At 64.4% G+C, this 57671-nt stretch carries 53 protein-coding genes (1 of these 53 running past the window's edge); 28 read left to right on the top strand and 25 right to left on the bottom strand.

All coding sequences use genetic code 11. The features are described from left to right. Window positions 1-981, bottom strand: partial view of an acetolactate synthase large subunit gene (locus J0I79_RS06030; protein ID WP_292855701.1) — the 5' portion only. It extends 666 nt beyond the left edge of the window; 981 of the gene's 1647 nt are visible here — the first part of the coding sequence; it begins with the start codon at window positions 979-981; its stop codon lies off the left edge, out of view. Window positions 982-1088: 107 nt separating this feature from the next. Continuing rightward, on the bottom strand, window positions 1089-2426 hold the full coding sequence (locus tag J0I79_RS06025) for an aromatic ring-hydroxylating dioxygenase subunit alpha (RefSeq protein ID WP_292855700.1): 1338 nt from the start codon (window positions 2424-2426) through the stop codon (window positions 1089-1091). Between the two features lie 122 nt (window positions 2427-2548). On the opposite strand from J0I79_RS06025, the gene J0I79_RS06020 reads away from it, so the two are divergent. Beyond that, window positions 2549-3442 (top strand): LysR family transcriptional regulator, encoded by an 894-nt coding sequence (locus J0I79_RS06020; protein ID WP_292855699.1) that lies wholly within the window; start codon window positions 2549-2551, stop codon window positions 3440-3442. A 4-nt stretch (window positions 3443-3446) separates the two neighbouring features. Here J0I79_RS06020 and J0I79_RS06015 read toward each other — a convergent pair whose 3' ends face one another. Further along, on the bottom strand, window positions 3447-4715 hold the full coding sequence (locus tag J0I79_RS06015) for an FAD-binding oxidoreductase (protein ID WP_292855698.1): 1269 nt from the start codon (window positions 4713-4715) through the stop codon (window positions 3447-3449). Beyond that, complete coding sequence (locus tag J0I79_RS06010) at window positions 4712-6715, bottom strand: prolyl oligopeptidase family serine peptidase (protein WP_292855697.1); 2004 nt, start codon at window positions 6713-6715, stop codon at window positions 4712-4714. Before J0I79_RS06010 ends, J0I79_RS06015 begins: the two co-directional genes overlap by 4 nt. Window positions 6716-6943: 228 nt before the next feature. Between J0I79_RS06010 and J0I79_RS06005 the strand changes: the two genes are divergently transcribed. The 7 genes from J0I79_RS06005 to J0I79_RS05975 all read left to right on the top strand — a co-directional run bounded on the left by J0I79_RS06005 (window position 6944) and on the right by J0I79_RS05975 (window position 15673). Further along, complete coding sequence (locus J0I79_RS06005; RefSeq protein ID WP_292855696.1) at window positions 6944-7936, top strand: membrane dipeptidase; 993 nt, start codon at window positions 6944-6946, stop codon at window positions 7934-7936. 289 nt (window positions 7937-8225) lie between these two features. Then, window positions 8226-9785, top strand: a complete 1560-nt coding sequence (locus J0I79_RS06000) for an ABC transporter substrate-binding protein (RefSeq protein ID WP_292855695.1) — start codon at window positions 8226-8228, stop codon at window positions 9783-9785. 46 nt (window positions 9786-9831) lie between these two features. Then, entirely contained in the window at window positions 9832-10779 is a 948-nt protein-coding gene (locus J0I79_RS05995) for an ABC transporter permease (RefSeq protein ID WP_292855694.1), read from the top strand. Next, window positions 10757-11644, top strand: coding sequence for an ABC transporter permease (locus tag J0I79_RS05990; protein ID WP_366013861.1), 888 nt, complete (start codon window positions 10757-10759; stop codon window positions 11642-11644). The genes J0I79_RS05995 and J0I79_RS05990 overlap by 23 nt, the downstream gene beginning before the upstream one ends. Further along, window positions 11644-12624 carry an ABC transporter ATP-binding protein gene (locus J0I79_RS05985; RefSeq protein WP_292855692.1) on the top strand — a complete coding sequence of 327 codons (981 nt, stop codon included), beginning with the start codon at window positions 11644-11646 and terminating at the stop codon, window positions 12622-12624. The genes J0I79_RS05990 and J0I79_RS05985 overlap by 1 nt, the downstream gene beginning before the upstream one ends. Next, on the top strand, window positions 12621-13598 hold the full coding sequence (locus J0I79_RS05980) for an ABC transporter ATP-binding protein (protein WP_292855691.1): 978 nt from the start codon (window positions 12621-12623) through the stop codon (window positions 13596-13598). Before J0I79_RS05985 ends, J0I79_RS05980 begins: the two co-directional genes overlap by 4 nt. Before the next feature lie 47 nt (window positions 13599-13645). Continuing rightward, on the top strand, window positions 13646-15673 hold the full coding sequence (locus J0I79_RS05975; protein WP_292855690.1) for a CocE/NonD family hydrolase: 2028 nt from the start codon (window positions 13646-13648) through the stop codon (window positions 15671-15673). Window positions 15674-15679: 6 nt separating this feature from the next. Here J0I79_RS05975 and J0I79_RS05970 read toward each other — a convergent pair whose 3' ends face one another. Continuing rightward, window positions 15680-16582, bottom strand: coding sequence for a LysR family transcriptional regulator (locus J0I79_RS05970; protein ID WP_292855689.1), 903 nt, complete (start codon window positions 16580-16582; stop codon window positions 15680-15682). Window positions 16583-16684: 102 nt separating this feature from the next. Between J0I79_RS05970 and J0I79_RS05965 the strand changes: the two genes are divergently transcribed. The 3 genes from J0I79_RS05965 to J0I79_RS05955 all read left to right on the top strand — a co-directional run bounded on the left by J0I79_RS05965 (window position 16685) and on the right by J0I79_RS05955 (window position 19306). Beyond that, window positions 16685-17674, top strand: coding sequence for a zinc-dependent alcohol dehydrogenase family protein (locus J0I79_RS05965; protein ID WP_292855688.1), 990 nt, complete (start codon window positions 16685-16687; stop codon window positions 17672-17674). A gap of 259 nt (window positions 17675-17933) precedes the next feature. After that, window positions 17934-18239: a zf-TFIIB domain-containing protein gene (locus J0I79_RS05960; protein WP_292855731.1), complete on the top strand. Its 306-nt coding sequence runs from the start codon at window positions 17934-17936 to the stop codon at window positions 18237-18239. Between the two features lie 74 nt (window positions 18240-18313). Next, window positions 18314-19306: a Tim44 domain-containing protein gene (locus J0I79_RS05955; protein ID WP_292855687.1), complete on the top strand. Its 993-nt coding sequence runs from the start codon at window positions 18314-18316 to the stop codon at window positions 19304-19306. A 24-nt stretch (window positions 19307-19330) separates the two neighbouring features. Here J0I79_RS05955 and J0I79_RS05950 read toward each other — a convergent pair whose 3' ends face one another. Continuing rightward, a complete protein-coding gene (locus J0I79_RS05950) occupies window positions 19331-20428 on the bottom strand; it encodes a lactonase family protein (protein ID WP_292855686.1) in 1098 nt (365 codons plus the stop codon). 198 nt (window positions 20429-20626) lie between these two features. Here J0I79_RS05950 and J0I79_RS05945 point away from each other — a divergent pair, with 198 nt between their 5' ends. The 8 genes from J0I79_RS05945 (at window position 20627) to J0I79_RS05910 (ending at window position 28220) form a co-directional block, all read left to right on the top strand. Beyond that, window positions 20627-21178 carry a MaoC family dehydratase gene (locus J0I79_RS05945; RefSeq protein ID WP_292855685.1) on the top strand — a complete coding sequence of 184 codons (552 nt, stop codon included), beginning with the start codon at window positions 20627-20629 and terminating at the stop codon, window positions 21176-21178. Between the two features lie 2 nt (window positions 21179-21180). Beyond that, entirely contained in the window at window positions 21181-22341 is a 1161-nt protein-coding gene (locus J0I79_RS05940) for a CaiB/BaiF CoA-transferase family protein (RefSeq protein ID WP_292855684.1), read from the top strand. Window positions 22342-22343: 2 nt separating this feature from the next. Continuing rightward, the gene (locus J0I79_RS05935; RefSeq protein ID WP_292855730.1) at window positions 22344-23519 is read left to right on the top strand and encodes an extracellular solute-binding protein; all 1176 of its coding nucleotides are present in this window, start codon (window positions 22344-22346) and stop codon (window positions 23517-23519) included. 25 nt (window positions 23520-23544) lie between these two features. Then, on the top strand, window positions 23545-24732 hold the full coding sequence (locus tag J0I79_RS05930; protein WP_292855683.1) for an ABC transporter substrate-binding protein: 1188 nt from the start codon (window positions 23545-23547) through the stop codon (window positions 24730-24732). Window positions 24733-24814: 82 nt separating this feature from the next. After that, on the top strand, window positions 24815-25552 hold the full coding sequence (locus tag J0I79_RS05925) for an ATP-binding cassette domain-containing protein (RefSeq protein WP_292855682.1): 738 nt from the start codon (window positions 24815-24817) through the stop codon (window positions 25550-25552). After that, the gene (locus J0I79_RS05920; RefSeq protein ID WP_292855681.1) at window positions 25545-26300 is read left to right on the top strand and encodes an ATP-binding cassette domain-containing protein; all 756 of its coding nucleotides are present in this window, start codon (window positions 25545-25547) and stop codon (window positions 26298-26300) included. The genes J0I79_RS05925 and J0I79_RS05920 overlap by 8 nt, the downstream gene beginning before the upstream one ends. Continuing rightward, window positions 26297-27247: an ABC transporter permease gene (locus J0I79_RS05915; protein ID WP_292855680.1), complete on the top strand. Its 951-nt coding sequence runs from the start codon at window positions 26297-26299 to the stop codon at window positions 27245-27247. Before J0I79_RS05920 ends, J0I79_RS05915 begins: the two co-directional genes overlap by 4 nt. A 1-nt stretch (window position 27248) precedes the next feature. Continuing rightward, the gene (locus J0I79_RS05910; RefSeq protein ID WP_292855679.1) at window positions 27249-28220 is read left to right on the top strand and encodes an ABC transporter permease; all 972 of its coding nucleotides are present in this window, start codon (window positions 27249-27251) and stop codon (window positions 28218-28220) included. Between the two features lie 17 nt (window positions 28221-28237). Here the strand turns inward: J0I79_RS05910 and J0I79_RS05905 are convergent, their stop codons facing one another. Next, window positions 28238-29077 carry an amidohydrolase gene (locus J0I79_RS05905; RefSeq protein ID WP_292855678.1) on the bottom strand — a complete coding sequence of 280 codons (840 nt, stop codon included), beginning with the start codon at window positions 29075-29077 and terminating at the stop codon, window positions 28238-28240. A 64-nt stretch (window positions 29078-29141) separates the two neighbouring features. Further along, window positions 29142-29930, bottom strand: coding sequence for an IclR family transcriptional regulator (locus J0I79_RS05900; RefSeq protein ID WP_292855677.1), 789 nt, complete (start codon window positions 29928-29930; stop codon window positions 29142-29144). A gap of 164 nt (window positions 29931-30094) precedes the next feature. Between J0I79_RS05900 and J0I79_RS05895 the strand changes: the two genes are divergently transcribed. From J0I79_RS05895 to J0I79_RS05860, 8 genes are all read left to right on the top strand, one after another. Beyond that, entirely contained in the window at window positions 30095-31411 is a 1317-nt protein-coding gene (locus tag J0I79_RS05895) for a sugar ABC transporter substrate-binding protein (RefSeq protein WP_292855676.1), read from the top strand. 139 nt (window positions 31412-31550) lie between these two features. Continuing rightward, window positions 31551-32447: a sugar ABC transporter permease gene (locus J0I79_RS05890; RefSeq protein ID WP_292855675.1), complete on the top strand. Its 897-nt coding sequence runs from the start codon at window positions 31551-31553 to the stop codon at window positions 32445-32447. Next, complete coding sequence (locus tag J0I79_RS05885; RefSeq protein ID WP_292855674.1) at window positions 32447-33313, top strand: carbohydrate ABC transporter permease; 867 nt, start codon at window positions 32447-32449, stop codon at window positions 33311-33313. The genes J0I79_RS05890 and J0I79_RS05885 overlap by 1 nt, the downstream gene beginning before the upstream one ends. Window positions 33314-33317: 4 nt before the next feature. Then, window positions 33318-34415 (top strand): sn-glycerol-3-phosphate ABC transporter ATP-binding protein UgpC, encoded by a 1098-nt coding sequence (gene ugpC, locus J0I79_RS05880; protein ID WP_292855673.1) that lies wholly within the window; start codon window positions 33318-33320, stop codon window positions 34413-34415. Between the two features lie 5 nt (window positions 34416-34420). Continuing rightward, window positions 34421-35533 carry a mandelate racemase/muconate lactonizing enzyme family protein gene (locus J0I79_RS05875; protein WP_292855672.1) on the top strand — a complete coding sequence of 371 codons (1113 nt, stop codon included), beginning with the start codon at window positions 34421-34423 and terminating at the stop codon, window positions 35531-35533. A 9-nt stretch (window positions 35534-35542) separates the two neighbouring features. After that, window positions 35543-35872, top strand: a complete 330-nt coding sequence (locus J0I79_RS05870; RefSeq protein WP_292855671.1) for an L-rhamnose mutarotase — start codon at window positions 35543-35545, stop codon at window positions 35870-35872. After that, on the top strand, window positions 35865-36941 hold the full coding sequence (locus J0I79_RS05865) for a Gfo/Idh/MocA family oxidoreductase (protein WP_292855670.1): 1077 nt from the start codon (window positions 35865-35867) through the stop codon (window positions 36939-36941). Before J0I79_RS05870 ends, J0I79_RS05865 begins: the two co-directional genes overlap by 8 nt. An 8-nt stretch (window positions 36942-36949) precedes the next feature. Beyond that, on the top strand, window positions 36950-37396 hold the full coding sequence (locus J0I79_RS05860; protein ID WP_292855669.1) for a MaoC/PaaZ C-terminal domain-containing protein: 447 nt from the start codon (window positions 36950-36952) through the stop codon (window positions 37394-37396). Window positions 37397-37408: 12 nt separating this feature from the next. Here the strand turns inward: J0I79_RS05860 and J0I79_RS05855 are convergent, their stop codons facing one another. From J0I79_RS05855 to J0I79_RS05810, 10 genes are all read right to left on the bottom strand, one after another. Then, entirely contained in the window at window positions 37409-38206 is a 798-nt protein-coding gene (locus J0I79_RS05855) for an ABC transporter permease subunit (RefSeq protein ID WP_292855668.1), read from the bottom strand. Between the two features lie 2 nt (window positions 38207-38208). After that, window positions 38209-39066 (bottom strand): 2-aminoethylphosphonate ABC transporter permease subunit, encoded by an 858-nt coding sequence (locus J0I79_RS05850; RefSeq protein ID WP_292855667.1) that lies wholly within the window; start codon window positions 39064-39066, stop codon window positions 38209-38211. After that, on the bottom strand, window positions 39059-40204 hold the full coding sequence (locus J0I79_RS05845; protein ID WP_292855666.1) for an ATP-binding cassette domain-containing protein: 1146 nt from the start codon (window positions 40202-40204) through the stop codon (window positions 39059-39061). The genes J0I79_RS05850 and J0I79_RS05845 overlap by 8 nt, the downstream gene beginning before the upstream one ends. A gap of 32 nt (window positions 40205-40236) precedes the next feature. Next, the gene (locus J0I79_RS05840) at window positions 40237-41265 is read right to left on the bottom strand and encodes a 2-aminoethylphosphonate ABC transporter substrate-binding protein (protein ID WP_292855665.1); all 1029 of its coding nucleotides are present in this window, start codon (window positions 41263-41265) and stop codon (window positions 40237-40239) included. A gap of 253 nt (window positions 41266-41518) precedes the next feature. Continuing rightward, window positions 41519-42529, bottom strand: coding sequence for an NAD(P)-dependent oxidoreductase (locus J0I79_RS05835; protein WP_292855664.1), 1011 nt, complete (start codon window positions 42527-42529; stop codon window positions 41519-41521). Between the two features lie 23 nt (window positions 42530-42552). Then, window positions 42553-43899, bottom strand: a complete 1347-nt coding sequence (locus J0I79_RS05830) for an aspartate aminotransferase family protein (protein ID WP_292855663.1) — start codon at window positions 43897-43899, stop codon at window positions 42553-42555. A 64-nt stretch (window positions 43900-43963) separates the two neighbouring features. Then, window positions 43964-45079 carry a TIGR03364 family FAD-dependent oxidoreductase gene (locus tag J0I79_RS05825; protein WP_292855662.1) on the bottom strand — a complete coding sequence of 372 codons (1116 nt, stop codon included), beginning with the start codon at window positions 45077-45079 and terminating at the stop codon, window positions 43964-43966. A 5-nt stretch (window positions 45080-45084) separates the two neighbouring features. Further along, complete coding sequence (gene phnY, locus J0I79_RS05820; RefSeq protein ID WP_292855661.1) at window positions 45085-46539, bottom strand: phosphonoacetaldehyde dehydrogenase; 1455 nt, start codon at window positions 46537-46539, stop codon at window positions 45085-45087. A 102-nt stretch (window positions 46540-46641) separates the two neighbouring features. Beyond that, window positions 46642-47898: a phosphonoacetate hydrolase gene (gene phnA / locus J0I79_RS05815; RefSeq protein ID WP_292855660.1), complete on the bottom strand. Its 1257-nt coding sequence runs from the start codon at window positions 47896-47898 to the stop codon at window positions 46642-46644. 23 nt (window positions 47899-47921) lie between these two features. Further along, window positions 47922-49121 (bottom strand): 2-aminoethylphosphonate--pyruvate transaminase, encoded by a 1200-nt coding sequence (locus tag J0I79_RS05810; RefSeq protein ID WP_292855729.1) that lies wholly within the window; start codon window positions 49119-49121, stop codon window positions 47922-47924. A 272-nt stretch (window positions 49122-49393) separates the two neighbouring features. On the opposite strand from J0I79_RS05810, the gene J0I79_RS05805 reads away from it, so the two are divergent. Beyond that, a complete protein-coding gene (locus J0I79_RS05805; RefSeq protein WP_292855659.1) occupies window positions 49394-50263 on the top strand; it encodes a LysR substrate-binding domain-containing protein in 870 nt (289 codons plus the stop codon). Window positions 50264-50292: 29 nt separating this feature from the next. Here J0I79_RS05805 and J0I79_RS05800 read toward each other — a convergent pair whose 3' ends face one another. The 7 genes from J0I79_RS05800 to J0I79_RS05770 all read right to left on the bottom strand — a co-directional run. After that, window positions 50293-51291 carry an acetamidase/formamidase family protein gene (locus J0I79_RS05800; protein WP_292855658.1) on the bottom strand — a complete coding sequence of 333 codons (999 nt, stop codon included), beginning with the start codon at window positions 51289-51291 and terminating at the stop codon, window positions 50293-50295. 47 nt (window positions 51292-51338) lie between these two features. Continuing rightward, complete coding sequence (locus J0I79_RS05795) at window positions 51339-52259, bottom strand: ABC transporter permease (protein ID WP_292855657.1); 921 nt, start codon at window positions 52257-52259, stop codon at window positions 51339-51341. Next, on the bottom strand, window positions 52256-53284 hold the full coding sequence (locus tag J0I79_RS05790) for an ABC transporter permease (RefSeq protein WP_292855656.1): 1029 nt from the start codon (window positions 53282-53284) through the stop codon (window positions 52256-52258). Before J0I79_RS05790 ends, J0I79_RS05795 begins: the two co-directional genes overlap by 4 nt. Continuing rightward, window positions 53284-54822 (bottom strand): ABC transporter ATP-binding protein, encoded by a 1539-nt coding sequence (locus tag J0I79_RS05785; RefSeq protein ID WP_292855655.1) that lies wholly within the window; start codon window positions 54820-54822, stop codon window positions 53284-53286. The genes J0I79_RS05790 and J0I79_RS05785 overlap by 1 nt, the downstream gene beginning before the upstream one ends. Window positions 54823-54884: 62 nt before the next feature. Next, entirely contained in the window at window positions 54885-55895 is a 1011-nt protein-coding gene (locus tag J0I79_RS05780) for a BMP family ABC transporter substrate-binding protein (protein WP_292855654.1), read from the bottom strand. A gap of 98 nt (window positions 55896-55993) precedes the next feature. Next, complete coding sequence (locus J0I79_RS05775; protein ID WP_292855653.1) at window positions 55994-56941, bottom strand: nucleoside hydrolase; 948 nt, start codon at window positions 56939-56941, stop codon at window positions 55994-55996. Then, window positions 56938-57671 (bottom strand): glutamine amidotransferase (locus J0I79_RS05770; RefSeq protein WP_292855652.1); only part of this gene is annotated, 734 nt, incomplete at its 5' end. The genes J0I79_RS05770 and J0I79_RS05775, both read right to left, overlap by 4 nt.

The following is a 57671-nucleotide window of genomic DNA, read 5'->3' as shown; positions in this document are numbered from 1 at the left end:
GCCTTCGACGCGGTCGGCCAGCAGCGCCAGCGAAGGACCGAGGTCGCCGACAATTTCGGCCTGCGGAAAATAGACCTGCTCCACATCGGCCGAGTGGTAACCGACATGGATGACCTTGGGGCCGTTGGGGCCCATGATGAAGGGCGGCTTCTCGACGGTGTCATGGCCTATGGTGATGATCAGGTCGGCCTGTTCAATCGCCTCATGGACATAGTCGCGCTCCGAAAGAGCTGCCGTACCCATGTAGAGCTCGGTGCCGCCGGGCACCGTGCCCTTGCCCATCTGCGTGGTGAAATAGGGGATCTGCGTGCGCAGCACGAATTGGGCGATGTCGGGGGTCACACGCGGGCGCGACGCGGCGGCGCCGAACATGAGCAGCGGACGCTTGGCCTCCATCACCATGCGGGCGGCGCGGTCGAGCGCGTCCGCGCCGGCGATCGGCAGGTCGACCGGATGCGTCGGCACCAGCGCGACCGGTTCGCACTCCGCCGCGGCGATATCTTCCGGCAGTTCCAGATGCACGGGACCCGGGCGCTCCTCCTGCGCGACGCGGAAGGCTTCGCGCACCAGCGAGGGGATCATCCTGGGCGAGACGATCTGGCGCGACAGCTTGGTCAGCGGCTTCATCGCCGCGACGATGTCGACGATCTGGAAGCGCGCCTGCCGGGACGACAATATGCCCTTCTGACCGGTGAGCATGATCATCGGCATGGCGCCGAGCAGCGCGTATGCGGCACCCGTCGTCAGATTGAGCGCGCCAGGCCCGAGCGTGGTGATGCACACGCCGGGCTTGCCGGTGAGCCTGCCATAGGTGGCGGCCATGAAGGCCGCCGCCTGTTCGTGACGGGTCAGGATCAGCTGGATCGAGGAGCGGCGGATCGATTCGACAATGTCGAGATTCTCTTCGCCGGGAATACCGAAGATCCGGTCGACCCCTTCATTCTCCAGGGCCGCCACGAACAGATCCGAACCCTTGGTCATGAACCGTCTCTCCTGCGATGCGCATTCCGCCAGCCATCTCTATATGGCAGCCATCTTCATATGGCATCGGAACGCGGCGTCTCAAAGAGGCGATCCACGACCAGGCATCAAAGGCGCGTGTCGCAGCCCGCCGCCTTCGGCGATGCGAAGAGCTGCGCCGGCGCGGACCACTGGCTGGGGGGAGCACCGCGCGTGCCGGTGACCAGCGAGCGCAGCTCCGACAGATAGGTCTGCACGAAGAACGAGGTCTGGCTCTCCAGCGGCGTGTAGGGACCCGGCCGGTAGGCGCGCGACAGGATGCCGTCGGCATTGTCCTCGGTGATCTTCTTGTCCTGCACGGTGGTGACGTCCCACATCCAGCTGATGGCGTCGGCATCGACGCCCTGATCGGCATCCCTGTCGACGAGCCAGGTCAGGATGACGTCGGTCTCCATGGCGTTGCGCGGTATCATCTGGAACAGGGTGACATAGTCGTTGGCGGCACTGGCGAAGGACAGCCTGCCTATGCGGAAACCGCTTTCGCCGCCATCATAGGCGTTGCGGCCGCCCATCAGGCAGGACACCGCCTCGCCGGTGTCGGACAGGGTCTTGCGGCCCGAGCCGATCGGCTTGCGATGCATGGCGAACGGCATGGTGTCGAGGTCGCCCGGCTGCCACGCGCCCTTGTGGAATTCGGCATCGCCGATAACGCTGTGCCAGGCCTCGATCTCTTCCTTCCACTCGACCGCCTTGTCGGCGTCGCGGGTCGCGGTGACTTTGACATGGCCGTTGACCCGGTAATATTCGGGATGCGCCGGCCGGCAGTGGTAGCATTCGAGGAAATTTTCCAGCACCAGCTTCCAGTTCGCCTTGGTCAGGTAGTTCTTGCGCGCGACGATGCGCGCGCGATCGAGGCCGTTCTCCAGCAATCCGCTGGTCAGCCCGTCCGCGACAGGCTGTATGTCTGGTAGGGACCTGGCATCGAGGCCGCAGAGCACGAGCCCGCCGAAGCATTTTGACGGCACGCGATGCAGCCCGAGCGCCTCGGGATCGACGCTTGGCGGCAGGTCCTGCCGCGACTGTAACTCGCCGGTCAGCCTGAACGACCAGGCGTGATAGGGGCAGACCAGGAGCTTGCCGCGCCCGTCCTTGGTGCACAGCCGCGAACCGCGATGAGTGCAGACATTGTAATAGGCGGCGATGTCCTCCTCGCCGTCGCCGAAACGCACGACGATGATCTCCTCGTCGAACAGTTGGCGCACGATATAGCGCCCCTTCTCGGGCACCTCGCTGGCATGGGCGACAAGCACCCACTGGCGCGGAAACCACAGTTCCCGTTCCATCGCGAAGATGGCGGGGTCGGTATAGAAAGCCTGTTCCAGCGACCAGTCCTGACGCTGCCGGTCTATCAGCCTGACGATGTCGTTCCTGTCGATTGGCTGGCTGTTCTGTGTGTAGGCCTGCACGGCGAACACCTTTCTGCACGCTGGCGCTATAATGATGTTTCGATAGAGTTTGCGATGCGGAAGTGCTTGCGGCAAATACAGAAATGATAGAGCTTCATATCGAAAAAGCATGAAAGTCGGCCATGAAGACACTCAAGACATCGCTGCCGCTTCTGAACGCCATGGTCGTCTTCGAGGCCGCCGCGCGGCATGGCGGGCTGACGCCTGCCGCACAGGAACTCAACATCGCGCAATCGGCGGTCAGTCGTCACGTTGCCAATCTCGAGAGGCAACTTTCGGTCGAGTTGTTCACGCGCCAGGGTAACCGTGTCGCCATCACCGGAGCCGGCATGGCCCTGGCCGAAGCGATCCGTGAGGGCCTCACCACCATCAGGCGGGCTGTAGAGGAATTGACCGAGCGCGACAGCGACACGTTTGTCGTCGGCTGCAGCCACGATCTCGCGCAGGCGTGGCTGATGCCACGCTTCGGCCTCGTCACCTCGCTTGTGGCGAACGGCCGGGTGCTGCTGCAGACATCGAACGACTACCGGGATTTCGACCAGCCGGAAGTGGCCCTTTCGATCCGCTTCGGCGAGGCCGAGCAGTGGCCCGATCTCATTGCCGAGAAGCTGTTCGACGGCGAGTGGTTCCCGGTCTGCGCGCCGGCCTTCCTGGCGCGCTACCCCGCGCTTGCATCGGAACAGCCCGAGGCTTTCCTCGACGTGCCGCTGCTGCACCAGGCGACGCCGCCGGGAGCGATCGACAGCTGGCAATCCTGGATCGGAACCGGCCGGAAGCTCGAAGGACCGAGGTTCACCAGCTACATGTCGATGATACACGAGACCATCGCCGGACGCGGCGCCGCCCTTGCCTGGGCAGGCTTCGCCGACGAGCATCTTCGGCTTGGCCAGCTCGTGCGGCTGACACGAACATCACGCCGTCACGCCGGCTCCTTCCACATCGTGACGAGAAGGAATGCCGGTCCGACGGTCAGGACGGTGGCACAGGCGCTGCTCTGCAGCGTCGGCGCCTCTTGAAGGATCAGGCGTCGCGGCCGAACCGCGACGCGTCATGACGAGCGCCCCAGGCCGGCATGGCGGCCTCGACCTCGGCTTCCGATCCGAAGGCGTCGGATGCGTAGCGCTCGACACGGAACCGTGCCGGGGCGACGAATGGCTGCTGTCCGAGCATCAGTTCCGACGCCAGCCGGCCGAGCCCAGGACCATGGGTTACGCCGCTCTCATTGTCGCCGCCGGCGACGACGACGTTGTCGCTGCCGGGCACCTTGCCGACGACAAGGCCGTTGTCGGGCGTGTAGCACGGCACGCCTTGCGCCCAGCTCGCGAGCTTCGAGCCGCGCAGCGGCGGGAAGACGGTCTGGAGTTCGGCGATTTCCTCGTCGAAGGTCTCACGCATCAGGTCGATATTGTGCGGCTGGCCCGGCTCGATCTCGCTGTCGCCGGTCTTGTAGAGGGGCTTGTAGTGCCGGCCCGTGCCCCACATGACGGCGCCGAAGGTCTCGCGCAGCCACAGCCGCAGCTCGCGGCACTGGACGGTCGGGATCGTCGAGGGCAGGCCCCTGTCATCGGTAACGATGCGCGTCGCCACGACCCGCAACAGCGGCAGCCGCCAGCCAAGGGTTGAAATCACCTCGTTGTTCCAGGCGCCGGCGGCGGCGATCGCGCCATCGGCCTCGATAGGGCCCTTGTCGGTTTCGATCGTCACCCGATCGCCCGTGTCGTGAATGGCGGTAACGCGGGTGTCATTTCGGAAGACGCCGCCGAGCTCGCGGATCTGGCCGGTCAGCACCTTCATGGCAAGCGAGGTATCGACCTGGATGCCGTGCGGGTTGTAGGCCGCCGAGTGAACCCGCGCCGGATCGATGAGGCCCTGCATCTTCTGCCCGATCTGCGCGGCGTTCAGGTCCTGCATTTCGGGCGGTGCATGAGGAGACTCCAGGACCGGGCGAACGAAGTGCTCGCGTCCATCCTCGGTCAGCGCCATGATCAGCGTGCCGTTCGGCCGGTAGCCGATCTCGACGCCGACATCGTGCAGCCGGCGATAGAAATCGAGGCCATATTGCTGCAGTTGGAACCCTTCCTCGCCAAGCGGGATCATGCCCGCGGACCAGTGGGAGACGAAACCCGCGCCGGCGCCGGTGGTCGCCGCTCCGGGCTGGCCCGCATCGATGACCGTCACCTGCCGCACACCGCACCGCAAAAGGTGAACAGCCGCGCTGCAGCCGATGATGCCGCCGCCGATCACGGCGATATGCCGGTTGTCCGCGCCGTGGTTGCCGTTTGCGCTCATCTTTGCTGTTCCTCCTTCTTCTGCGATGGCCCGCTCTCGCCGGCTTTGGCGATATACTTTTCCAACCACCACAAGATGCGCGCGGCAGTGTCGATGTATTCGGGGTAGCCGCGCAGGCTGTGGCCGGCGTTCGGATAGACCAGGAGAGCGCTTGGCGCTCCGGACCTCAGAGCCGCGAAATGGCATTCTTCCGCCTGCCCCGGCGGCGTGCTCTTGTCGATGCCGCCAGCCATGATCAGGGAGGGTACGGCTTTCTTATGCTTGTGAAAGGCCGGGCTGCGCGAGAAATAGTCGCCGCCGGATTGCCATGGCGACGTCGTCAGCATGATCTCGTCGAATTCTGGAATTTGCGACGTGCGGTGCTGGCTGTACCAGTCGCCGACCGGAGAGATCGGCACCGCTACGGCGAAGCGGTCGGTTTGCGAGGGCAGCCAGGCCGACATGAACCCGCCATAGCTGGTGCCGGTGACGGCGACGCGCGCGGCATCGACCAGGCCTTGCCGGATCAAGGCGTCAACTCCGCTGATGATATCCTGCGCGTCCGCGCCGCCCATGTCGCCTTTGACCGCACGGGCAAAACCGTCGCCTCGCCCCGTGCTGCCGCGCGGGTTCGGAAACAGAACCGTCCAGCCGCGGCTGGCAAGAATAGCGCCCGCGCGCGAGCGGCCGAGCCAGCGGTTGCGATGCGCCGAAACCGGCCCGCCATGCACGTCGACCAGCAGCGGCGTCGGAGCGTTCGCAGCGGCGGGACGCACCAGCCAGCCCTGGATATCGAGCCCGGCCGGCGCGGTCCATTCGAAGACCTCGACGGCGCCGCACCGCGCCATCGCCTTGGCGGCATCGGGGGCCGCCAGCGAAGCCAGCTCGATGATCTCGCCACCCGTTTCTTCGGCCAGGAACGGCGCGCGCGACCAGGACTCGGCGATAAACAACGCCCCCTTTTCTCCGATCGGGTGAGAAGCCGGCACCCACTCGCCGTGAGTCAGTTCGCGCGACGCCCAATGTTGCGTGGCGGTCGCCTCACCGACCGCGAAATCGCCGCTCACCGTCTCAGGACCACGGGCGCCGGCAAAATGGATCGTGGTTGCCGAACGCCATTCGACCGACGTGACGTCGACGCCCAATGTTTCGGCGATCGCGACTTTCCCTGTTTTCAGATCGAGGATCGAAAGCAGGCCGGCGACCAGGCCACGATCGCTGCAGAACGCCTGGATGAAGGCGACCTCGGCTTCGCCGGGGCTGCCCCGGATGCAGCCGATCTGATCGTTCGGCGTGTGGATGGTTCTTGCGGCGCCGGAGGCGGCGTCGACCAGCGCAAGGCGCGCCCGATACCAGCTTCCTTCGCCGTGGTCATCGCTGACCAATGCCGCAATGCGGTCATGGCCGCACCAGCTCGCTTCCCAGACATTGAGGGGCGGCGCGGTGAGCGGCCGCGCGGCACCTTCAAGATCCCAGACCCAAATGCGACGCCACAAATCGTCGCCCTCGCCCAGTTGCACCTGCGGCAGCCACGCCGCTGCTTCCGGGCTTTGCTTCTGGGCATAGCCGCCATGGATGCCGGCGAGGTCGGCGGCAGTGCCGGCAACCACCACGAGAAGTTTCCCGCCATCGGGCGACCAGTCGATCTGTTCGATGCGCCCGCTCAAGGTGGTGCTGGCGACGACGGCGCCGTGCGACCTTATCTCGATCAGGTCCATCGCCGGGCTGTCACCCTGGCATGCGAATGCCAGCAACTTGCCTTCGGGAGACAGCCGTATCTGACGCGCCTCCCTTTCGCTCAGCCGCTCAAGCGCGCCGCCCCGCTCTACCTGGTAGAGCCTGCTGCTCGGTCCGGCCTCGATCGGTCCTTCGAAACTCTGGCCGATGAAATAACGTTGCCCATCGCGCTGGTGGCCGCATAGCGAGCGACCACCGAAGACATGGCCGGGGGCGCCAAGAAGGGCGCTGTAGAACCGATGAGCGGCTTCGAATTCCGTCGACGAGCGAAAATCCCGTTGCATCGGATACCCCTCGCAATAAGCGTTGCAGACCCGCCGCGCATCCCCTCGGCGGAGCAGCGGCCACCTCCCGACAGCAGCGACGGCGACCATACAGGCTCAACGGCAGCTGTCTAGACACATGTGTCTGTGGCCTGATAGTTGATACGCACTGCATCTGGTTCGAGCGTCCGAAACGCCCCTTTGATCCGGCATTCGTGGCGCTCGCATTGCCGAGAGAGCGAGGAAAAAGTGGACGTTTCAAATACCGCCCGGGCCATTTTCGACAGCGAAATCATATGGGATGCGCATTCCGGCTTCATGCCCGACCCGGCAGCGGACCTGAACAATCTGCAGATCTGGCGGGATGCGGGCATCGATTATCTGTCGATCGACGTCGGCTTCGACCTGCTGCCCTGGGAGCAGACGGTCCGGACGCTCGCCAACTTCCGCCACTGGGTTCTCGCCAATCCCCAGCACTACAAGCTGGTCTCCTCGGTCGCCGAAATCCGCAAGGCCAAGGCGGAGGGCAAGCTCGCGATCACCTTCGACATCGAAGGCATGAACGCGCTCGACGGCCGCATCGAGATGGTGGAGTTCTACCACCAGCTCGGCGTGCGCCAGATCCTGTTCGCCTACAACAGGAACAATCTCGCCGGCGGCGGTTGCCACGATGTCGAAACCGGCCTGACGGCGTTCGGCCGCGAGGTCATCGACGAGATGAACCGTCTCGGCATGTTCGTCGACGTCACCCACACCGGCTACCGCACCTCGATGGAGGTCATGGAGTATTCCAACCGCCCGGTGATCTTCTCGCATTCCAATCCCAAGGCGCTTTGCGGCCATGGCCGCAACATCACCGACGATCAGATCAAGGCCTGCGCGCGCACTGGCGGCATCGTCGCGATCGTCGGGCTGAACAGGTTCCTGGGCGAGAACCGGACGGATTCCGAAAGGCTGGCGGATCACATCGACTACCTCGTCGACCTGATCGGCCCGCGCCATGTCGGCATCGGCCTGGATTACGCCTTCCCGGTCGACGTCAAGGGCATCGACCGCATCATCTCCGACAATCCGCAGTTCTGGCCGAAGAACGAATATCCGGAGGGCGCGACGACCTACTCGGCTCCCGGCCAGATGCGCGAACTGGCCGAGGTGCTGCTGCGCCGTGGCCAATCGGAGGGCGCGGTGCGCGATATCATGGGCGGCAATTTCATGCGGCTCGCCGCTGAAATCTGGAGGTAGCGGACAACGCGTACCTGTTGGGCCGTTGATCCAGCCCGCGGCGGATGGCGGGCCGCCCCGGCGTCGGCAGGCGTCCTGTTTCAGCGCGTTCCGCCAGACGCCGGTAAAGGCGGATCGGATCTGCGGATTTTGCGCAAGACCGGCCGTATCCAAGATTCAGTCATGCCAGCAAAATTTTCGCTAGACATGTATGTCTATACCTAGCAGTTTTAGCCGACCGATAAATTCGGCGCGGCCCGTGAAGGCCAGCAATTCAAAGCCGGCAATGAAAACAGCTGAGGGGTAGAGCATGTCCATTCTAACCGATACCAGGGTTTCGCGGCGCAGCCTGCTGGCCGGGGCCGGCGCATTCGGTCTTGCCTCGATGGTCGATCCGAAAATCTCCTGGTCGGCCGACGGACCGATCCTGAAAGTGCGTTCCTACGCCGACATCCAGACGCTAGATCCCTGCTTCCGGCTGGCCGCTCCCGAGGGCGACATCACCAATGTGATCTTCGCCGGGCTCGTCGTCACCACGCCGAGCGACAGCTGGGGCTGGCGGCCGATGGCGGCCGAGACGATCACGCAGCTCGATCCGCTGACCGTCGCCTTCAAGCTGCGCGACAATATCGGCTTCACCGACGGCTACGGCCAGATGACGGCGGAAGACGTCAAGTTCTCGATCGAGCGCATCGCCGATCCTGCCAACAAGAGCCCCTATGCCGGCGACTGGGCGACGCTCAAGGAGGTCGAGGTCAAGGACAAGCTGTCGGGCATCATCCATCTCAAGCAGGCTTTCGCGCCGCTGTGGACATCGACCTTGCCGACGCCGTCGGGCACCATCCTGTCGAAGAAAGCCATCACGGAACTCGGCGGCAAGCTGGGCGTCAAGCCGGTCGCGCAGTCCGGTCCCTACATACTGAAGGAATGGCTGCCCAAGCAGCGCACGGTGCTGGTGCGCAATCCCGACTGGAAATACGAGCCGGGCGGCTTCGCCGAAATCCACATCCATCCGATCGAGGACGAGAAGACCGGCGAACTCGGCTACGAGGCGGGCGACCTCGACTATACCTGGACCGCGGTCTCCTCGATCTCGCGACTGAAGCAGACGCCGCCGCCGAAGACCAAGGTGGTGGAGAAGCCGTCGCTGGCCTTTGTCTGGCTCGGCATGAACCAGGATGTCGCGCCTTTCAACAATCCGAACGTGCGCCGCGCGGTTCAGTACGCCGTGGACCGCAAGGCTGTGGTCGACGCCGCCTATTTCGGAGCCGCCGCCACGGCCACCGGCATCATCGCGCCCGGCCTCCCGGGCCACCGCGAGAAAAACCTCTACGACTTCGATCCGGACCGTGCCCGCGACATGCTCGCCAAGGAAGGCGTCGCCGGCGCCACGATCACGCTCGACATCCTCAACAAGACCGAGCGCCTCACCGCCGCGCAGGTGGTGCAGTCGAACCTGCAGGACGTCGGCCTGAACGTCGAGATCAAGCAGAACGACAGCGGCACGTTCTGGACGCTCGGCGCCAAGGAAGGCGACTACTGGAAGAAGCTGCAGATGATCATCAGCCGTTTCTCCATGCAGCCCGACCCGAGCTGGGCGACCGCCTGGTTCACGCGCGACCAGATCGGCGTCTGGAACTGGGAGCGCTTTTCCAGCGAGGAATTCGACAAGCTCAATGCCGAAGGCATGGTCGAGCTCGACCCGGCCAAGCGCGACGTCATCTACAAGAAGCTGCAGGACCTGATGGAGGAGAACGGCAATTACGTCTTCCTCACCCATGAGGTCACCGGCATCATGTATCGCGACTCCGTCGCGGCCGGCCTGAAGCCGAACGGGGAACCCGTGTTCACCGATTTCAAACCGGCATGATGTCTGCCCGCGGGGGCCAGCCCCCGCCCTTTCCGCAGGTATCGAAATGATCCGCTACGCCATCAAGCGTCTGTGGCTTGGCGCCATCATCATCAGCTTCGCGCTGATGATGATGTTCGCCATGGTTTACCTCATCCCCGGCGACCCCGCTTCCGTGGCGCTGGGGCCGCGCGCGACACCGGAGATGAAGGAGGCGCTGCGCGAGCGCATGGGCCTGGATCAGCCGGTCTGGAAGCAATTCGCGAACTTCTACGGATCGGCGCTGCATGGCGATCTCGGCACGGAGGTGCTGTCCAACCGGCCAGTGCTGAACGTGGTGATGGAGCAACTGCCGTTCACGCTGGCGCTCATCGTTGGCGGCATCACATGGTCTGTGGCGCTCGGCATCCCGCTTGGCTGCATCGCGGCGGTGCGGCGGGGCGGCTTCGTCGACCAGGTGATCGGCGTCCTGTCGGTGGCGATGATCGCGGTGCCGTCCTTTGTCGTCGCCATCTATTCGCTGCTGGTTTTCGCCGTGGCCCTGCAATGGCTGCCGGCGATCGGGGCCGGCGACCCCGGAAACATCGCCAGCCAGCTTCAGCATCTCATTCTCCCGTCGCTAGCGGTCGGACTTGGCTGGATCGGCTATATCTCGCGCATGGTGCGCGCCTCCATGCTGGAGACGCTGGAGGCCAGCCATATCCGCACCGCGCGCGCCTTCGGCCTGCCGGAGCATCGCATCATCTACACCTACGCGCTGCGCATCGCCGTGCTGCCGACGATCACGCTGCTCGGCGTCGGCATCGGCCACATGCTGTCATCTTCGGTCTTCGCCGAAATCGTCTTCGCCCGTCCCGGCATCGGCAAGCTGGTCTATGAGGCGATTTCGGTGCGCAACTACCCGATCGTCTCCGGCGCCGTGCTGGTCACCACCGTGTTCTTCGTCCTTGTCAACGTAGCCGCCGACATACTGGTCGGCCTCCTGGATCCCCGTGTCAGATCAAGCTTCAACTGAGCTGTCCTTCCGGGGCAACCGCCTCGGCGGCGCGTGGCGCACCGTTCGGCGCATCATGCGCGAACCGCTCGGCGCCATCGGCCTGACGCTGGTGGCGGTGGTGGTGCTGTCGGCTATCTTCGCCGGCGTGCTGACCAGCTACGCGCCGAGCAAGATTTCGCCGACCGAGCGCTTCGCCTCGCCGAGCCTCCTGCATCTGCTCGGCACCGACCATCTCGGCCGCGACCTCTTCACCCGCGTGCTCTATGGCGGACGCGTGGCCTTGATGATCGCGCTCGGTTCGACCCTTGTGTCGCTGATCGTCGGCGTCGTGCTGGGGCTGATCGCCGGCTATGGGCCGCGCTGGCTCGACAATGTGCTGCTGCTCGTCTTCGACGCGGTGAAGAGCTTTCCGACCGTGATGCTGGCGCTGACCCTTGTCACCCTGTTCGGCCCTTCGCTCTATGCGGTGGTTGTCGTGGTGATGCTGGTCAACGTGCCAGGCTATGCGCGCATCATCCGCACCCAGACGCTGGTGCTCAAATCGGCCGAACATGTCATGGCGGCACGTTCGATGGGGGCAAATGCGGGCCGCATCCTGCGCGTCCATATCCTGCCCAACATCATCGGGCCGATCCTGATCCTGGTGTCGATGGACATCCCCGTGGTGGTGGCGATCGAGGCCGGCATGAGCTTCCTCGGGCTTGGCGTGCGGCCGCCGACGCCGAGCTGGGGCGCGATCCTCAATGACGGCTTCGCCAACATCCGCGATTCCTACTGGATCGTGATCGCCGGCGGCCTGCCGATCGTGCTGACGACACTCGGCTTCACCTTCTTCGGCGAGACCTTGCGCGACCTCTTCGATCCCAGGCTGAAGGGGCGGTGATGGCGGTTCTGGCGGTCAACAATCTGAGCGTTGCGTTCCACACCGAGAGCGGCCGGCTGGAAGCGCTGAAGGACGTCAGCTTTTCCGTGCCCGCCAACCGCAGCGTCGGCGTGGTCGGCGAATCCGGCTGCGGGAAATCCACGCTCATCAATGCCATTCTCGGCCTGCTTGCCGACAATGGCGAGATATCGGCCGGCGAGATCGTCTTCGAAGACGACAAGGACCTCGCCCGCCTCGATGCGGCCGCGATGCGGAACCTGCGCGGCCAGCGCATCGCCACCGTGTTCCAGGATCCGATGGGCGCGCTCAACCCCGTGCTGTCCGTGGGGCGGCAGATGCGCGACATCCAGTATCGCTCCGGCCTGTCGAAACGCGACAAGGACGCGCGCTCGGTCGCCATGCTGCGCAAGGTCCGCATCCCTGATCCGGAAAGCCGGCTGGCGCAATTTCCGCACGAGTTTTCCGGCGGCATGAAACAGCGCATCGCCATCGCCATGGCACTGATGATGGAGCCGGCGCTTTTGATCGCCGATGAGCCGACGACGGCGCTCGATGCGACGCTGGAGGTGGCTACGATCGAACTACTCAAGGACCTGCAGCGCGAAATCGGCTGTTCTGTGTTGTTCATCTCGCATCATCTGGGCGTCATCGCCGAGCTCTGCGACGAGATGATCGTCATGTATGCCGGCGAGGTGGTGGAGAGCGGCACGACGCGCGAAATCTTCCACGACGCCCGCCATCCCTACACGCAAAGGCTGCTCGCCTGCGATCCGGCGCGATTGTCGCGGCGCGTGCCGCGACTGCCGACAATCGCCGGAACCTTGCCGGACCTGCGCCGGCGGCCGAGCGGCTGCGTCTTCCAGCCGCGCTGCGACCGCGCCGACGCGCAATGCCTTGAAGTGCCTCCAGCTGCTCCCATCGGCGGTTCCCACATCGCCCGCTGCTGGCATGCCGACATTCCGCTCGGAGTGAGCGCATGAGCGCGCAAGACCTGCTCAGCGTCCGCGACCTGCATGTCTCGTTCCGGGTCGGCGGCCTGCCCGCAAGGCTCGCCGGACGCGCCACCGAGATCGAAGCGGTGTCCGGCGTCAGCTTCGAGCTGCAGCGTGGCACGACCTTCGCGCTGGTCGGCGAATCCGGATCGGGCAAGACGACGCTAGCGCGCACGCTCAACGGCCTTCAGCCCGTCAAGGCGGGCACGATCCTGTTCGAGGGAAAGGAATTGCAGGGCCTTTCCGATGCCCAGATGAAGCCGGTGCGGCGGCGCATGCCGATGATGTTCCAGGATCCGGTCGGTTCGCTGTCGCCTCGGCTCAGCGTGCGGTCGTTGCTGTCGGAGCCTTTCATCATCCATGGCCTTTCCAACCGCGACCTCAATGCGGAAGTGACGCGGCTGCTGACGCTGGTCGGCCTGCCGCGCGACTTCGCCGAGCGTTATCCGCATCAGCTTTCCGGCGGCCAGGCTCGCCGCGTCGGCGTGGCGCGCGCCATCGCACTGGACCCCGTGCTGGTGGTCGCCGACGAGCCGACCGCCGGTCTCGACGTTTCGGTACAGGGCGAGGTGCTCAACCTGCTCAACGACCTGCGCGACCGCATGGGCCTGTCGATGCTGATAATCACCCATAATCTGCATGTCGTGCGCCAGATCGCCGACCGCATGGCGGTGATGTATCTCGGCCGGTTCGTCGAGCAGGGCGAGACCGAGGCGATCTTCCGGGCGCCGCATCATCCCTATACGGCAGCGCTCCTGTCGGCCAATCCGGAGCCCGATCCCGACAGAGTGCACCAGCGCATCACGCTGCCGGCGGATGTGCCGTCCCTGCTGGCGCGGCCCACCGGGTGCGAATTCCACACGCGCTGCCAGCAGGCGCAGGCGCGCTGCGCGGTGGATGTTCCCGTCCCGGCGACCGTCGGCGACACCAGGCTGACCTGCCATTTTCCGCTGAATATCTGAGGATCACCGCCGGCGCCGATCGCAGCCGGGGCGTTAGAGGAGCCACCATGCAAGATATCCGCGTCGTTACCGACTTCCCGCGCAAAGTGCGCGAGATCGAGAATTTGTGGATACCGATGCCTGATGGCGTGAAGCTCGCGGCACGCGTCTGGCTGCCGGAAGACGCCGATAACGATCCGGTGCCGGCGATCCTCGAATACCTGCCCTACCGCAAGCGCGACGGAACGGTGGAGCGCGATGCGCTGACCCATCCCTATTTCGCCGGCCACGGCTATGCCGGCGTGCGGGTCGACATGCGCGGCTCGGGCGACAGCGAAGGACTCTGCAAGGGCGAGTATCTGAAACAGGAGCAGGACGACTGCCTGGCCGTCATCGAATGGCTGGCGGCGCAACCCTGGTGTTCGGGAAGCGTAGGCATGATCGGCATCAGCTGGGGCGGTTTCAACGGGCTGCAGGTCGCCGCCCGCCGGCCGCCGGCGCTGAAGGCCGTCATCTCGCTATGCTCGACGGACGACCGCTACAATGACGACGTGCATTATCTCGGCGGCGCGATGATGTGCGACAATCTGATGTGGGGAACCACCGCCTGGGCGATCGCCATGACCCCGCCAGACCCGCTGATCGTCGGCGACCGCTGGCGCGATCTCTGGGAGCAAAGGCTGAACGGCAACGGCATCTGGATGCAGGACTGGTTCGAGCACCAGCGCCGCGACGATTTCTACAAGCACGGCTCGATCTGCGAGGACTACGCCGATGTCGAAATCCCGGTCTACGCGGTCGGCGGCTGGGCCGACGGCTATCCCAACCCGATTTTCCGGATGCTGGAAAACCTGCCCGGTCCGCGCAAGGGCCTGATCGGCCCATGGGGGCACAAATACCCGCACTTCGCCATGCCCGGCCCGCGCATGGGCTTCCTGCAGGAATGCCTGCGCTGGTGGGACCAATATCTGAAGGGTATCGACACCGGCATCGCGGACGAACCGATGCTGCGCGCCTGGATCCAGGACCCCGCGCGGCCGGCGGCGATTTATGACCAGCGCCCGGGCCGATGGGTGGCCGAGCCCTCCTGGCCCGGTCCGGGCATCGGCGAGACAGTACTGAACCTTGCGCCACACGAACTGAGGCAGACCAGGGGCGAGGACGTGGTGGTCACCATTTCTTCGCCGCAGACTGCCGGCCTCTCATCCGGCGCCTGGTGCGGCTATGGCGTCATGCCGACCCTGCCGGTCGACCAGCGGACCGAGGAAGGCAATGCGCTGATCTTCGAGACGGCGCCGCTGACCGAGGCGATCGAAATCCTTGGTTTTCCGGAATTCGAGGTGACGCTGTCGTCCGACAAGCCCGTCGCCCTGCTCTCCGCCACGCTGTCGCAGGTGTTTCCCGAAGGTGCTGCCTCGCGCGTCAGCTATGGCATCCTCAACCTCAGCCATCGCAATGGCGACCTGGACATCGAGCCGATGGTGCCCGGCAAGGCGGAGACGGTTCGCGTCAAGCTGCGCTGCTGCGGACAGCGTTTCGAGGCCGGCGAGCGCATCCGACTGGCGCTGGCGACATCGCACTGGCCGATCGTATTCCCCACTGCCGAGCAGGCGACGCTGTCGATCCATTGCGGCGACAGCCGGCTGATCCTGCCGGCGCGCGCGCCGCAGCCGGTCGATGAAACACTCGGCGCTTTCCTGGGAGCGGAAAGTGCTGCGCCCATGGAGCAGGAAGTGCTTGCCAAGGGCGACGGCTTCCAGCGCTCTGTTTCGACCGACCAGGTTACCGGCGAGACCGTCTACCAGGTCGTCAGTGACGCCGGCACGGTACGCCATCCGCACACCGGCATGGTGCTTTCGGCGAGGCATGTCGACCGGTTCACGATCCACCCGGACGATCCGAATTCGGCGGTCGGCACCTGCACGTGGGAAAAATCCTTTGGCCGGGGCGACTGGCAGACGCGTGTTTCGGTCAAGGCGACGGTGCGCGCGCTGCGCGATGTCTGGCGGATCGAAACCCATCTCATCGCGCATGACAGCGACAAGATCGTCGTCGATCGTACAGAGGTTCGGGAATACCCGCGCGACCTGAACTGAGCGGCGTCACCCCATCATTTTCGGCAAGGCGGCGGCCAGCGCGTCGACCGCCAGTCGGACTTTGAGCGGCAAATGCGGCGTCTGCAGCCAAAGCGCATGGCAGTCGTAGGGAAAGCGCGGCTTGTCCGGCAGCAACGCCATCAACGTGCCGGCCTTGACGCGCTCGCGAACCAGCCACCAGGGCAGCCAGGCGACACCCATGCCGTCGACGGCGGCATCGGCGATGGCGTCGAGGTCGTCGAGCCGCAGGCGTCCATTGGGCACGACCTGCTGCACGGCGCTCGTTTCCCCGGGAAATAGCCAAGGCTGAACGGCCTGGCCGAGCCGGCGATAGACAATGGCGCGGTGATCGGCGAGGTGTTCCACCCGCCGCGGCTCCCCATGGGTTTTCACGTAGGCGGGCGCGGCGCAGACGACCATGTCCTGGCGCGCGACGCGGCGCGCGATCAAACCGGCCTTGTCCTCCAGATCACCGGTGCGGATGGCAAGGTCGTAGCCGTCCTCGGCGAGATCGGCAAAACGGTCGTTGAGCGACAGGTCCAGTTCCAGCATCGGATATTGCCGCGCGAGCTTCAGCAGCACCGGCGTGATACAGTGGCGGCCGAAATGCGCCGGCATGGTGACGCGCAGTTTTCCGCGAGGTTGAGAAAGCTGATCGGCGGCGAGCGCGTCGGCTGCCTCGGCCTCGGCCAGCACGATCCGGCAGCGTTCATAATAGGCGCGGCCGAAATCCGTCAGGCTCTGGCGACGCGTGGTGCGGTTGATGAGCCGCACACCCAACCGCTCTTCCAGAGAGCGGACATGCTTGCCGACCATCGGCCCGGACAAATCAAGGGCGACCGCAGCCGCCGCGAAGGAACCGAGGTCGACCGCCCTGACGAACACGGCCATGCTCTCCAGCCGATCCATATTCAAAACCTTTGGTTTCTACTGTTCTATCTACACAGCCATTTATCGCTGAAGGGGCCAGCTTCATAGCTCATTCGGTTCAAATGATTTGGAGTAACCCGAATGGCGCGTGTAGTCCGCTTCCACCAGCATGGTGGTCCCGAGGTCTTGCGTATCGAGCATGTCGACCTTCCCTCGCCCGGTCCAGGCGAAGTCCAGATCCGCGTCAGGGCGCTCGGCCTCAATCGGGCCGAAGCGCTGCTGCGCGCCGGCGCCTATATCGAGACTCCCGCCCTGCCCTCCGGGCTTGGCCTGGAGGCGGCCGGTGTCATCGAGGCGGTGGGAGAAGGTGTAGTGACCCTTGCGCCGGGCGATGCCGTCAGCGTCATCCCGCCGCAATCGATGGTCCGCTGGCCGGCCTATGGCGAGCTTGTCACATATCCCGCCGCGTTCGTCGTCAAGCACCCGCCTTCGCTCGACTGGCAGACCGCGGCCGCGCTGTGGATGCAGTATCTCACCGCCTATGGCGCGCTGATCGATATAGCCGAGCTGCGCCCAGAGGACTTCGTCATCATCACCGCCGCCTCAAGCAGCGTCGGGCTCGCGGCGATCCAGATCGCCAACAGCGTCGGCGCGACGGCGATCGCGGTGACGCGGACATCGGCGAAGAAGCAGGCCCTGCTGGACGCCGGGGCGGCGGAAGTCGTGGTCCTGGCCGAGGAGGATCTTGCCACAAGGCTGAGCAAAATCGCTGGAGATCGGGGCGTGCGCGTCGTGCTGGACGCGATCGGCGGGCCGATCTTCGAACCGCTGACGGCGGCGATGTCGCGCGGCGGCATTCTGATCGAGTATGGCGGCCTCAGCCGTGAGCCGACGCCGTTCCCGTTGGGCGCCGTACTCGGCAAAACGCTGACGCTGCGCGGCTACCTCGTCCACGAGATCACCGGCGATCCGGTTAAGCTGGAAGCCGCCAAGGCGTTTATCCTAAGGGGTCTCGAGGCCGGAGCGCTGAAACCGATCATCGACAGGGTTTTCAGCTTCGACCAGATCGTCGAGGCGCATCGCTATCTCGAATCGAACGAGCAGTTCGGGAAGATCGTAGTGACGATCTGAGATCGTGGTGACGATCTGAAATCGTAGCGACGATCCGGGATCGTGGTGACGATCCGGGATCGTGGTGACGATCCGGGAAATAAATAATCCTTGCGGGCAGTATCGCCCTTGAAGGCCCGGCTGCGCGTTCCTAACTCCGGGTTGCGGGCCGGGCCCCTCTGACTGTCGCCTCCGGGCGACCGTGATGTCGGACCGCTATAACGGGCCCGTTTCCATCGTTTTCGGTCAGGCGGGCTCACATTCTGGTTTGGAGCCCCGCATGACATCTTCCCTGCTTGGTCTGGTTTGCCCTTCCTGTCGCGTCGCGCTCGTGATGAGCGAACGCGAGGGCATCGAGATCGACTACTGCCCGCAGTGCCGTGGCGTCTGGCTTGACCGAGGCGAACTCGACAAGATCATCGAACGATCGGCCAAGGAAGCGCCGCCCCCGCCGCAGGCACAGCCGCCAGCATACGCCCAGCCGCACCATGCCCAGAGCCAGAGCCGCGATGACGACTATTCGCGCTCGCATGGCCACCGCTATCCGAAACGGAAGAAATCATTCTTCGAAGAACTGTTCGATTGACGGTGTGACGCCCGGCAACGGGCCAATGCCTGTCGATAAATCCCGAAACCACAGCCGATAAAGGTCCATCTCCGATGCTTTCCCGCACAAGCCGATTTGCCACCCTGTTCGCAGGGCTTTTCCTGGCGTTCTCCATGGTGGCGATCGATCATGCGGAGGCGCGGCGCGGCGGAAGTTTCGGCAGCCGCGGCACGCGCACGTTCCAGTCGGCGCCGCCGACCCGGACCGCGCCCGCGCCGACCGCGCCGGTCGAGCGTTCGATGACGCCCAACACCGGTGTCAACGCTGCTGCCCGACAGCCGCAAGCCAGCCCGCAGAGGCCCGGCTTCATGAGCGGCTTCGGCGGAACCATGATGCGCGGCCTGCTGATCGGCGGCCTGATCGGCCTGCTCCTGGGCCAGGGCTTCGGCGGCCTGGCCGGGATGTTCGGCTTCCTGCTTCAGGCCCTGCTCATCGGTGGCGCGATCATGCTGGCCATCAGGTTCTTCCGGTCGCAATCCGCGCGCGGCGCTGAGCCAGCGCTCGCCGGCGCCGGCATCGGGCAGGCTTCGCGATTCGAGAACCGCGCAACGGAGCAGCCCGAGGCGAGCAAAGCAGGTTCCTTCACGATACCGGGCTTCGGCGGCGGTTCGGGCGGTGGTGCTCCGGCTGCCGGCTCGGAAGAGATCAAACTGGCCCAGAGCGACCTCGACGCGTTCCAGCAATTGCTGACAGACGTACAGGAAGCCTTCGGGCGCGAGGATCATGCCGCGCTGCGCCGTGCGGTGACACCGGAGATGGTGTCCTATCTGTCCGAAGAGCTGGCCGACAATGCCCAGAAAGGTGTCAGGAACGAGGTCTCCGATATCAGTCTGCTGCAGGCAGACATAGCGGAGAGCTGGCGCGAGGATGACCGCGACTATGCCACGGCGGCATTGCGCTACGAATCCCGCGACGTGACGCGCGAGCGGGCCACCGGCAAGATCGTCGATGGCGACGAGGAGCATCCGACAGAGACGACCGAACTGTGGACGTTCACACGCCAGAATGGTTCGGACTGGAAGCTCTCGGCGATCCAGCAGGCCTGAGGCCGGCCATTCCCGCTTGGTGCCTCAGCGCACGATCTTGACGCACATCGGCGTGCCGATTTCGATGGCACGACCGGTGTCGGCCAGCTTACCGCTGCCAGCGTCGCGGGCGAAAATCGAGATGCGGTCGGCATTCTGGTTGGCCGAGAACAGGTGACCGCCCGACGGCGTCAGCGCCAGATTGCGCGGCGTGGCGCCTCCGCAGGGGACATAGCCGACGAGGCTCAACGCGCCGGTGCCCTGGTCAACGGCCATGATAACGACACTGTCGTGGCCCCGGTTGGAACCGTAGACGAAACGCCCGTCCGGCGAGATCTGGATATCGGCGCAATGGTTGCTGTCGCGCGCCTCGGCCGGAACCGCCGGCTTCACATCAAGGATCGATAGCTCGCCGGTGGAGTCGTCGAGCGCCATCGACACGATTGTCGAATCCAATTCGTTCATGACGAAGACGAAGCGTCCGTTCGGATGGAGCGCCAGATGGCGCGGACCGGCGCCGGCCGGCATCGCGGATTCGGCAAGCCTGGCGAGGCTGCCATCCTGCCCGATCCGGTAGGACACCAGCCGGTCGATGCCGAGATCGGCGACGACAGCCGTTCCGCCCGCGATGGTTTCGGTGACGCTGTGGGCGTGCGAACGTTCCTGCCGTGCCGCGTTGGCACCGGAGCCCTTGTGCGCAACGCTGGCCAGCGGAGCCGACAAGGCGCCATCCTTGTCGAAACCAAAGACCGCCACGGCGCGATCAGGACCGCCCTCGCCCATGCCGTAATTGGCGACCAGCAATTTCGTGCCGTCGCGCGTGATGGTGTTGTGGGCGGTGATGCTGCCGAGCGAAGGCTGCTTGTTCAGATAGGCGAGCGCGCGCGAACGCCGATCGAAGCTGTAGGCAGAGACTGTCCCCTCGCGCCAGGAAAACACTTCCGAATTGGCGTAGATGCGCGAGCCGTCCGGCGTCACCGACAGGAAAGTCGGATTGTCGATGTCACTGGTCTCGACCAATTTTCCGATCTCGAGCGCCTGCTCGTCGAAACTGTAGACGCCGAGGCCGACGCCCCGCGCGCCCTGAAAATAAGGCGCCTCCCGGTTCAGGCTGCCGACAAAGACCAGACAGGCTTCGCTCATATTTTCCTCCCTTGCCCGCCGGCATTCGGTGCGGCGAGGCAGCCAAAATTTCGCCTGTCCTCGCTTGCAACGCAACCCCATATGTGAAAATAGTATTTATAAAAGAAGATTGACGGGAGGAGACGTCGTGCAATTAGACGCTTCGATGCGTGCGAAAATCGTCGACCGGGACCTCCCACAGCACGGGCTGATCCAGCCATGAACGAGTTCGCGCCCACGGTCGGCGTCGCCTCCACTCATCCGAAAAACATGCCGGCAGACCATGCCGCCCTGCCGGTTTGGAATTCGGAGAACTGGTTTTATGAAGACTGGCCCGTCGGCCAGAAGATCCGCTCGTTGCGCCGTACGATGGCCGAGGGCGACAGCCATCTCTTCAACACGCTGGTGCTCGACATCCACCCCTATGTGCAGGACCAGATGTTTGCCGAGAGCGAAGGCATTTTCGGCAAGCGGCTTATTGCAGGCGCGTTCGTCTTTTCAGCGGGCCTCGGGCTGGTCGCGACCAACTGCATAAACGCCTTTTCGTACGGCTACGACAGGCTCCGGTTCATCAAGCCTGTCTTCATCGGCGACACGATCTATTCGATCCGTTCCAACCTCGACAAGAAGCCCCGCTACAAGGACATGGGGCTGATCCGCGCCAGCTACGAAGTGTTCAAGGGCGAAGGCGAGCTCGTCCTGTATTGCGAGCACCTGCAGACGGTGAAGTACCGCAACCCTGCCGATTTCGTCGGCAAGACGGAGAAATAGGAATGCCGGCAGCAACCGAATTGCCGCTTGCCGGCCTCGTCGTCGTCGACATGAGCCAGTTCCTGTCGGGGCCCTATTGCTCGCTCAGGCTGCTCGACCTCGGGGCGCGGGTGATCAAGATCGAGCGGCCGGACGGCGGCGACCTGTCGCGCCGGCTCTATCTCAGCGACACCGAGATCGGCGGTGATTCCACCATCTTCCATGCCATCAACCGGGCCAAGGAGAGCCTTGCCATTGACCTCAAGAACGAGGCCGATGTCGAAGCGTTGCGCGGCCTGCTCGTCAAGGCCGATGTGCTGATCCAGAATTTCCGGCCCGGCGTCATCGAGCGGCTCGGCCTCGACTATGAGACCGTGCGCAAGATCAATCCGCGCCTGGTCTATGCCTCGATCAGCGGCTATGGCGAGGACGGGCCATGGGTCAAGCGCCCCGGCCAGGATCTCCTGGCGCAGTCGCGCTCGGGCGTGATGTGGCTGAACGGCGATGAGGACCAGGGGCCGGTGCCGTTCGGCCTTGCCATCGGCGACATGCTGGCGGGCGCGGCCTGCGCGCAGGGCATTCTGGCCGCGCTGGTGCGACGCGGCATCACCGGCCAGGGCAGCCATATCGAGACCAGCCTGCTGGAGGCGCTGGTCGACTCCCAGTTCGAGGTGCTGACGACCCATCTCAATGACGGCCGCCGGCTGCCGCGCCGCTCGAGCTTTCGTAGCGCGCATGCCTATCTCTCGGCGCCTTACGGCGTCTACCCGGCCAAAGACGGGTATCTGGCCATCGCCATGACGCCGATCCCGAAGCTCGCCGACCTTCTGTCGCTCGACGAGCTAGCGCCCTATCGCGACAAGCCGGCGACATGGTTCACCGCGCGCGACGACATCAAGGCGATCATTGCGCAACGGATCGCGACGAGAACCATCGACGAATGGCTGGCCATTCTCGAACCCGCCGATATCTGGTGCGCCAAGGTGCTGACCTGGCCCGAAATGCTGGCCAGCGAAGGTTTTCAGGCGCTCGACATGCTGCAGACAGTGACGCGCGAGGACGACGTGTCGATCCTCACCACCAGCTCGCCGCTGAGGGTCGACGGCACCAGGGCCAAGGTCGACCGCGCCGCGCCGCGCATCGGCGAACACAGCGCCGCGATCCGTAAGGAGTTCGGCCTGTGACCATGCACTCCCTCAAGCCCACGCTCAGGGGCATGACGTGGAGCCATCCGCGCGGCTACGACCCGATGGTCGCCTGCTCCGCTTTGTGGCGGGAGCGCACCGGCGTCACGATCGAGTGGGACAAGCGTTCGCTGCAGGATTTCGAGTCCTACCCTGTCGAGGAGCTTGCGCGCGCCTATGACCTGATCGTCATCGATCATCCGCATGTCGGCCAGATCACGGCGGAGCGCTGCCTTGCTCCCCTCGACATTGCGGGGCGCGAGATCGAGCGAGCCGCACTTGCCCACGGCAGCGTCGGCCACTCCTATCCGAGCTATAACTGGCAGGGCCGGCAATGGGCCTTCCCGATCGACGCGGCAACGCAAGTCCAGGCATGGCGGCCGGACGCGCTCGATGCGCCGCCGGCGCGCTGGAGCGAGGTGCTCGATCTCGCCCGGCAAGGCCGCGTGCTCCTGCCCTTGCGGCCGCCGCACGTGCTTATGGTGTTCTACACGCTTGCCGGCAATCTGGGCCGGTCCTGCGCCACCGATCCGGCCGGCGATCTCATCGACATCGAAACAGGCAGCGAAGTCTTCGAGGCGATGCGCGAGATCGCCGCGCTTGTCGATCCGGCCTGCTTCGAGATGGACCCGATCGCGGTTTCGGAACGCATGGCGCAAGCCAATTCGCGGATCGTCTGCGCGCCGCTGATCTATGGCTACGTGTCCTATGCGATATCAGGCTTTCGCCCGCACCGGCTGGCGTTCGCCGACATTCCAGCCATCGGGCCCAGCGGCCCGATCGGGTCGGCGCTCGGAGGCACCGGCATCGCCGTCTCGGCCTTTTCCAGGGCCAGGGAGGCCGCGATCGACTTCGCCTACTGGATTGCCAGCGGCGACGTGCAGCGCGGTCCCTATGCCGCCGCCGGCGGACAGCCTGGCCATGCCGCGGCATGGGAGGACCAGGCGGTCAACGCCGCGACCGGCAATTTCTATCGCGATACCCGGGCGACACTGGAGGGAGCCTGGGTGCGGCCGCGCCATGACGGCTACATGGCGTTCCAGCAGGCGGCATCCGATCGCATCAATTCCGGCATGACATCAGGCCATCGGGCCGGCCAGGTCGTTGCCGATTTAAATCGCCTGTTCCGGGAGGGTAGCCCGGCACAGGTGTCCGGCGTTGCCGGTGGAGGAGCCTGAACCAAACCGAACAGAGGAGAACACGATGATAAAAATGATCGGCGGCCTGCTGGCCGCAACCGCGCTTACCTCGCTTGCAACGGCCGCATTCGCCCAGGATATACAAGGCGTCATCGGCGGGCTGCCGACCGAACTCAAGGCGCAGTATGACGGCGCGCCACAGAAGGTGCTGCCTTCGGCCTGGGACAATTTCACCCCGCCGCCGAAGCCGTGGAAGTGGTGCCATTCGGAATCCTATCAAGGCAACCCGTGGCGCGTCACGGTCACCAAGGAGCTGAAGCGTCTTGTCGACGGGCTGATCGCCGATGGCACCGTGTCCAGCTTCGAAGTGTCGGACTCCAACAACGATGCCAGCCAGCAGATCAACCAGATCCGCGCCTTCATCGACAAGAAGTGCTCGATCATCACCTCGATCCCGGGATCGGCCACCGCGCTCGACGACGCCATCGACGCCGCCGCCAAGGCCGGCATTCCGTTCATCACCGCGGCCGGTTCGGTGACCAGCCCGAACGCGATCAACGTCGATTCCAACTATGCGCGCTGGGGCTATGACATGATGACGGCGATCGGCAAGGCCGATCCCGACGGGGCCAGTATCCTGCTGGTCGAGGGCATTGCCGGCCATCCGATCGTGGTGCAGGAGCGTCAGGGCGCCGACAAGGCGCTGGCCGAAAATCCGAAGCTGAAGATTTCGCGCACCGTCAACGGCAACTGGACGGCCAATGTCACCAAGACCGTGGTGCTGCAGGCGATCGCCACCAACCCGGCGCCGATCGATGCGGTGTGGACGACGGGAAGCGAAAGCCGGGTCGTTGCCGAAGCCTTCGCCGAAGCGGGCCGCCCGGCGCCGCTGATCACCGGCTCAATCACCGGCGATGCGCTGGGCTATTGGAAAGCCAATCCCGACAAGTACCGTTTCGAGGGTCACGCCGTGCTGCCACACTGGACGGCGGAGACGCTGTTCCGCGTCGGCGTACGCATGCTCGACGGCCAGAAGCCGAAGCTGAACACGCTGCTGATCCCGATCCCGGCTGTTCACAACGCCGATCTCGGCTCCTGGTACAAGGACTGCATGACGACCGACGCCGTCTCGATCTTCCCGGTGCCGCCCAAGGACCCGATGCCGGAGGAATGGCTGGACGCCTATTTCTCCAACCCGGCGCCGACCAAAGGCTGGGATTACTCGAAAGTGCCGGATGCCTGCGCGAAGTAGCGCCCGGGCGAACCGACGCCAAGAACAGCCTCAACGAGCCGGCTCCTTTCCTGGGGCCGGCTTGCCAGCTTCGAAACACGGCATGCTTGAAATAACAAACATATCCAAACGCTATGGCGAGACGGTCGCGCTCGCGGACGCCTCGATCGCGTTCCGGGCCGGGACCATCCATACGATCCTGGGCGAGAACGGCTCGGGCAAGAGCACGATGGTCAAGCTGCTGTCCGGCATCGTCCAGCCCGACAGCGGCGCGATCCTGCTCGAGGGTAAGCCGTTTTCGGGCGCCAGCCCCTCGGCTTTCCAGGCACGAGGTTTCGCCACGGTCTTTCAGGAAGTGCTGATCGCCCCGGACCGCAGCGTGACAGACAACATCCTGCTCGGTCTCGACGGGCTCATCCGGCGTAGCGTGCCCCGCGACGAGCGCCGCGACAGGGCGGCGACCGCCCTCAAGCGCTTCGCCGTCACCAATGTCCCCCTCGATACGCCTGCGGGGCTGCTGCCGCTCGCCGCGCAGCAACTGGTCGTTCTTGCACGCGCGGTCGTGCGCAATCCCAAAATCCTGATCCTCGACGAGGTCACCGCGGCGCTCGATTTCGCCGATCGCGAGTCCGTGTTCTCGCTGATGCGCGCGCTTGCCGGCGAAGGCTGCCTCATCCTGTTCATCACCCACCGCATGGATGAGGTGATGTCGCTGTCGGACCGCATTTCGATCCTGCGCGGCGGTAGCGTCGTGCGCACCGAGGAGCGCGGCGCTTCGACACCGGCGGACCTTTTGAAAGCCATGGCGCCACGCATGGCGGCGGAGCTGGCGCATGGCTGATCGCCCCGCCGATTCTCGCGGCCTCATTGTCCGCGACCTCGTCATCGCACCAGGTGCCAGTCCCATCGCGAAAAGAATAGCTCCGGGCGAAATCGTGGGTCTTGCCGGGCTCGATGGCCATGGCCAGGAACTGTTCCTGAAAATGCTGGCCGGCCTCGCTCCACCGCTTGGCGGCTCGATCGCGCTGGACTTGCCAGGCAGGCCGCGTGAGATCACCGGGTTCCGCAAGGCGGTCTCGAACGGGATCGCCTATCTACCGCGCGACCGGCGCGCGAGCGGCATTTTTCCCACACAGTCGGTGCTCGACAATTTCGCCGTCTCGACGCTTTCGCGCGACACGCGCCTCGGCCTGATCAGTCCGGCGGCGCGCAAGACGCGCTACGACATCTACCGCGAGAAACTCTCGATCGTTGCGCCGCGGCCCGATGCGCCCATCACAACCTTGTCGGGCGGCAATCAGCAGAAGGTGCTGCTGGCGAGGGCCTTGGCGCTGGAGCCGTCAATCCTGCTCCTCAACGACCCGACTCGTGGCGTCGACGTGGCGACGCGGCATGTTCTCTACGATGTCTTTCGCGAGCTGGCCGCCGACGGCATGGCGCTCGTGATCTTGTCCAGCGAGATCGAGGAGATCCTTCTGCTTTGCCATCGCGTGCTGGTGTTCCGGGAGAACGAAGTCGCGGCGGAGATCACTGGCGAGGAGATGAACACCGAAACCGTCATCGCGGCGATGTTTGGACGCGCGGCATGAACCATATCTCTCGCCTCATGTCGCTTGCGCGTAGCATCGGTTTTGCCGTCGTGCTGCTCATCGTCCTCCTGGCCATCAATCTCGTGCTGAATCCGGCACGGTTCCAGCCGGGTTCGTGGGGCGCGCTGATCGGGCTGGCCGCGCCGCTGGTCGGCGCCGCAATCGCCTCGACGCCGGTTATCCTTGCCGGACGTGGCGGCATCGACATCTCGGTCGGGCCGCTGATGGGCTTCGTCAATGCCATGCTTATCCAGGTCCTGTTCCTCAAGGCCGGCATTGCGTCACCCTTGCTTCTTGTCCCGGCCGCCCTGCTCATCGGCGCGCTCGTCGGCGCGGCCAACGGCTTTCTGGCGACCATCGCGCGGATCCAGCCGATCGTCGCCACGCTCGGCACCTATCTGATCCTGACTGGCGTAACGCTGACGATCCTGCCGGCGCCGATCGGTCCGGCACCGGGCTGGCTCAAGGCCCTTGCTGGTCCCTGGTCAGCGCTGCCGCTGGCGGCCATCCTGCTTGCCTGGTGGCTGGTGCGCCGCCTGCCCTATCACGACCAGCTTATGGCGGTCGGCAGCGACGACCGCGCCGCCTATACGGCCGGCGTCGATGTCACGCGCGTACGCTTCATCGCCTATGTCATGACAGGTGTTCTCGGCGGCTGTGCGGGGCTGATGCTGACCGCGCTGATCGGCTCCGCCGATCCCAATATCGGACCGACCTACACGCTGATCGCCATCGCCGCCGTCGCACTGGGCGGCGTCAGTCTTGCCGGTGGGCGTGGCGGCGTCGCGGGGGCGGTGGTCGGCGCCGTGGACATTTTCCTGCTGCAGAGCGTGCTGACGACATTCAACGTTTCGACCTTCGTTCTGCAGATCGCCTATGGCGCAATATTGGTGCTGGCGGTGATGTTGACCGCGCTGCAGGAGCGCCTTGCCATGAGGGGTCGCTGACATGCCCGCCCGCCGAAACCTGTTCGCGACGACCAAGGCGCGCGTTATCGGCGCGTTCTGCGTCGCGGCGTTCCTGCATCTTGCCGGGACCGTCCTCATCCCCGGCTACTCCAGTCCATTCGCGGTGCGTGCCATGCTGGTGCTTGCCTCGCTGCTGGCCGTCGCCTCGATCGGCCAGACCCTCGTCGTCATCATGGGCGGCATCGACCTGTCCATTCCCTTCGTCATCGGCTTTGCCAATGTCGTGGCCGCGCAGCTCTATGGCGATGGCTGGAATTTTTTCCTGGTCTGCGTTCTCGTCGGCGTGCTGGCGCTGATCATCGGTGGATTGAACGGGCTGATTTCACGCAGCCTCGACATCCAGCCGCTCATCGTCACGCTCGGCATCGGCATGGTGGTGCAGGGACTGGTGCTGCTGTGGACCGCAGGCTTTCCCTCGGGTTCGGCGCCGCAAGCTGTTTCCAGCTTCGTCTCGATCGGTGGATCGGCCGGACCGCTGCCGGTGCCATGGCTGGTGCCGAGCCTCGTCATCCTGGCCGCGCTGGTGGTGCTGGTGCTGGAACGTACGCCCTATGGCCGCCGGCTTTACGCACTGGGCAGCAATCCTGGCGCCGCACCGCTGGCTCTGATCGATCCGGTCCGCATGTGGATCATCACCTACGCGGCCAGCGCCTTCTTCGCCGCCGTAGCGGGCGTGCTGCTGCTCGGCTTCACCGGGTCGGCCTATGGCGATGTCGGCCAGCCCTATCTGTTCCAGACCATCGCTGCGGTCGTCGTCGGCGGCGCGGCACTGGTGGGCGGCCGTGGCAGCTATCTCGGCACGATCGCCGGCGTGCTGGTGCTGACCGAGATCAACACGCTGCTGATCGGCCTCGGCTTCCAGCCCTCGGCGGTGCAGGCCGCACTTGGCTTCATCATCGTGCTGCTGGTCTCGCTATACGGCCGGGAGCGGCACGTCTCGGCCACCATCTGACCAGCGGTCGGGCGAAGTCAGTCGAGACGCCACAGCTTGCGGGCATTGCCCGAGAGCAAGCTATCGCGCTCCGCGACGCTGCAGCCGGAGAGCAACGCATGCGTTGCCGCCACCCAGGTCGAGAGGCCGCCGCCCAGCGTGCAGACCGGCCAGTCGCTGCCCCAGACGACGCGGTCCCAGCCGAACGAACCGATAGTATGCTCGACATAGGGACGAAGTGTCTCGGCGGTCCAGTTGCCGGGATCGGCATAGGCGACGACGCCTGATATCTTGGCCATCACATTCGGACGACGCGCAATCTCGCTCATATGCTCGCGCCAGGGATGCTCGGCATTGGCCTTTATGTCGGGCACGCCGCAATGGTCGAGGACGAACTGGACGTCGGGCGCGAGGTCGGCCAGCGCGATTGCCTTGGGAATCTGGTGCGGCAGCACGACGAGGTCGAAAGTCAGCCCGGTTCCACCGAGCCGCTTGATGTTGTCGCGGAACAGCGCGCCTTCCGACAGATCGTCGGGCACGACATGGAGGACGCGGCGAAAGCCCTTGACGAAAGCGTTTGCCCGCTGGCGTTCGAGATAGGCGGCAAAGCCGGCCTCTTCGGGGCGGCCGGACGCGATTACCCCGGCCAGCATACTGCCGGGTTGCCGCGACAATCCTTCCACGCGCGTGGTCTCTGCTTCGATGTCAGCCGGGTCGACATCGACCTCCATATGCAGCACACGGCCAATACCGACGCGCCGTGCTTCGAGTGCATATTCCTCGTAGGAGAAATCGCGGTTCAGCGCCGGCACACCGGTCAGCCAGGGATAGCGCAAGGCCGCGCGATCAATGAGATGCAGATGGGTGTCGATAATCATGGCCGCGTGTCCTCCCTGGCGCACAACACTATCTCGCCGAAAAATCGATTATTCAAATAAGAAGTTACGAGGATTGCGGCACATCGGAGCCGGCCAGTCTCGACAGCCGCGAGGCCGCGTCCTGCAGCAATTGTATCGTCAGCGTGATGTCGGGCGCGGCCGCCGCGTTGACGAGAGTGATGTAGGGAATGGTGAGCGCCGCGATGGCGCGGCCATCCGGCCCCAGCACCGGTGTCGAGAGGTTGTAGACGCCAGCTGTCTGGAGAGAGGCCATCATCTCATAGCCGCGATCGCGAACCTGGTCGAGCCTGGCGAAGAACTCCGGCGTCAGCGCGAACTCCTCGGTGCTCTGCAGATGCTCGGAGATCATCATTTCCCGCTCCTCCGGCGAGCGGAAGGCAAGCAGGACATGGCCAGAGCCGGTATCGAACAGGCTGATATGCGAGCCGACACGGATCGAAATACCCCAGTAACGCGGGGCTTCCTGCTGCGAGATGACGACGGCGGCACCCCGATCGAAGACGACGAGCTGGTTTGCCTGCCACGATGTTTCGGCCAGTTCGCGCATGATCGGCGTGGCATAGGAGACCAGCCGGCGCACCGGCGCATGCAGTTGCGCAAGCCCGAAAAGCTTCAGCGTCAGCGAGTAGCGGTCACCGTCGATCTTGGTGACGTAGCCGCGCCGCACAAGACGGTCGAGCATGCGGTAGAACTCATTGGGGCTGCGATCGAGCCGCTTGGCGATCTCCGCCTGAGTCAGCCCGCCATCCACGCTGGACAGCAGTTCGAGTATGTCGAGGCCCTTGTCGAGCGCAGGCGCGCGGTAACGGTCGCCCTCTTCTTCTTCGGCCACATGCCTCTCCAGTGAATTTCAAACTGCATATATGCATAAAGCCGACTCGGATCAAAGCACAATCGGCTTGACCCGGCAATGAAAATGCTATTTGCATATAAATGAAACCGAGACAGCGGCATCGCATATCGTGAGCCATCGTCTCGGGTCCATGGGAGGAGAACATGACGAGACTGCTACTAGGCATTTCCACTGGCCTGGCCGGGCTGGTGCTGAGCGGCGCGGCGCTTGCTGCCGATCTGCACGACCAATTCCCAGGCGTCACCGTAGACGTGAAGCTGATCGGCGGCCAGCAATATGAAAAGCTCTACGAGCGCATCCCCGAGTGGGAGAAGGCGACGGGCGCCAAGGTCAACATCCTGACCAAGAAGAACGGCTTCGACATCGACAAGGAACTGAAGTCCGACATCGCCTCGGGCAGCACCAACTGGTGCGTCGGTTGGAACCATTCGTCCTTCGCGCCGCAATATACCGGCCTCTACACCGATCTCAGCAAGCTGCTGCCGAAGGAAGAGATCGACGCCTTCGTGCCGTCGACGATCAAGGCCGCCACCATCGACGGCAAGCTGGAGATGCTGCCGCGCGCGCAGTTCGACGTCTCGGCGCTCTACTATCAGAAGAGCCTCTACGAGAACGCCGACAACAAGACCAAGTTCAAGGCAAAGTACGGCTACGACCTGGTGCCGCCGGACACCTGGAAGGAAGTTACCGACCAGGCCGAGTTCTTCGCCAATCCGCCCAATTTCTACGGCACGCAGTTCGCCGGCAAGGAAGAGGCGATCAACGGCCGCTTCTACGAGATGGTCGTCGCCGAGGGCGGCGAATATCTCGACAAGGACGGCAAGCCCGTTTTCAACTCCGAGGCTGGCGTCCGCGCGCTCGACTGGTTCGTCAACCTCTACAAGGCGAAGGCGGTCCCGGCCGGAACCACCAACTATCTCTGGGACGATCTCGGCCAGGGCTTTGCCTCGGGTACCGTCGCCATCAACTTGGACTGGCCGGGCTGGGCCGGCTTCTTCAACGATCCGAAGTCGTCGAAGGTCGCGGGCAATGTCGGCGTCAAGGTCGCGCCGAAGGGTTCTTCGGGCAAGCGCACCGGCTGGTCCGGCTTCCATGGCTTCTCGGTGACCGAGAACTGCCCGAACAAGGAGGCCGCGGCCTCGCTGGTGTGGTGGCTGACCAATGAGGACAGCCAGAAGCTCGAGGCCGCCGCAGGCCCACTGCCGACCCGCACCGCCGTATGGGACTGGGACCTGAAGCAGGCCGAGAACGATCCCTACAAGAAGGAGGTTCTGGGCGCCTTCCAGGAAGAAGCCAAGCACGCCTTCGCGGTGCCGCAGACGCCTGAGTGGATCGAAATCTCGAACGCCGTCTACCCGGAACTGCAGGCGGCGATCCTTGGCGACAAGACCTCCAAGCAGGCCCTGGACGAAGCCGCCGCCAAGGCGACGCAGATCCTTCAGGACGCCGGCAAGCTCTAACAATCGCTCCCAAGGCTGCCTCCCCCGTCGCGAACGGGGGAGGCGATCGCGTCTTGTCTGGCGAAGAACAGGCCACTGCTCCGGCCAGCGCCCAGACCAGCGGGCAGCCCGCAATGAATGCAACATCCCAGGATATCTGATGAAGGGCTTCAAGCCATCCGCGCCGTTCCTGCTGCTGCTTCCAGCCATCATCGTGCTGGCGGCGGTCGTGGTGGTGCCGCTGATCCTGTCGCTCTATTCCAGCTTCACGCCGTTCCGCCTGACCAAGCCCGAGACCTTCTTCGTCTTCGTCGGTTTCCGGAACTATGTATCGATTCTGTCCAACGCCGATTTCTGGTGGGCGTTCGGCCGCACGGTGCTGCTGCTGACCATCGCGCTCAATCTCGAAATGCTGCTTGGCCTCGGCCTTGCCATGCTGGTCGAGAAGGCGACGCGCGGCCAGCGCCTGCTGCGCACGCTGATGATGTTTCCGATGATGTTCTCGCCGATCCTGGTCGGCTTCCAGTTCAAGTTCATGTTCAACGACAATATCGGCCTGGTGAACAACGCCTTGCAGTCGCTCGGCATCACGCAGGACGCCATTCCCTGGCTTATCGAAGGCCACCTCGCCTTCATCGCCATTTCGATCGCCGAGATCTGGTCGTCGACGGCGATCTTCGCCATCCTGATTCTCGCCGGCCTGCTCGCCATGCCCAAGGAGCCGATCGAAGCGGCCCGCGTCGACGGCTGCACGCCGTGGCAGACCTTCCGCTATGTGACATGGCCCTTCGTCATGCCCTTCGCCTACATCGCCATGACCATCCGCTCGCTGGACGTCGCGCGCGCCTATGACATCGTCAAGATCATGACCGATGGCGGACCCGCCGGCCGCACCGAGCTCTTGTGGACGCTGGTGGCGCGCACGGCCTACAGCGACGGGCGCATGGGCATGGCCAACGCCATGGCCTATTTCTCGATCCTGTTGTCGATCGCCTTCACCGTCTATTTCTTCAACAAGCTCGCCGCGGCGCGCACGCAGATCGGCGCGGAGTGGTGATGGACGAGAATTCTTCCGCCCGGCTAAAGCGCAGCCTCTTGCGCATCACCTATCGCATCGGCCTGTTCCTGGCGATGCTGACCATCTGCCTGCCCGGCCTGTGGATCGTGCTGTCGTCGCTCAGGCCGACAGTCGAGATCATGGCCAAGCCGCCGGTATGGATCCCGCAGCAGATCTCCTTCGACGCCTATGTCGCGATGTTCTCGGGCATCGGCAAGGGCGGCATTCCGGTCATCGAGTACTTCCGCAATTCGCTCATCATCTCTGTGACCTCGACCGTCATTGCCGTCGCCATCGGCATGGCCGGCGGCTATGCCTTCGCCCGCTACCGTTTCCGCGGCAAATCCGGCGTGTTCCTCGGGCTGATGCTGACGCGCACCGTGCCCGGCATCGCGCTGTCGCTGCCGCTGTTCTTCCTCTATGTGCGGCTCGGCATCATCGACACCCATTTCGGGCTGATCCTGGCCTATGTCGCGCTCAACGTGCCGTTCACCATCTGGCTGATCGATGGCTTCTTCCGCCAGGTGCCGAAGGACCTCGCCGAAGCGGCGCAGATCGATGGCTGCACGCGCTGGCAGGCCTTCTGGCAAGTCGAGTTCCCGCTTGCGGGACCCGGTATCGCGTCGGCCGCGATCTTCGCTTTCCTGACCTGCTGGAACGAGTTCGCGCTGGCCTCGCAGCTCACCCGCTCGGTCAGCGCCAAGACGCTGCCGGTCGGCCTGCTCGACTATACGGCCGAATTCACCATCGACTGGCGCGGCATGTGCGCGCTTGCCGTGGTGATGATCATTCCGGCGCTCACCCTCACCTACATCGTCCAGAAGCATCTCGTCGGCGGCCTCACCTCCGGCGCGGTGAAAGGCTGATCCCATGGCAACGGTTTCCCTGAAAAAACTGACCAAGCGCTACGGCAGTATCGAGATCGTGCATGGCATCGACCTCGATATCGCCGATCGCGAATTCATCGCGCTGGTCGGGCCTTCAGGCTGCGGCAAGTCGACGACATTGCGCATGATCGCCGGCCTGGAGGAGATCAGTGCCGGTTCGATCGAGATCGGCGGCCGCGTCGTCAACGATCTGCCGCCGCGCTCGCGCAACATCTCGATGGTGTTCCAGTCCTATGCGCTCTACCCGCATATGACCGTGCGCGAGAATCTCGGCTTCTCCCTCAAGATCGCCGGCGCCGCCAAGGATGACATGGACCGGCGCGTGGCCGAGGCCTCGGCCATACTCGGCCTCGACGCGCTGCTCGACCGCCGCCCCTCGCAATTGTCGGGCGGCCAGCGCCAGCGCGTCGCCATGGGCCGCGCCATCGTGCGCGACCCTGACGTCTTCCTGTTCGACGAGCCGCTTTCCAATCTCGACGCCAAGCTCAGAACGCAGATGCGCACCGAGATCAAGAAGCTGCATGCCAAGGTTCAGTCGACGGTGATCTACGTCACCCATGACCAGGTCGAGGCGATGACGCTTGCCGACCGCATCGTCATCATGCGCGACGGATACATCGAACAGGTCGGCACGCCGGACGAGGTCTTCCGGCGCCCGGCTACACGTTTCGTCGCCGGCTTCATCGGCTCGCCGCCGATGAACCTCAACGAAGCGACGGTCGAGGGCGGCCAACTGGTCTTCGCCAGCGGCGCCCGGCTTCCCCTGCCCGCACAATTCAGGGCCAATGTCGCCGCCGGCGACAAGGTCGTGTTCGGGCTGCGGCCCGACGACATCTATCCGACCGGCCATGGGCTGAGTTCCGGCGATGCGGCCGACGTCCATCAGATCGACCTGCCGATCACCGTCACCGAGCCGCTCGGCAACGAGACGCTGGTGTTCGTCGAATTCGACGGCGCAGACTGGGTTTCGCGCATGCTGAACCCAAGACTGCTGCGACCCGGTGAGCGGGTCGGCATGAGCCTCGACCTGTCGCAGGCGCATCTGTTTGCCGCCGACACCGGCAAAACCCTTCGGAGCTGAGCGACATGGCCAGGATCGAAAAGATAGAACTGCGGATGGTGGACCTGGTCCCCAAGGTCAAGCGCACCGACGCCATCCAAAGTTTCGTCAGCCAGGAGACGCCGATCGTCACCATCACCGATTCCGACGGCGCGGTCGGCACAGGCTACAGCTACACGATCGGCACCGGCGGTTCCTCGGTAATGCGGCTTTTGTCGGATCATCTGGCGCCGCGCCTGCTCGGCCGCGATCCCGACATGATCGAGGCGATCTGGCACGATCTCGAATTCGCCACCCATGCCACGACGATCGGCGCCATCACGGCCATCGCCATCGCGGCGATCGACACCGCACTATGGGACCTCAGGGCAAGAAAGCAGAACCTGCCGCTGTGGAAACTTGCCGGCGGCGCCAAGGATCGCTGTCCGCTCTATACGACCGAAGGCGGCTGGCTGCACATCGAGACGCAGGCGCTGGTCGACGATGCGCTGGCCGCCAAGGCCAGGGGATTTCGCGGCTCCAAGGTGAAGATCGGCAAGCCGCATGGGTCGGAGGATCTTGCCCGGCTGTCGGCGGTGCGCAAGGCCGTCGGCGACGGCTATGAAATCATGACCGATGCGAACCAGGGTTTCTTGGTGGACGAGGCGATACGGCGCGCGGCGCGGTTGCGCGAACTCGACCTCGCCTGGATCGAGGAGCCGCTACCCGCCGACGACATAGACGGCCATGTGCGCCTGTCCAACTCGACGCCAACGCCGATCGCCATCGGCGAGTCGCTCTACTCCATGCGCCACTTCCGCGAATACATGCAGAAGGGCGCCTGCTCGATCGTGCAGGTCGATGTCGGCCGCATCGGTGGCATCACGCCCTGGCTCAAGATCGCCCATGCGGCGGAGGCCTTCGACATCCCGGTCTGTCCGCACTTCCTGATGGAGCTGCATGTCAGCCTGACCTGCGCTGTTCAGAACGGCCGCTATGTCGAGTACATTCCGCAACTCGACCAGTTGACCGGCAAGCATATGCGCATCGAGGATGGGCATGCGCTGGCGCCCGACGAGCCAGGTATCGGCATCGATTGGGACTGGGACGCGGTCAAGGCCATGAGCATCGCCGAATTCACCACGGCGATCACCGGATAGGGGAACGACATGCAGCGGATGGGTATGATTCTGGGTCTGAAGCCTGAAAAGGTCGAGGAGTATGTGCGCCTTCATGCCGCCGTCTGGCCGGACGTGCTGACCATGATCTCGGCCTGCAACATCAAGAATTATTCCATCTATCTGAAGCGGCCGGAGAACCTCTTGTTTTCCTATTTCGAGTATCACGGCACCGACTATGCCGCCGACATGGCCAAGATGGCCGCCGATCCGAAGACGCAGGAGTGGTGGTCGTTCTGCATGCCTTGCCAGGAGCCGCTGGCGACCCGCAAGGATGGCGAGTGGTGGGCTTCCATGGACGAGGTCTTCCATCATGACTGAGGCCGGTTTCGACCCTGCCTCGCTTGTCCAGTCCTGGCCAAAACCTTCGAAACTCCGCCCGATCGTGACCTTCGGCGCCGGATCGATCGTCGGCGACGCACATTTTCCAGCCTACCGGAAAGCCGGCTTCCCGGTTGCCGGCCTCTATGATCCAGATCAGGCCAAGGCGCAGGCCCTTGCCGAGAAATGGGGCGTCACCGCCTTCCGCTCGATAGAAGATGCAACGGCCGTCAGCGGCGCCATCTTCGATCTGGCGACGCCACCGGGACGGCACGCGGAAATCCTGAAGGCCCTGCCCGAGGGATCGGTCGCGCTTATCCAGAAGCCTATGGGCAACTATCTCGGCGAGGCGAGCGAGATCCTCGAAATCTGCCGCTCCAGGCAGCTCAAGGCGGCGGTGAATTTCCAGCTTCGCTTCGCGCCGATGATGCTGGCGCTGAAGGACGCCATCGCCAAGGGCTGGTTAGGCGAGGTCGTCGACTTCGACGCATGGCTGGCGCTGGCGACACCCTGGCAATTGTGGGAGTTCCTGCTCAAGGCGCCGCGTGTCGAGATCGCTATGCACTCCATCCACTATCTCGACCTCGTCAGACAGTTGCTCGGCGACCCCAAGGGTGTGCACGCCAAGACACTCGGCCATCCCAACCATACGGTGGCGCAGACCCGCACGAGCGCCATTCTGGACTATGGCGACACCGTGCGCTGCGCGCTCTCAATCAATCACGATCATAAATTCGGCCGGCGGCATCAGGCCTGCGAATTCCGCATTTGCGGCACCGAGGGCGCCGCCTATCTCAAGCTCGGCCTCAACCTCGACTATCCCCGTGGCGAGCCGGATATACTGGAGATCCACCCGAAAGGCGGATCGGACTGGATTGCCGTGCCGCTCGCCGGCGAATGGTTTCCCGATGCCTTCGTCGGCCGAATGGCCAACGTGCAACGGTTCGCATCGGGCGAGGATACCGAATTGATCAGTTCGGTCGAAGACGCCTGGCACACCATGGCCCTGGTCGAGGCCGCCTATAAATCAAGCGCTGCGCCGGCGATGCCGCTTGCCGAAAAGCCGTAAGGCAGGACATGGAACAGATCACCTATTTCGAGGACTATGAGATCGGCTCGACACGGCTGACCAGCGGTCGCACCATCACCGAGACCGACTTCATCGTGCATGCCGGGCATACCGGCGATTTCTTCCCGCATCACATGGACGCCGAGTTCATGAAGACGACGCCGTTCGGCCAGCGCATCGCACATGGCACGCTGGTGTTCTCGGTCGGCATCGGCCTGACCGCGACAGTGATCAATCCTGTAGCCTTTTCCTATGGCTATGACCGGCTGCGCTTCATCAAACCGGTGTTCATCGGCGACACGATCCGCACACGCACCACGATAACGGCCAAGGAGGACGACCCCAAGCGGCCGGGTTCAGGCCGCGTGGTCGAGCGCTGCGAAGTGATCAACCAGCGCGGCGAGGTGGTGCTGGCGGCCGACCATATCTACATCGTCGAGCGCAAGCCGGCCTGAGCCGGCCCGGCGTCACGAGCCGGTGGCGCGGGCGGTGATGCGTTCGAGGCCGAGCAGCAGGATCAGGGTGGCCGCCACCAGGATCATGGTGAGTGCGGCGCCGGCAAAGATGTCGCCGCGATCGGTGAGGCTGAAGATCGACACCGGCAGCGTCACCCAGCCCGGCGGATAGACCATGACGGTGGCGCCAAGCTCGCCCATCGACAGGGCAAAGCTGAGGCCGAACGCAGCAACAAGGTAGGGCGCGAGCAGCGGCAGCGTCACATGCCAGAGCCTGTAGGCGGGCCGCGCACCGAGGCTCGACGCCACCTGCTCGAAGTCAGGCGAGAGGCGCGCCAACCCGGCAGAGACATTGCCGAAAGTGAAGGCCGAGATGAGCACGAAATGCGCGATCATGACGATGGCGATGGTGCCGTTGAGCAGCAGCGGCGGATGGCTGAACGCGACCAGCAGGCCGAGGCCGACCGAGACAGATGGAACGGCGCTGGGGATGAAGAACAGGAGGCCGAGCAGCCGTTTCAGGGCCGCTCCTTGAAGGCGCAGCGACAGTGCCGCCCAGGTGCCGCTGACCAGCGCCAGCGCACTCGCCAGGAAGCCGGTGATGAAGCTTGCCTTGACTGAGTTCCACGCCGCGCCCCTGGCGACATCGGTGTAGTGCTCCGTCGTCAGGCCGCTTGGCAGGACGCCATTCCATTGGTCGGCCAGGCTGGAGAGCAGAATGACCGCCAGCGGCGCGAGGAAGAGCACGCCGAAGATCAGCGCGAAGAACACCCAGATGACCAGGCGACCGGAGCGCGACCAGACCAGCATGGCTAGGCTCCCAACCGGCCGGCGGCGAGCCGATAGAGACCGAACAGCCCCAGCGACAGCGCGATGTTGATCGTGGCAATGATGCAGGCGACCTGATAGGCCGATTCCTGGATCGCCTTGCCATAGATCAGCAGCGGCAGTGTGATGACGCCCTTGGCGCCGATGAACAGCACGATGCCGAATTCGTTGACGGTGAGCAGCAGGCAAAGGCTACCGCCGGCGATGAGCGCCGGAACTGCCGCCGGCAGGATGACCTGGCGAACGATGCGCAAAGGACGCGCGCCGAGCACGCTCGCCGCTTCGATCTGGCCCCGATCGACCAGCGAAAAGGCAGCGAGAAGCGGCCGCAGGATGAACGGTGTGTAGACGGTGACCTCGGCCAGCACGACACCCCAGGTGGAATAGAGGAAATCGACCGGTGGCGCCGGCAGCGAGAAGGTTTCCATCAGCCCTGAGTTGAGCATGCCGGCAGAGCCGTAGAGGAAGGTGAAGGCAAGCGTCACCAGGAAGGTCGGCAGCGCGATGAAGGTGTCGATCAGCCTGGCGATGAAGCCGCTGCCGGGGAACGGCACGAAGGCAAGGATCAGGGCCAGCACGAGGCCGACGATCAGGCATCCGGCCGTCGCGGCAACCGAAATCGTCACCGTGTTTACCAGCGCGTTGAGGAAAAAGCGGGAGTGGAGAACGCGGATGATCTCGGCGGCGTTGGCGACGCCGCTGTCATCGAGGAAGGCCTGCCTGATGATGAGCGCCAGCGGGTAGAAGAACAGTAGCGCCAGCAACGCCGCCGGCGGCACGATCCACAACCTGCCGGACTCTCTTCGGCTCGCCGGCGCGTGAAGGGCAATCGCCTCAGACACCGGCGTCTTCCGGAAGCAGCGACGTGTCGGCGGGCGAGAAGAACAGGGGCACGCTCGCGCCCCGCTCGGGCAGCGCGACGGGCAGCTTGGTTGCCGAGACGCGCATCGGCGTGCCGTCGACATCGAGCACGAGATGGGTGAGTTCGCCCTGCCAGTGAACTTCCCTGAGCGTGCCGACGATGCGGTTGGTGTGCTCGCTGTCGGCCGTCAGACTCAAATGCTGCGGCCTGATGCAGAGCAGGCTCTTGTCACCCGCCTTCTCGTCGCGGGCCGCTCCGGTGAGCACGGCGTCGCCATGCCTTGCCGTGGCAAAGCCCTTGGGGCCGGCAGCCTCCGCGACGGTCACCGGCAGGAGATTAGCGCGGCCGAGGAACTCGGCGGTGAAGCGGTTCGGCGGACGGCGGTAGAGATCCGTCGTCGGCCCGTGCGAACAAACCCTGCCGTCGCGCATGATGGCGATCTTGTCGGCCAGCGTCAGCGCCTCGGTCTGGTCATGGGTAACATAGAGGATTGTCAGGCCCGGCAGGCTGCGGTGCAGGCGGGCGATCTCCTCGACCATGTTGCGGCGGATCTGCGCGTCGAGCGCCGACAGCGGCTCGTCGAGCAGCAGCACGCGGGGCCGCACGGCAAGCGCACGGGCAATGGCGACACGCTGCTGCTGGCCGCCGGAGAGCTCACGCGGATAGCGCCTGGCGTAGGCCGACATGCCGACGGTGGCAAGCGCATCCTTGACGCGTTCGCCGATCAGCGCCTTGTCGGCGCCCTGCGCCCGAAGGCCGAAGGCAACGTTGTCCTCGACCCGCATATGCGGGAAGAGCGCATAGTTCTGCACCACCATGCCGAGCCCGCGTTCGTAGGGCGGCAAGTCGGTGACGTCGGTGGCGCCGATGCGAATGCGCCCGCTCGCGGGCCGCACGAAGCCGGCCACGGCCCGCAAGGCGGTCGTCTTGCCGGAGCCGGACGGTCCGATCATCGCCAGGATCTCGCCCGGCGCGATGTCGAGGGTCAGCGGATGCAGGACGACATGCGAGCCATAGGCGACGACGACCTTGTCGAAGTGGACGTTGGAACCGGCGCCGCGAACCTTCGCGGCGTCGATATCCGTGACTCCAGAACCCGTGAAGGCGGCTGCCGACATGGCGTTGTTCTCCGGATCGTTTCCCTGACGGATCAACTTCCGGTCGCTTCGTTCCACTTCTTGACGTAGCCGGGCAGCTTGGCGAGCGCGTCGTCCCAATTCGGCGACCAGATGGTCAGGCCCTTCATCGCTTCCTGCAGCTTGGCGAAGTTGGCGTCCGAAGGCGTCACGTCCTTGCGGGCCGGCATGCCGATGGCGATGGAGCTCACAGTCGACTGGGCCTCCTTGGACAGCAGGAAGTCGATCAGCTTCTTGCCGTTGTCGCTGTTGGGGGCACCGGTGACCAGGCCGATTTCATAAGGCAGCGCGAAGGTGGAGCGGGTGCCGTCCGGACCGGCGGGCCAGAACACCTTGATGTTGGGATTGTCGGCCATCTGCGACATGTTCATCTGCAGGTCGCCATTGGCGACGTGGAGTTCGCCCTTGTTGACCAGCGCGGTCAGCTTGCCGGTCGACGCGGACGGGCCGACATTGTTGTCCTGCAGCTTCTTCATGAACTCGAAGCCGGCATCCTCGCCGCCAAAGGCATGGATGATCTGCAGCATGACGGCGGTGCCGTCACCGGCCTGGCCGGGCGTCGAATACTGGATCTTGCCCTTGAACTTGGGGTCCAGAAGATCGCTGTAGTTCTTGGGCGCTTCCGACAGCACGGCGCTGTTGTAGATGAAATTCATGTAGTTGTTGACCAGCGGCCGGTACTTGTCGGTGCCGCCGTCAATCTGCGACGCGGCTTCCGGCTTGTAGTCCTGCAACAGGCCATCCGCGGCGGCGCGCTGGATGAAGGGCGGCAGGGTGACCAGAACGTCGGCCTGCGGGTTCGACTTCTCCTTGGCGACACGCTCGACGACACCGCCCGAGCCTGCCTCGATATACTGCACGGTGATGCCGGTGGCCTTGGTGAAGGCGGCGAACTCGGTCTCGTACCAGCTGCCATTGCCGTCATGCAGACCGTCGGCGGAATAGATGGTGACGACGCCGTCGGCAAGCGCCGGGCCGACCAGGGCGGCCGAAGCGAGCAATGCGGCGAGTGCCGCGACCATGGTTGCGTTTCGTGATTTCATGACCAGTTCCCCTTTGATTGAAGGCACATTTCGCGATGCACTAGGCCCAGCCGGCTTCGGTCTCTGTCGGACGTTGAGCCGGTTGGATGTCGTCGTTGTGACAACTCTGAGGATCGGCGATCGATAAGTAAAATCTATTTATTTTATGACAGACAAGTTTCTCCTGATATTTGTCATGGAACTGTCGCATTGCTGTCGCGGGCGCATTCGTGACTACGCGGGCGTCTCCTATACCTTTGAAAAGTATGGATTATCAGGAGAACGAAACGCCTGAGACCTGCACCCGCAAACGCGGATCGGACGAGCGAATGGTCACCGGCCGGCCTTCCAATATCTCGAAACAGCGTGCGAGCGTGTCCTCTTCCAGCCGGTGCATCGCCTCTTGCGTGAAGAAGGTGAGATGCGGAAACAGGATCACATTGTCGCGACCGAACAGCGGGCTCATCGGGTGGCCCGACCTCGCCAGCGGCTCGACGGAGTAGACGTCGAGCCCTGCACCACCGATGCGTCCGGCAACGATGGCTTCCACAAGTGCCGCTTCGTCGATCAGCGCGCCGCGCGAGACATTGATGATGATGGCGGACGGTTTCAGGCAATCGAGTTCGGCCCTGCCGATCAAGCCACGGGTCTGGTCATTCAGGACGCAATGGAGCGAAATGAAGTCGCAGGCCCGCAGCATGGTATGGAGATCGTCGACCTTCTCGATGCCAGCGGCCCGCATCGCGGCGGCATCGACACCGGGATCGAAGCCGAGCACGCGGGCACGGAACCCCTGACCCGCCATGCGCGCCATGCTGCGGCCGATCTTGCCGCAACCGACGAGACCAAGCGTGGCGCCTGATATGTCGCGTCCCAGCCAGCGCTGTTCCGGCCAGATCCATCCATCACGCGAGACAGCCTCGCTTATCTCCGGCAACCGTTTGGCCAATGCGATCATCAGCGCGAAGGCGCCCTCGGCGACGGTTTCCTCGGCATATTCGGGAACATTGACGACGGGAATGCCGCGCCGCATCGCGGCCGGAATGTCGATGGCGTCGATGCCGACGCCATATTTGACGATGCCCTTCAATTTAGGCGCCGCTTCGATCACCCGCGCGGTGACCGGCGTGTAGCACATCAGCAGGAGGTCGGCGTCGGTAACGGCTCCGATCAGATCGGCCTCGGCAATGCCGTCCGGCAGCGTCACCAGGTCGACGCCCCTCGCCCGCAGGCCGGCATCGATTTCAGGGCATTCGAGTTCCCGATCGGTGCGGACTGCTTTCATCGTTCAACCACCCGTTCCGCGGCTCAGCCCGCGAGCACCGCCGCCTCGACGATGTCGAGCGCCCGATCGAGATCGGCGCGCGCGATCACCAGCGGTGGCGAGAGGGTCAGCACATTGCCCTGGCTGATCTTGAAGCTCACCCCGTGTTCGAGGCAGCGATAATAGATCTTCTCGGCAAGCGAGCGGGCCGGCGCGCGGCTTGCCTTGTCCTCGACCATCTCGACACCGAACAACAGCCCCCTGCCCCTGACGTCGCCGACAAAGGGCGAACGCTGCATGAGATCGTTCATGCGCGCCATCGCATGGGCGCCGAGTTCGGCGGCACGCTCGGCCAGCCCCTCCTCACGCACGATGGCGATGGTGGTCAGCGCGGCACGCGCGGTGACAGGGTTCTTCTCGTGCGTGTAGTGGCCGATCGCGTAATCACCGGCAACGTCGAGATCGCGTCGCGCGATGACCGAGGCGATGGGTAGGATGCCGCCGCCCAGCGACTTGCCGAGCACGATGATGTCGGGCGTGACGCCATCATGTTCGGAGGCGAAGAACTTTCCGGTCTTGCCGAGACCGGTCGGTATCTCGTCGAAGATCAGCAGCGTGCCGTGGCGGTCGCAGGCTTCGCGCACCGCCTTCCAGAAGCCGGGCGCCGGCACCAGCGGTGTCGCGCGCATCGGCTCGGCGATGAAGGCGGCGAAGTCGCCGTCGCGGCCCAGCACATAGGAGATCATGCTGGCGCAGGCGCGCGCCGATTCCTCCAGCGAACTGGTGCCATAAGGGCAGTTATGCGGCGCCCATGGCGCGACATGCTCGGCACCCGGCAAAAGCGGTCCGGCAATGCCGGAGCGGAAGGTCGCCTCGCCGCCGACGCTCGACGCGCCGAAGCCGGCGCCATGGAAGGCATCCCAGAAGGACAGCGTCTTGAAGCGGCCGGTGGCGGCGCGCGCCAGCTTCAGCGCCACTTCGATCGCATCGGAGCCGCCGGTGGTGAACAGCACCTTGCCGAGATTGCCTGGCGCGAGTACGCCAAGCGTCTCGGCAAGTTCGACCGCCGGCTCGCAGGCGAAGCGTCGCGGCGCGAAGGGCAAGGCATCCATCTGCGCGCGGATCGCTTCCTTGAGGCGCGGATGACCGTAGCCGATGTGGTGTACGCTGTTGCCGTGAAAATCCATGTAGCGGCGGCCGGCGGTGTCCTCTATCCAGATGCCTTCGGCCCTGGCGATGGCCGAGACGCAGGGGCTGGACAGGCTCTGGTGCAGGAAGGCGGCGGCATCGCGCGCCAGCAGGCGGCGCGTCGCCGCGTCCTCCTGCCTTGCCGACCATTCGCCACGCGCGGCGGAAATGTTCGATTCACCTTCGGTATGGACGAGGCTCATTGTTCCTCACACGAATTGCCGCGCTCCTGATGGCGCGGCGAAGGCTTGCACCATAGGACATCGATCATGCAAACAGCTCCGCGATGGTTTCCTCACCGATGGCGAATCCGGTGCTGGCGCCAGTGCCGCTGGTGACGATCACGAGCCGTACGTCGTCATGTGGGGCATCGCGGATCATCGCATGGCCCGCCGACGCGTAAGTACCCGTCCACCGCGCGGTCACCTCCGGCGCCTTGCCACCGAACAAGGTCCTGAATTCATCCAGGATCAGTTGGTCGACCGCCTCCGATCCGAATGGATCGAGCGTCATGCCGTAATGATGGGAATCGCCGATGACAAGGGAACCGTCGGCACTCTGCACCACGATCAGATGGACGCCGTTTTCCAGCGCCGCGCCACGCTGCTCAGTCAATCTCTCCCGCAGGGCGCCCGCTTGTGGCAGGCAGGAGAAACCGCCATATCGCAACAGGCTGAGATCGGACGTCAGCGCCGACGGGAACCGGCGTCCCGGGTCGGCAAGCCGCAGCATCTGAAGTTTGCAGCGCCTGATGCCATATTGACCCATTCGCTCGGGATAGAGCGAGGCGAAATCATCACCGGGGCAGACCACGATCTTCTCGGCATGCAGGCGACCCGAACTGGTCTCGACGACCGGCGCGGCGATCGACGTGACCGAGATGCCGTTGCGAAATTCGACGCCGTGCCTATCGGCCAGGAACGATGCCAGCCTGGGCAGAACCTCGCGCGATTCGACCCGCAATTCGAATGGGCTGTAGAGCCCGCCGACAAGCGCATTCTCGTCGAGGCCATCAAGGTGCGCGGCCGCCTCGCGCGCCGTCATGAGCTTGCAGTCCCTGCCATCCGGACCAGCTTTAAAGGCCTCGAGCAATGCAAGCGCTTCCGGGCGCTGCGCCGCCACCAGCTTGCCGCGCTGGAGAATTTTCACCCCCGCCTCATCGGCAAGGTCGAGCCAAATCTGCCTGCTGCGTTCGGCACGCTGACGCGACACGCCGATATCCTGGCCGGTGACGACGACAAGCCCGAAATTGCGGATCGAAGCGCCGTTCGCTTTCTGGTCGCGGTCGATGACGACGACACGCAGTCCGCGCCGCATGGCCGCCAGCGCATGGGCGAGCCCGACAATGCCCGAGCCGACGACGGCGAGATCGTACCGGTCCATCTGCTCTACCACGGCAGCGAAAACGTCTTGACGTTGGTGTAGCTCTTCATCGCCTCGATGACGCCTTCCTTGTAGCCATTGCCTGAATCCTTAATGCCGCCAAACGGGGACATCTCGATGCGGTAGCCCGGCACTTCCCAGATGTTGACCGTGCCGACCTGCAGACCGGCAATGTATTTCTGCATGCGGGGGAACGAGTTAGTGCAGACCCCCGACGACAGGCCGAAAGCGGTCGAATTGGAAAGTGCGATCAGCGCCTCGTCATCGTCCGGCGCGCGCACGATCGGGATGATTGGGCCGAAGGTTTCTTCCATGACCAGTTCGGATGTGTGCGGCACGCGATCGACGACGATCGGCGGCAGCAGCGCGCCCTGGCGGCCGGGATTGTAGAGGATCTCAGCGCCCTGCCCGGCGGCCATGTGTACGCGGGTCTCGAAGAGCGCGGCCGCCTTCTCATGGACGACCGTGCCAAGATCGGTCGCGCGGTCCATCGGGTCGCCGAAGCGGATTTTCTTCGCTCGTTCCAGCACCAATGGGACGAAGCGATCGGCAACGCTTTCCTGGACAAGGATGCGCTTGACCGCCGTACAACGCTGGCCGGAATTCTTGGTCGCACCGGCGACGGCGAGGTCAGCGGCCCTGGCGAGATCCTCGTCCGACAAATCGTTGAGGATAATCAGCGGGTCGTTGCCGCCGAGCTCCAGAACCTGGCGCTTGTAGCCGGCGGTGCGGGCAATCATCTTGCCGACCGGCACGCCGCCGGTGAAGGTGATGAGGTCGATGTTGTCGTTGGTGATCATCTCGTTGCCGATATCGGCCGGCCAGCCTGTGACCACCGAGAGCATTTCCGGCGGCAGGCCCGCTTCGTAAAGGATGTCGGCGAGCAGCAGCGCCGTCATCGGGGTGAGTTCAGTCGGCTTCACCACCACGCAATTGTTGGTCGCGATCGCCGGCGCCACCTTGTGCGAGACCATGTTGAGCGGATGATTGAACGGCGTGATCGCCGAGATCGCCTTCAACGGCTCGCGCGTAGTGAAGATCTTGCGTGCCTTTCCATGCGGGGTCAGATCGCAGGAGAAGATCTGGCCGTCATCCTGGATGCACATCTGCCCCGACAGCGTGAAGACGTCGTAGGCGCGGCCGACCTCATAGAGCGAGTCCGCCTTGGAGATACCGAGCTCCAGCGTGATGAGGTCGGAGATTTCCTCCTTGCGGGCAGCCAGCGCTTCCGCCGTGCGGAAGAGTATCTGCTGGCGTTCATAGCGCGTCAGCTTCGACCGGTAGCCGGCCGCGATCTCGAAAGCTTTTCGCGCATGCTCGGCACGGCCGGCCGGCACGGTGCCGATGACGGTGTCGTTCCAGGGATAGCGCACCTCGACGACGCCATCGGCATCGACTTTCTTACCGGCAATGCGCATCGGCTCGTGGCGAACCTTGATGGACGGGTCAAGTTGGGTCATGGGCTCTGCTCCAGCAGATTCTCGGTACGTCTCGACGGAGGATCGCCCCCCACTACGCCTGGATGCGCCAGGTGGAGTGGGGGTCGACAATCACGCGCGAGATCAAGCCAGCGCCGCCGCCATCGTCGCGTAGTAGAAGGCGTCGAAATTGCGCAATGTCGGCTCGTTCGGCAGGTCCGGCAGCACGCGATTGACGATGAACGGCACTTCCTGCTCGGTCAGGCCGCCATGCGAGCGCAACGGCTCGTTCAGCGCCGCCAGATCGTGGCGATGTTCCGACGTGCCGATCGTCATGTTCTCGGTCGAAATCAGCACGATATCGCCGATGCGGTCGGCCGGCAGTTCGAAGCGCTCGCAGGCTGTCGGGCTGTCGACAACCAGCATGATGCCGTCGGTCTTGGCCAGCCGCGCCATGATATCGGCCTGGTCGGCGCCATCAGGCAGATAAGCGGTGGCGAAGGAGCCGAGCGCGCCGTGATGCACGACATAGGGATCGGTGATCGGCAGGATGGCGCGGGCGGCGTCCTTGCCCAGCCACTGGTCGAGCAGGTCCTGGACGTAGACGACAGCCGGCGAACCGTCCGCCTTGTGCTTGGGCTTCATGCCGTGGTCGGCGGTGACGACGATCGCGGCACCCAGCGCATCGAGCTCGGTCAGGTACTTGTCGAACATCTCGTAGAAGGCGTTGGCCTGCGGCACGCCGGGCGCGTATTTGTGCTGCACATAGTCGGTCGTCGTCAGGTACATGATGTCGGGACGGAACTCCTTCAGCAACTGGACTCCGGCGGCGAAGACGAATTCCGACAGTTCGGCCGAATAGACTTCCGGCACCGGCAGTCCGAAATGCTTCGAGGCATTGTCGATGCCGTGCTCGGCCTTCGTCGTGGTGTCCGACTTCTCGGCCGAGAAGCACAGTGCGCGGCCCTCGTCGAAGGCGAGTCCCTTGCCTAGCAGTGCGCGCAGCTTGTCCTTGGCGGTCACCACGGCCACCTTGGCGCCGGCGTCGTAGAAGGCCTGGAAGATGGTCGGCGCGCGCAGGAAGCGCGGGTCGTTCATCATCACTTCCTTGCCGGTCTCGCGCTCGTAGAGATAGTTGCCGCAGATGCCGTGCACGGACGGCGGACGGCCGGTGGCGATCGACAGATTGTTTGGGTTGGTGAAGCTTGGAATGACCGAGTGCGCCATGCGCACCGTGCCCTTTTCCTTGATCCTCACCAGGGCCGGCATCAGCCCGGCCTTAATAGCTTCGTCGAGATAGGCCGGCTCGCAACCGTCAAGGCAGATGGCGATCGCCGGCACGCGTGGCCAGGCGTAGGTGCGGCCGTTGACCGCGACATTGATGGGAGACATCTGGTTCATCCGAAATCCTCTGATATGCCGCGTCAGGCGGCGAGTTTGGCGCGCTCGGCGATTGCCGCGGCGGGCGGGGCGGCGGTGTCGACGCCCATTTCATCAAGCGATTGCGCGGCGGCCTCGACGACGCGGCGCATGACATGCTCGTCCATCTGGCCGATGCAGCCGACGCGGAAGGAATCCACGACCGTCAGCTTGCCGGGATAGATGATGAAGCCCTTGTCCTTCATCAGCTCGTAGAAGCGGTCGAAGGCGAAGTTCGCATGGGCCGGATTGAAGAAGGTGACGATGATCGGCGACAGCCAACGGTCCTTCAGCAAGGTCTCGAAGCCGAGTCCGCGCATGCCGGCCACCATGACGTCGCGGTTCCTGACATAGCGCGCGCCACGGCCCGCTACGCCGCCCTCGGCTTCATGCTGGCGCAGCGCTTCGAGGAAGGCGGCGACGACATGCGTCGGCGGCGTGTAGCGCCACTGGCCCGTCTTGTTCATGTGCGCCCATTGCGCGTGGACATCGAGGGACAGCGAATGGCTGCGCCCCTTGGCGGCCTCCAGTTCGCTTTTGCGGGCAATGATGAAGCCGAAGCCGGGCACGCCCTCGATGCATTTGTTGGCCGACGAAACCATCGCCTCGCAGCGGATATCGTTGACGTCGAGCGCGACGGCGCCGAAGGCGCTCATGGAATCGACGAGCAGCTTGCGGCCCTTGGCCTGGACGGCTTCGGCGATCTCGGCGACCGGATTCAAAATGCCTGAGCTGGTCTCGCAATGGATGGCAATGACATGGGTAATCGCAGGATCGGCATCGAGGGCGGCGGCAATCTCGTCGCCGCGCGGCGGCAGGTAGTCGCCCTTGTCGATCAGCGTATAGGCGCGGCCGAGATACTGCATGGTCTGCGCGGCGCGCAGGCCGTAGGCGCCATTGGCAAGAACCAGGACCTTGCCGTCTTTCGGCACGAACGAACCGAGCATCGCCTCGACGCAGAACGAGCCCGACCCCTGCATCGGCACACAGTCGAATTCGTCTCTCGTGTCCCCGGTAAGCGCCAGCAGGCGGGCGCGCATCTCGGCGGTCATGGCACGGAAGTCGCCATCCCACGATCCCCAGTCGCGCAGCATCGCCTGCTTGACCGAATAGGCCGTGGTCAACGGCCCCGGGGTCAGGAGATAGGGCTCGCCCAGCGCCGGACTGGGCAACGGCTCGGCGGCAAATTTCGTCTCGGCGAGCATGGTGTCCTCCGACAGGTCGCTGCTTTTTGGGTATGCCGCCATTGTTGGCGCGGGAGACATATTTGTAAAATCGTTATTTTGTATCGAAGTATCGATTTACCCGATACAATGACTTCGACTCGGGAACGGATGTTGCCTGTCGGGCATGACATGCTTGTGAAGCTGTGCCGGTTCGTTACCGCGCACATCGCTGAAATCGTTTGATCTCGCATTTAAGATAGCAGGACTTATGGTGGGTCGCTGCCGGATCAACGAGTTGGAGGGGGAGAAAAATGCGCTACGTCCAGTTGCGGGCCTTCCACCAGGTGGCGATCTCAGGCGGCTTTTCGCGAGCCGCCGAGGCGCTGTTCCTGACCCAGCCCGCCATATCGGATCAGGTGCGCAAGCTGGAGGAAGAGTATGACGTGCTGCTGTTCAACCGCAACAAGAAGCAGGTCACGCTGACCCATTCGGGCCAGAAGCTGCTCGAGATAACGCACCGCATGTTCGATACCGAGCAGCAGGCGCTCGAGCTCCTGACGGAGTCTCGCGCCTTACGCTCGGGCACGCTGCGAATCGTCGCCGACGCCGCGCACCATCTGCTTCACATACTCGGCAGTTTTCGGGCCCGTTATCCCGGCGTGCAGGTTTCAGTGCGCGCGGGCAATACGGAAACGGTGATCAGCAGCCTCTACAGCTACGACGCCGACATCGGCGTGATGGGCGAGGTGCCGGCCGGGCGCGATTTCGAGGTGCTGAAACTGAACTCGACGCCGATCATCGCCTTCACCTCCATCGACCACCCGCTATCGGCAAGGAAATCGCTGACGCTGAAACAACTGGCACAAGAATCGCTCGTCATGCGCGAACGGGGCTCGAAAACGCGTCAGAAGCTCGAAGATCTGGCCGCGGCCTCGAATGTCGAACTGCGGCCGGTCATCGAGGCCGAGGGCCGCGAAGCCGTGCGCGAGATCGTTGCCTCCGGCGCCGGCATCGGCTTTGTCTCGGCGGCCGAATTCGGCCACGATTCGCGACTTGTGCCGATCACCATCGACGCGCCGGAGACCCTGATGGACGAAGCGCTGATCTGCCTGCGCGAGCGTAGCGGCGGCAAACTGGTGCGCGCTTTTCTGGACATGGCGAGATCGCTGTCGGCGGATTAGAGCGCCCACCGTTGCATGGCGGCATCGCCTCAGCCGGAAGCGTGACCAGCCCTGCCCAGCGCTCGCAGTCGATCATGAATTCCGTCGTTGAGCGTCGAAACCCCCAGCAAGCCCTTGTCGATCGAGCACAGGACGGTGAAGGACGGATTGACGAGATTGCCGATGCGCAAGCGGCAGGCCTGGCTCACCAGTTGATGCGCATCCATCAGCGGCAGGCCGGTGATGGTCATTACCCAGCGAACGAGACCGGCCACGGCGATGCGGCAGGCGTCGTCGACAGGCCGCGCCGAGCCTATGACGCCGATATGGGTGTCGGTCTCCAGCCGGGGCCAGTCGAAATCGTCCGTCGCGGCCAGTCTTCCACAAGCGAAAGTCGTGTGGAAAGCGCCCTCCACCGCCGTGCCGGCGATCTCACCATCGCCCTGGGCATAGTGACCGTCGCCGATATAGACATGGGCGCCATCGAGATTGGCGCGCAGATACAGCGTCGCGCCTGGGCCGAGATCGGGGATATCGAGATTGCCGCCGAAATCGCCGGGGACCACGCCCAGCCGCACTTCACCATGGGCGGGCGCCACGCCGAGCGTGCCGTGAAACGGCCGGTAAGGCACGCTTAGCGCCCCACCATTCGCCGCTTGCGTGACCAGCGTTCGCCTGTCGGGCCCGAAGCGCCATATCCAGACGCGCTCATCCTGCAGAGGCTGCAGATTGGGGCTTCCCCGCGTGCCCGAAAGCAGGCCGAAATCAGGGGAGATCGTCGCCACGCCCCAGTCGCGGGCCGGCTCCAGGGCCAGAAGATGGATGGCGACGACATCGCCCGCCTTCACGCCTTCGACATGGATCGGACCGGTCAAAGGATTGACCTTGGGATAGGGCGCGACCTCGCGCGGCCGCCCGTCGCTGCTGGTCAGCTTGCCCGAAAAGCAGTCTTCGGTGAACACAGTGGTTGGCTTGGACAGCGGGATTTTTAACCGCGGCGTGTGACCGCCGAAATGGAAGACGAAATCGCCATCGCCGGTCGAAGTCATTGTGGAGCTCCAGGATTGCCGCCTGCCGGGGGTGGAAGTGTCACGGATCAGGTCTCCTTCGGCCTGGCCATCCTGGCCGGGCGGTTGCGGACGTGGGCGCGCCAGCGGGCCGCTGTCAGGCCGACGATGGCGGCGACATAGGGCAGCATCAGGACGAACTGCGACGGGATGGCGAATGCCTGCAGCCGGTCGCCCAGTGCACCGAAGAAACCGAAGAGCACGGACGCGGCCGCCGTTATCCAGGGCTGGCCACCGCCGAACAGCGTCGCCGCCAAACCGATGAAGCCGCGACCGCTGGTCATGTCGGGCAGGAAGAAATGCAGCTTGTCCATTGACAGCTGCGCTCCCGCGAGCCCAGCCAGCAGCCCGCTGATCGCCAGCGACAGGGCTTTCATCTGGCCAACCTTGATGCCGGCGGAGCGGGCGGCATGCTCGTCCTCGCCAGCGGCGCGCAGATAGGCGCCGGTCGGCGTGCGATAGAGGAAAACCGCGCAGGCGGGTACCGCCAGGAAAGCGAGCAGAACGACGATGCTCTGCCCCTCGATCGCCGGGCCGAGAACCGGGATGAAAGAGAGACTGCCAGCCGGGACGTGCCAGAGGTCGGGAAAACTTACCGGTCGCAATCCGCCCGGGCTGCGATAGAACCATTCGAGCGCGAACAGGCTGCCGCCGGCGGCGAGCAGATTGATGCCCAATCCAGCGACGATGAAGTCGGCCGAGAAGCGCAACGTCATCACGGCAAGAAGCTGGGACATGGCAATCGAGGCGACAAGCGCCGCGAGGAAGGCGAGCGGCGCGCTGCCGGTGGCATCACCGACCGCGATAGCGACGAAGGCGCCGACCAGCATCATGCCCTCGACAGCGACGTTCAGGATGTTGGCGCGCAGCGTGATCATCGCGGCAAGGGCGGCAAGCACAATCGGCGCGGATTGCTCCAGAACGGAGGAAAGCAGGGAAACGGCGGTCACGCGCGCTGCCCTTTCCGCGCCAGCCTTGCCGTCATCAGGAGGACGAGAAGGCCGGTCAAGAGATCAACGAGCGAGCGCGGGACATCCGTCGATATCTGCATATAGGCCGAACCGTTGATCATCATCGCGTAGAAGATGGCCGTCGCCAGCGCGCCGATCGGATGGATGCGCGCGAGCAGCGCGCAGGTGAGACCGACCAGCCCGTAGTCGGGTGAAAAATTCTGCTCGAAGCGGTGTCCGATGCCGAGCACATAGAGCGTGCCGGCGAGGCCGCCGAAGCCGCCGGCGATCAGCATCGCGGTGATGATGCGGCGGTCGGCGGGTATGCCCACGGACCTGGCGAAGCGCAGGTTGGTTCCCGCCGCCCGCAACTGCGCGCCCCATTCGGTGCGGAACAGCACGACCCAGGTGAGGCAGGCAAGCACGACCGCGATGACGATGCCGCTGGTGGCGCCGCGCATGCCGGGCAGCGCCGGCAACCAGATGGCCTCGGGCAGCACCCGGCTGACCGCGCCATAGCTGGTGGGGTCGCGGATGACCTGGTTGGCGAGGTAGGAGGTAAACAGCAGCACGATGATGTTCAGCATCAGCGTCGTGACCACCTCGTCGACCGCGAAGCGGACCTTGAGCACCGCCGGGATCCAGCCGAGAAAGGCGCCGGCCAGGATGCCCGCGATCAGTGCCAGCGGAAACAGCAGCAGCGCCGGCAAGCTGGTGAAAGTGACGCCGACGATGGTGGTGGCGATGGCGCCGGCGTAGAGCTGGCCTTCGCCGCCGACATTGAAAATGCCGGCGCGGAACGAGAAGATGACGCCGAGCGCGATAAGCGTCAGCGGCGTCGCGCGATTGAGGAAGAGCGCGAAATTGCCCAGCGAATCGAAGTTGGCGAACAACAGGTCGCGATAGGCTCGCACGGGATCGTCAGCGATGGCCGAGACCAGCACGAAACCCAGCGCCAGCGTCAGCAAGATCGCGGTGAGCGGAGCCCGCACGGCACGCAGGCAGTCAAGCACCAGTTCGCGCATCACGCAGCCTCGATCCTGGCGCCGTTCATCAGCGCGCCTATGGTGACCTCGTCGGCCCTGGACCGTTCAAGCATGTCGAGGAGCTGGCCCGAATACATGACGCCGATCCGGTCGGACAAGGCGAATATCTCCGACAGTTCCGACGAGATCAGCAGCACCGCGCGGCCGCGATCGGCGGCGGCCATGATGCGGGCATAGATGAATTCGGCGGCGCCGATGTCGAGACCGCGCGTCGGCTGACAGATGACCAGCAAGGCCGGATCCCGATTGAGTTCGCGCGCGATCACCACCTTCTGCATGTTGCCGCCGGACAGCCAGCCGACGGGCATTGCGGGCCTGGCGCCACGCACGTCGAACTCGGCGATCTTTTCCTCGGCAAAGGCCGTGCAGCGGCTCATGACGACAAGCCCGTGGCTCTCGAGCCCGGCGCGCTGGTAGTTGCTGGCGGCAAGGTTTTCGGCGATCGACATCGTGACGCTCAGACCACGATCGAGCCGGTCTTCCGGCACGAAGCCCATCCCTGCCTGCTGGCGCATCGGCACGGTAGCCGTGGTGATATCCTTGCCCGCAAGCTCGATGGAGCCGGCCTGGATGTCGATGAGGCCGACGATGGCTTCCGCCAGTTCGGTCTGGCCATTGCCGTCGACGCCGGCGATGCCGACGATCTCGCCGGCCCTGACCGCAAACGAGATGTCGTTGAGCAGCAGCCGGCCGGACGCATCGGTGACGCTGACATTCTTCAGGCCAAGCACCGGAGCGCCGAAGTCGCGCGGCTTGCTCTGGGCGCCGCGCCCGACGAGAAAGACGTTGCGGCCGACCATGTCGCGGGCGATGTCCGCCTCGCTGACGACCGCGGTCGGATAGGTCGATATGCTCTCACCATGCCGGATCACGGTGACGCGGTCGGATACGGCTTTGACCTCGCGCAGCTTGTGGGTGATGAACAATATGGTGCGGCCGCGCTGCCGCAATCCGGCGATCACCTCGATCAGTTCATCGACCTCCGGCGGCGTGAGGACGGCCGTCGGCTCGTCCAGGATGAGCAGTTCGGCGTCGAAGGCGAGCGCCTTGAGGATCTCGACACGCTGCCGCTGACCCACCGAAAGGCTGCGCACCGGCGTTTCGGGATCGAGGCCGAAACCATAGCGGTCGATGAGTTCGCGGGTGCGCTCGACCATGGCGCGCCTGTCCGAGAACAGGCCGAGCCGGCGCGGATGCCGGCCGAGAAACACGTTCTCGGCGACGCTCATGGAGGGCACGAGCGCGAAATGCTGATGCACCATGCCGATGCCCAACCGGCTGGCCGCGATCGGATCTGCGATCGTAACATCCTTGCCGTTGAGATTGATGGTTCCCCCGTCGGGCTGATGGATGCCGGCAAGAATGTTCATCAGCGTCGACTTGCCGGCGCCATTCTCGCCGCAGATGACGTGAACCTCGCCACGCCGCACACGGATGTCGACATGCTTCAGCGCGGCCTTGTCGCCAAACATCTTGGCGATGGCCGACAGTTTGAGAATTTCGTCCTGGTCGTCCACGGCGATTCCGCTACGAGAGGCAAGCGGGGACGGAACCGTTCCATCCCCGCCAGGAGCCGACATTATTTGAAGGCGGTCTCGACCTTCAATTCCCCATTGACCACCTTGGCCTTGGCCGCGTCGACCTTGGCCTTGACTGAAGCGGGGACGAGAGCATCGTTGTAGACGAGGCCGACGCCTTCATTGGCGAGGCCGTAGATTTTCAGCTTGCCGAACTCGGCCTTGCCGCCACGGACCTGGCCGATGGAATCGTAGATCGAATTGCCGATCTGCTTCAGCATCGAAGCCAGCACGTTCTTCGGGTGCAGGCCGTTCTGGTCGGAATCGACGCCGATAGCGTATCTGTTGGCGTCGGCCGCACCCTTTAGGATACCGAGGCCGGCGGGGCCGGCGACGTTGTAGACGACATTCGCTCCGTTCTCGATCGCCGTCTTGGTGAGGTCATAGGCCTTCTGGGCGTCGTTGAAATTGCCGATGAAGATCACCTGCACCTGGATGTCCGGAACGACGGTGGCGGCGCCCTGCTTGAAGCCGACGATGAAGTCCTGGATGACCGGCAGGTCCATGCCGGCGACAACCGCGATCTTCGGCTCGCCCGACGAAAGCGGAAAGTTTGCCTTGTCGGTGGCGGCGACGGCGGCAAGCACGCCGGCGAGGTAAGAACCTTCGTTCTGGGCGTACTTGACCGAGAGAACATTGGGCAGGTCGAGCTGATCGTCGAAGAAGACATATTTCTGATCAGGATGCTGCGGCGCCACGGCAGCCAGATTGTCATGCATGTTCGGGCCGGTGAAGATGACGTTCCATTCTCCCGAATTGGAAACGGCTTCGAGATTCTGGCGCCACAATTGCGGATCGGTCGGCGAGGCCTGCAACAGGCGAGTGCGCACGCCATCCTTTTGCGCGCGGTCGAAGCCGGTCTTGGCATTGTCGTTGAAGCCCATGTCGCCAAGATTGTCGCTCATGACATAGACGGCGCTGAACTTGTCTTCCGCCGGTGCGGCCGCAACCAGCGCCATCGTGCCCAAAATGCCGGCGAAGACCCCCAGCATGCCTTTCGAAATCAGTCTCATGATCCTGTTCCCTTCTTTCTTGTTTGCATTCCGCCCCGAAGCCGGAGCGGTCTCTGGTGGTAGTGGTGTCCGGCCGCGCCCGCGCGCGGCCCAGTCCCTCACAGTCGTGCCTGCAGTTGCGACAGAGCCGACAGGGCCTGAAACAAAGCCTTGTGCGTGGCGGCGACGTCGAACGAGATCACGACGTCGCAGTTGACGGGGCGATCCGACCGAGAGGCGAAATCGACGACGGTGCGGCCATAATTCAGGCCCTTCGTCGTTTCGACGTCGACGCGCGCCGGAACCGTCCTGGCAATGTCGGGAGCAGCCGCGACCAGTATGGCGCAAGGGTCGTGAAGCGGCATTTCCGGCGGCGCGAAAACACCTGGCCTGTGGGTCGTCACCAGCGACGCCAGAAGTTCGGCGGCCAATGCGGCGGCCCGGCCGGGAAGGCCCGCTATGCGATCGATCAGGGCGGCGGTGATCGGCACCGTTGCACTGGCGTCGACGGGGACCATGGTCAGCGGAATGCCGGCGTCGTAGACGATGGCCGCGGCCTCCGGATCGCACAGGATGTTCCATTCGGCGGCCGCCGATTTTGTGCCCAGTCCCCAGGCGCCGCTCAAGGTGACGATCCTGCCGATCTTGTCCGCGATCTCGGGATGCCGTCGCAAGGCCAGCGCCAGATTGGTCAGCGGGCCGGTCGTCACGATTGTCAGCCCCGGATGCGACGTTACTTCCGCGGCGATGCGGTCGACGGAATGGCGCTCGTCGAGCGCGATCCGCTCCAGATCGTCGCGCACCGGATCGAGACCATTGTCCATGTCGAGGATACGGGCGATGAGCCGTTCGCGCAGCAGCGGCCCGGTGGCGCCGGCCGACACCGGCACCTTGCGGGGGCTGGCGGCGGCCACGGTGATCGCCGCATTGACCGCCGTTCGCTCCCCGGCCAGATGGCCGGCACCGGTGGTCACCGCCAGCAAGTTGACGGAGGGATGGCCAAGCGCCGCCAGGATGGCAACGGCATCGTCGTTTCCGGGATCGCAGTCGTGAAGAAGATCGATCACAGGCCGCGCGTCCTGCTGGTCCAGGCGCAAAGGTTCGACCACATCGTGCGATAGCCGGGCCAATTGACAAAATCGAGCGGGCACCAGTGCGGGCTGCAATCCGACATGAACGCCGCGCTGCGGCCCGCGCCGACTTCGGCGACGGCAAGCAGCGGATCGTTGCCGATCGTGGCGATCAGTTCGGCGCCGCCGGCAAGCGTGACCCGGTTGTAGCCCAGCACGGCCGGAAGCGGCCCGGTTACACCTTGCATGACCGGGTGGCCGGGCTTCGTCACGGCGCCGACGATGCCCTCGGGATGTTCGCGCCGGTCGTCGGTTGCCATCAGCCTCACAGGCAGGCACGCCTCGACCACGGTATCCTTCCAGCAGCCCTTGGCCTCGATGCCGGTGAAGGTCAGGTAGCCGCCGACCATGATCAGGCCGCCGCCGCCTTTGACATAGTCGGCGATGACGTCGAGCTTGTTGACCGAAGACTGCGCCTTCAGCCAGGTGTTGGGGTGCAGCAGCAGCGTGTTGGCGCCGATGTCACTGAGAATGACCGTGTCATATTTCTTCAGCGCCGCAACACTGTCGGGGAAATGCGTCGGCGCGACATGGTTCTCGATCACATCGACCTCGAAGCCCGACTCCTCGAGCGCCGCTTTCAGGTAGGAATAGCCCTCGCCGAAAGTGGTCGTTGTGAAAGAATCGAACCCCTTCGTGTGCGTCGCGGTGGTGAACCAGGTTTCGC

Source organism: Mesorhizobium sp. (genome assembly GCF_017306585.1).
Taxonomy (GTDB): Bacteria; Pseudomonadota; Alphaproteobacteria; order Rhizobiales; family Rhizobiaceae; genus Mesorhizobium.
The sequence above is the reverse complement of the archived record's forward strand: the minus strand, read 5'-3'. Positions and strand labels throughout refer to the sequence as shown.

Coding starts and splice junctions, on each gene's coding strand:
- J0I79_RS05805 (WP_292855659.1), top strand. CDS start 49,394: ATGCGCTACGTCCAGTTGCGGGCCTTCCACCAGGTGGCGATCTCAGGC.
- J0I79_RS05940 (WP_292855684.1), top strand. CDS start 21,181: ATGCCGGCAGCAACCGAATTGCCGCTTGCCGGCCTCGTCGTCGTCGAC.
- J0I79_RS05975 (WP_292855690.1), top strand. CDS start 13,646: ATGCAAGATATCCGCGTCGTTACCGACTTCCCGCGCAAAGTGCGCGAG.
- J0I79_RS05945 (WP_292855685.1), top strand. CDS start 20,627: ATGAACGAGTTCGCGCCCACGGTCGGCGTCGCCTCCACTCATCCGAAA.
- J0I79_RS05865 (WP_292855670.1), top strand. CDS start 35,865: ATGACTGAGGCCGGTTTCGACCCTGCCTCGCTTGTCCAGTCCTGGCCA.
- J0I79_RS06015 (WP_292855698.1), bottom strand. CDS start 4,715: ATGAGCGCAAACGGCAACCACGGCGCGGACAACCGGCATATCGCCGTG.
- ugpC (WP_292855673.1), top strand. CDS start 33,318: ATGGCAACGGTTTCCCTGAAAAAACTGACCAAGCGCTACGGCAGTATC.
- J0I79_RS05895 (WP_292855676.1), top strand. CDS start 30,095: ATGACGAGACTGCTACTAGGCATTTCCACTGGCCTGGCCGGGCTGGTG.
- J0I79_RS05840 (WP_292855665.1), bottom strand. CDS start 41,265: ATGAAATCACGAAACGCAACCATGGTCGCGGCACTCGCCGCATTGCTC.
- J0I79_RS05970 (WP_292855689.1), bottom strand. CDS start 16,582: ATGGATCGGCTGGAGAGCATGGCCGTGTTCGTCAGGGCGGTCGACCTC.
- J0I79_RS05950 (WP_292855686.1), bottom strand. CDS start 20,428: ATGAGCGAAGCCTGTCTGGTCTTTGTCGGCAGCCTGAACCGGGAGGCG.
- J0I79_RS05980 (WP_292855691.1), top strand. CDS start 12,621: ATGAGCGCGCAAGACCTGCTCAGCGTCCGCGACCTGCATGTCTCGTTC.
- J0I79_RS06000 (WP_292855695.1), top strand. CDS start 8,226: ATGTCCATTCTAACCGATACCAGGGTTTCGCGGCGCAGCCTGCTGGCC.
- J0I79_RS05830 (WP_292855663.1), bottom strand. CDS start 43,899: ATGAGCCTCGTCCATACCGAAGGTGAATCGAACATTTCCGCCGCGCGT.
- J0I79_RS05825 (WP_292855662.1), bottom strand. CDS start 45,079: ATGGACCGGTACGATCTCGCCGTCGTCGGCTCGGGCATTGTCGGGCTC.
- J0I79_RS05955 (WP_292855687.1), top strand. CDS start 18,314: ATGCTTTCCCGCACAAGCCGATTTGCCACCCTGTTCGCAGGGCTTTTC.
- J0I79_RS05790 (WP_292855656.1), bottom strand. CDS start 53,284: ATGCGCGAACTGGTGCTTGACTGCCTGCGTGCCGTGCGGGCTCCGCTC.
- phnY (WP_292855661.1), bottom strand. CDS start 46,539: ATGACCCAACTTGACCCGTCCATCAAGGTTCGCCACGAGCCGATGCGC.
- J0I79_RS05910 (WP_292855679.1), top strand. CDS start 27,249: ATGCCCGCCCGCCGAAACCTGTTCGCGACGACCAAGGCGCGCGTTATC.
- J0I79_RS05960 (WP_292855731.1), top strand. CDS start 17,934: ATGACATCTTCCCTGCTTGGTCTGGTTTGCCCTTCCTGTCGCGTCGCG.
- J0I79_RS05780 (WP_292855654.1), bottom strand. CDS start 55,895: ATGAGACTGATTTCGAAAGGCATGCTGGGGGTCTTCGCCGGCATTTTG.
- J0I79_RS05920 (WP_292855681.1), top strand. CDS start 25,545: ATGGCTGATCGCCCCGCCGATTCTCGCGGCCTCATTGTCCGCGACCTC.
- J0I79_RS05930 (WP_292855683.1), top strand. CDS start 23,545: ATGATAAAAATGATCGGCGGCCTGCTGGCCGCAACCGCGCTTACCTCG.
- J0I79_RS05915 (WP_292855680.1), top strand. CDS start 26,297: ATGAACCATATCTCTCGCCTCATGTCGCTTGCGCGTAGCATCGGTTTT.
- J0I79_RS05905 (WP_292855678.1), bottom strand. CDS start 29,077: ATGATTATCGACACCCATCTGCATCTCATTGATCGCGCGGCCTTGCGC.
- J0I79_RS06020 (WP_292855699.1), top strand. CDS start 2,549: ATGAAGACACTCAAGACATCGCTGCCGCTTCTGAACGCCATGGTCGTC.
- J0I79_RS05965 (WP_292855688.1), top strand. CDS start 16,685: ATGGCGCGTGTAGTCCGCTTCCACCAGCATGGTGGTCCCGAGGTCTTG.
- J0I79_RS05855 (WP_292855668.1), bottom strand. CDS start 38,206: ATGCTGGTCTGGTCGCGCTCCGGTCGCCTGGTCATCTGGGTGTTCTTC.
- J0I79_RS05845 (WP_292855666.1), bottom strand. CDS start 40,204: ATGTCGGCAGCCGCCTTCACGGGTTCTGGAGTCACGGATATCGACGCC.
- J0I79_RS05870 (WP_292855671.1), top strand. CDS start 35,543: ATGCAGCGGATGGGTATGATTCTGGGTCTGAAGCCTGAAAAGGTCGAG.
- J0I79_RS05860 (WP_292855669.1), top strand. CDS start 36,950: ATGGAACAGATCACCTATTTCGAGGACTATGAGATCGGCTCGACACGG.
- J0I79_RS05935 (WP_292855730.1), top strand. CDS start 22,344: ATGCACTCCCTCAAGCCCACGCTCAGGGGCATGACGTGGAGCCATCCG.
- phnA (WP_292855660.1), bottom strand. CDS start 47,898: ATGAACCAGATGTCTCCCATCAATGTCGCGGTCAACGGCCGCACCTAC.
- J0I79_RS05875 (WP_292855672.1), top strand. CDS start 34,421: ATGGCCAGGATCGAAAAGATAGAACTGCGGATGGTGGACCTGGTCCCC.
- J0I79_RS05890 (WP_292855675.1), top strand. CDS start 31,551: ATGAAGGGCTTCAAGCCATCCGCGCCGTTCCTGCTGCTGCTTCCAGCC.
- J0I79_RS05885 (WP_292855674.1), top strand. CDS start 32,447: ATGGACGAGAATTCTTCCGCCCGGCTAAAGCGCAGCCTCTTGCGCATC.
- J0I79_RS05835 (WP_292855664.1), bottom strand. CDS start 42,529: ATGAAAGCAGTCCGCACCGATCGGGAACTCGAATGCCCTGAAATCGAT.
- J0I79_RS05995 (WP_292855694.1), top strand. CDS start 9,832: ATGATCCGCTACGCCATCAAGCGTCTGTGGCTTGGCGCCATCATCATC.
- J0I79_RS05800 (WP_292855658.1), bottom strand. CDS start 51,291: ATGACTTCGACCGGCGATGGCGATTTCGTCTTCCATTTCGGCGGTCAC.
- J0I79_RS06010 (WP_292855697.1), bottom strand. CDS start 6,715: ATGCAACGGGATTTTCGCTCGTCGACGGAATTCGAAGCCGCTCATCGG.
- J0I79_RS05925 (WP_292855682.1), top strand. CDS start 24,815: ATGCTTGAAATAACAAACATATCCAAACGCTATGGCGAGACGGTCGCG.
- J0I79_RS05810 (WP_292855729.1), bottom strand. CDS start 49,121: ATGCTCGCCGAGACGAAATTTGCCGCCGAGCCGTTGCCCAGTCCGGCG.
- J0I79_RS05985 (WP_292855692.1), top strand. CDS start 11,644: ATGGCGGTTCTGGCGGTCAACAATCTGAGCGTTGCGTTCCACACCGAG.